At 64.3% G+C, this 53,055-nt stretch carries 64 protein-coding genes and 1 riboswitch (1 of these 65 only partly in view); of the genes, 21 read left to right on the plus strand and 43 right to left on the minus strand.

The annotated features are described in order from the left end of the window. Both EOA49_RS04935 and EOA49_RS04940 read right to left on the minus strand, forming a co-directional pair. On the minus strand, positions 1-735 hold a 735-nt coding region (locus EOA49_RS04935; RefSeq protein WP_164749193.1), incomplete at its 3' end, for an AI-2E family transporter. Then, positions 677-1,264: a CDP-alcohol phosphatidyltransferase family protein gene (locus EOA49_RS04940; protein WP_067330741.1), complete on the minus strand. Its 588-nt coding sequence runs from the start codon at positions 1,262-1,264 to the stop codon at positions 677-679. The genes EOA49_RS04935 and EOA49_RS04940, both read right to left, overlap by 59 nt. 259 nt (positions 1,265-1,523) lie before the next feature. On the opposite strand from EOA49_RS04940, the gene purM reads away from it, so the two are divergent. Genes purM through EOA49_RS04955 form a run of 3 tightly spaced genes read left to right on the plus strand, consistent with a single transcriptional unit; the run spans position 1,524 to position 3,833 of the window. After that, the gene (gene purM / locus EOA49_RS04945) at positions 1,524-2,603 is read left to right on the plus strand and encodes a phosphoribosylformylglycinamidine cyclo-ligase (RefSeq protein ID WP_067330457.1); all 1,080 of its coding nucleotides are present in this window, start codon (positions 1,524-1,526) and stop codon (positions 2,601-2,603) included. Continuing rightward, positions 2,600-3,307 carry a phosphoribosylglycinamide formyltransferase gene (gene purN / locus EOA49_RS04950; protein WP_066995863.1) on the plus strand — a complete coding sequence of 236 codons (708 nt, stop codon included), beginning with the start codon at positions 2,600-2,602 and terminating at the stop codon, positions 3,305-3,307. Before purM ends, purN begins: the two co-directional genes overlap by 4 nt. A gap of 7 nt (positions 3,308-3,314) precedes the next feature. Beyond that, positions 3,315-3,833 carry a histidine phosphatase family protein gene (locus EOA49_RS04955; protein ID WP_127239850.1) on the plus strand — a complete coding sequence of 173 codons (519 nt, stop codon included), beginning with the start codon at positions 3,315-3,317 and terminating at the stop codon, positions 3,831-3,833. 121 nt (positions 3,834-3,954) lie between these two features. On the opposite strand, the gene EOA49_RS04960 is transcribed toward EOA49_RS04955, so the two are convergent. From EOA49_RS04960 to EOA49_RS04970, 3 genes are read right to left on the minus strand one after another with little or no spacing between them, the layout of a single operon-like run. Next, positions 3,955-4,161 carry a DUF680 domain-containing protein gene (locus EOA49_RS04960; RefSeq protein ID WP_067330449.1) on the minus strand — a complete coding sequence of 69 codons (207 nt, stop codon included), beginning with the start codon at positions 4,159-4,161 and terminating at the stop codon, positions 3,955-3,957. Between the two features lie 54 nt (positions 4,162-4,215). After that, complete coding sequence (locus tag EOA49_RS04965; RefSeq protein ID WP_066995857.1) at positions 4,216-4,422, minus strand: DUF680 domain-containing protein; 207 nt, start codon at positions 4,420-4,422, stop codon at positions 4,216-4,218. Between the two features lie 53 nt (positions 4,423-4,475). Next, positions 4,476-4,721: a DUF680 domain-containing protein gene (locus EOA49_RS04970; RefSeq protein WP_095800032.1), complete on the minus strand. Its 246-nt coding sequence runs from the start codon at positions 4,719-4,721 to the stop codon at positions 4,476-4,478. 484 nt (positions 4,722-5,205) lie between these two features. Between EOA49_RS04970 and EOA49_RS04975 the strand changes: the two genes are divergently transcribed. Continuing rightward, on the plus strand, positions 5,206-5,874 hold the full coding sequence (locus tag EOA49_RS04975) for a response regulator (RefSeq protein WP_066995918.1): 669 nt from the start codon (positions 5,206-5,208) through the stop codon (positions 5,872-5,874). Positions 5,875-5,879: 5 nt separating this feature from the next. Next, positions 5,880-7,277, plus strand: a complete 1,398-nt coding sequence (locus tag EOA49_RS04980; protein WP_127243080.1) for a sensor histidine kinase — start codon at positions 5,880-5,882, stop codon at positions 7,275-7,277. On the opposite strand, the gene EOA49_RS04985 is transcribed toward EOA49_RS04980, so the two are convergent. The 6 genes from EOA49_RS04985 to EOA49_RS05010 all read right to left on the minus strand — a co-directional run bounded on the left by EOA49_RS04985 (position 7,258) and on the right by EOA49_RS05010 (position 15,478). Beyond that, complete coding sequence (locus EOA49_RS04985; protein WP_067330441.1) at positions 7,258-8,133, minus strand: ABC transporter permease; 876 nt, start codon at positions 8,131-8,133, stop codon at positions 7,258-7,260. The two genes, EOA49_RS04980 and EOA49_RS04985, sit on opposite strands and share 20 nt — an antisense overlap. Positions 8,134-8,146: 13 nt before the next feature. After that, entirely contained in the window at positions 8,147-9,001 is an 855-nt protein-coding gene (locus EOA49_RS04990) for an ABC transporter ATP-binding protein (protein ID WP_067330438.1), read from the minus strand. A gap of 163 nt (positions 9,002-9,164) precedes the next feature. After that, positions 9,165-10,151, minus strand: coding sequence for an ABC transporter substrate-binding protein (locus EOA49_RS04995; RefSeq protein ID WP_245460539.1), 987 nt, complete (start codon positions 10,149-10,151; stop codon positions 9,165-9,167). Between the two features lie 204 nt (positions 10,152-10,355). Beyond that, entirely contained in the window at positions 10,356-11,135 is a 780-nt protein-coding gene (dapB, locus tag EOA49_RS05000; RefSeq protein ID WP_281010243.1) for a 4-hydroxy-tetrahydrodipicolinate reductase, read from the minus strand. A gap of 112 nt (positions 11,136-11,247) precedes the next feature. Then, positions 11,248-13,353 (minus strand): molybdopterin oxidoreductase family protein, encoded by a 2,106-nt coding sequence (locus tag EOA49_RS05005; RefSeq protein WP_127243081.1) that lies wholly within the window; start codon positions 13,351-13,353, stop codon positions 11,248-11,250. Between the two features lie 247 nt (positions 13,354-13,600). Continuing rightward, complete coding sequence (locus EOA49_RS05010; protein ID WP_127239796.1) at positions 13,601-15,478, minus strand: ABC-F family ATP-binding cassette domain-containing protein; 1,878 nt, start codon at positions 15,476-15,478, stop codon at positions 13,601-13,603. Between the two features lie 128 nt (positions 15,479-15,606). Here EOA49_RS05010 and EOA49_RS05015 point away from each other — a divergent pair, with 128 nt between their 5' ends. Together EOA49_RS05015 and EOA49_RS05020 are read left to right on the plus strand one after the other, a co-directional pair. Continuing rightward, the gene (locus tag EOA49_RS05015; protein WP_127239797.1) at positions 15,607-15,861 is read left to right on the plus strand and encodes a hypothetical protein; all 255 of its coding nucleotides are present in this window, start codon (positions 15,607-15,609) and stop codon (positions 15,859-15,861) included. A gap of 197 nt (positions 15,862-16,058) precedes the next feature. Continuing rightward, the gene (locus EOA49_RS05020; RefSeq protein ID WP_127239798.1) at positions 16,059-16,250 is read left to right on the plus strand and encodes a hypothetical protein; all 192 of its coding nucleotides are present in this window, start codon (positions 16,059-16,061) and stop codon (positions 16,248-16,250) included. A gap of 113 nt (positions 16,251-16,363) precedes the next feature. On the opposite strand, the gene EOA49_RS05025 is transcribed toward EOA49_RS05020, so the two are convergent. From EOA49_RS05025 to EOA49_RS32535, 5 genes are all read right to left on the minus strand, one after another. After that, positions 16,364-16,645 (minus strand): hypothetical protein, encoded by a 282-nt coding sequence (locus EOA49_RS05025; protein WP_127239799.1) that lies wholly within the window; start codon positions 16,643-16,645, stop codon positions 16,364-16,366. Positions 16,646-16,655: 10 nt separating this feature from the next. Further along, positions 16,656-17,096 carry a MucR family transcriptional regulator gene (locus EOA49_RS05030; protein WP_066995912.1) on the minus strand — a complete coding sequence of 147 codons (441 nt, stop codon included), beginning with the start codon at positions 17,094-17,096 and terminating at the stop codon, positions 16,656-16,658. A 350-nt stretch (positions 17,097-17,446) separates the two neighbouring features. Further along, on the minus strand, positions 17,447-17,689 hold the full coding sequence (locus tag EOA49_RS05035) for a hypothetical protein (protein WP_245307741.1): 243 nt from the start codon (positions 17,687-17,689) through the stop codon (positions 17,447-17,449). Between the two features lie 5 nt (positions 17,690-17,694). After that, entirely contained in the window at positions 17,695-18,702 is a 1,008-nt protein-coding gene (locus EOA49_RS33345; protein WP_245460541.1) for a DMT family transporter, read from the minus strand. A gap of 101 nt (positions 18,703-18,803) precedes the next feature. Next, on the minus strand, positions 18,804-19,637 hold the full coding sequence (locus EOA49_RS32535; protein ID WP_164746672.1) for a hypothetical protein: 834 nt from the start codon (positions 19,635-19,637) through the stop codon (positions 18,804-18,806). A gap of 110 nt (positions 19,638-19,747) precedes the next feature. On the opposite strand from EOA49_RS32535, the gene EOA49_RS05060 reads away from it, so the two are divergent. Beyond that, positions 19,748-20,716, plus strand: a complete 969-nt coding sequence (locus EOA49_RS05060; RefSeq protein WP_067330413.1) for a LysR substrate-binding domain-containing protein — start codon at positions 19,748-19,750, stop codon at positions 20,714-20,716. Between the two features lie 250 nt (positions 20,717-20,966). Here the strand turns inward: EOA49_RS05060 and EOA49_RS05065 are convergent, their stop codons facing one another. Next, positions 20,967-21,149 (minus strand): hypothetical protein, encoded by a 183-nt coding sequence (locus tag EOA49_RS05065; protein ID WP_067330410.1) that lies wholly within the window; start codon positions 21,147-21,149, stop codon positions 20,967-20,969. Between the two features lie 124 nt (positions 21,150-21,273). Between EOA49_RS05065 and EOA49_RS32540 the strand changes: the two genes are divergently transcribed. Both EOA49_RS32540 and EOA49_RS05070 read left to right on the plus strand, forming a co-directional pair. Then, on the plus strand, positions 21,274-21,429 hold the full coding sequence (locus tag EOA49_RS32540) for a hypothetical protein (RefSeq protein ID WP_082954124.1): 156 nt from the start codon (positions 21,274-21,276) through the stop codon (positions 21,427-21,429). 161 nt (positions 21,430-21,590) lie between these two features. Further along, positions 21,591-23,672 (plus strand): ATP-dependent helicase, encoded by a 2,082-nt coding sequence (locus tag EOA49_RS05070; protein ID WP_127239800.1) that lies wholly within the window; start codon positions 21,591-21,593, stop codon positions 23,670-23,672. A gap of 82 nt (positions 23,673-23,754) precedes the next feature. Here EOA49_RS05070 and EOA49_RS05075 read toward each other — a convergent pair whose 3' ends face one another. The 3 genes from EOA49_RS05075 to EOA49_RS05085 all read right to left on the minus strand — a co-directional run bounded on the left by EOA49_RS05075 (position 23,755) and on the right by EOA49_RS05085 (position 26,041). Next, positions 23,755-24,540 carry a GGDEF domain-containing protein gene (locus EOA49_RS05075; RefSeq protein WP_127239801.1) on the minus strand — a complete coding sequence of 262 codons (786 nt, stop codon included), beginning with the start codon at positions 24,538-24,540 and terminating at the stop codon, positions 23,755-23,757. 186 nt (positions 24,541-24,726) lie between these two features. Next, the gene (locus EOA49_RS05080) at positions 24,727-25,302 is read right to left on the minus strand and encodes a hypothetical protein (RefSeq protein WP_127239802.1); all 576 of its coding nucleotides are present in this window, start codon (positions 25,300-25,302) and stop codon (positions 24,727-24,729) included. 229 nt (positions 25,303-25,531) lie between these two features. After that, positions 25,532-26,041, minus strand: a complete 510-nt coding sequence (locus EOA49_RS05085; protein WP_095830262.1) for a DinB family protein — start codon at positions 26,039-26,041, stop codon at positions 25,532-25,534. A 54-nt stretch (positions 26,042-26,095) separates the two neighbouring features. Between EOA49_RS05085 and EOA49_RS05090 the strand changes: the two genes are divergently transcribed. Further along, positions 26,096-26,788 (plus strand): glutathione S-transferase family protein, encoded by a 693-nt coding sequence (locus EOA49_RS05090; protein WP_127239803.1) that lies wholly within the window; start codon positions 26,096-26,098, stop codon positions 26,786-26,788. Positions 26,789-26,926: 138 nt separating this feature from the next. Here the strand turns inward: EOA49_RS05090 and EOA49_RS05095 are convergent, their stop codons facing one another. Continuing rightward, positions 26,927-27,142 carry a hypothetical protein gene (locus EOA49_RS05095; RefSeq protein WP_127239804.1) on the minus strand — a complete coding sequence of 72 codons (216 nt, stop codon included), beginning with the start codon at positions 27,140-27,142 and terminating at the stop codon, positions 26,927-26,929. A 176-nt stretch (positions 27,143-27,318) separates the two neighbouring features. On the opposite strand from EOA49_RS05095, the gene ndk reads away from it, so the two are divergent. Beyond that, positions 27,319-27,741, plus strand: coding sequence for a nucleoside-diphosphate kinase (gene ndk, locus EOA49_RS05100; RefSeq protein WP_095823617.1), 423 nt, complete (start codon positions 27,319-27,321; stop codon positions 27,739-27,741). A gap of 145 nt (positions 27,742-27,886) precedes the next feature. Here ndk and crcB (EOA49_RS05105) read toward each other — a convergent pair whose 3' ends face one another. The 8 genes from crcB (EOA49_RS05105) to EOA49_RS05140 all read right to left on the minus strand — a co-directional run bounded on the left by crcB (EOA49_RS05105) (position 27,887) and on the right by EOA49_RS05140 (position 34,015). Next, positions 27,887-28,315: a fluoride efflux transporter CrcB gene (crcB, locus tag EOA49_RS05105; protein ID WP_095800046.1), complete on the minus strand. Its 429-nt coding sequence runs from the start codon at positions 28,313-28,315 to the stop codon at positions 27,887-27,889. A 5-nt stretch (positions 28,316-28,320) separates the two neighbouring features. Further along, on the minus strand, positions 28,321-28,713 hold the full coding sequence (gene crcB / locus EOA49_RS05110; RefSeq protein WP_127239805.1) for a fluoride efflux transporter CrcB: 393 nt from the start codon (positions 28,711-28,713) through the stop codon (positions 28,321-28,323). A 97-nt stretch (positions 28,714-28,810) separates the two neighbouring features. Further along, positions 28,811-28,884: riboswitch (Fluoride riboswitch) on the minus strand. A 208-nt stretch (positions 28,885-29,092) separates the two neighbouring features. Beyond that, positions 29,093-29,509 carry a YbaY family lipoprotein gene (locus EOA49_RS05115; RefSeq protein WP_127243082.1) on the minus strand — a complete coding sequence of 139 codons (417 nt, stop codon included), beginning with the start codon at positions 29,507-29,509 and terminating at the stop codon, positions 29,093-29,095. 219 nt (positions 29,510-29,728) lie between these two features. Then, a complete protein-coding gene (locus EOA49_RS05120) occupies positions 29,729-30,208 on the minus strand; it encodes a molybdenum cofactor biosynthesis protein MoaE (protein WP_095823619.1) in 480 nt (159 codons plus the stop codon). A 1-nt stretch (position 30,209) separates the two neighbouring features. Next, complete coding sequence (gene moaD / locus EOA49_RS05125; RefSeq protein ID WP_127239806.1) at positions 30,210-30,467, minus strand: molybdopterin converting factor subunit 1; 258 nt, start codon at positions 30,465-30,467, stop codon at positions 30,210-30,212. 1 nt (position 30,468) lies between these two features. Next, positions 30,469-31,065 carry a CDP-diacylglycerol--glycerol-3-phosphate 3-phosphatidyltransferase gene (gene pgsA / locus EOA49_RS05130; protein ID WP_067330383.1) on the minus strand — a complete coding sequence of 199 codons (597 nt, stop codon included), beginning with the start codon at positions 31,063-31,065 and terminating at the stop codon, positions 30,469-30,471. A 104-nt stretch (positions 31,066-31,169) separates the two neighbouring features. Further along, on the minus strand, positions 31,170-33,254 hold the full coding sequence (gene uvrC, locus EOA49_RS05135) for an excinuclease ABC subunit UvrC (RefSeq protein ID WP_067330379.1): 2,085 nt from the start codon (positions 33,252-33,254) through the stop codon (positions 31,170-31,172). Beyond that, positions 33,251-34,015 carry an SDR family oxidoreductase gene (locus EOA49_RS05140; RefSeq protein ID WP_095800049.1) on the minus strand — a complete coding sequence of 255 codons (765 nt, stop codon included), beginning with the start codon at positions 34,013-34,015 and terminating at the stop codon, positions 33,251-33,253. The genes uvrC and EOA49_RS05140 overlap by 4 nt, the downstream gene beginning before the upstream one ends. 412 nt (positions 34,016-34,427) lie before the next feature. Between EOA49_RS05140 and EOA49_RS05145 the strand changes: the two genes are divergently transcribed. Next, positions 34,428-35,084 (plus strand): outer membrane protein, encoded by a 657-nt coding sequence (locus EOA49_RS05145; RefSeq protein WP_067330375.1) that lies wholly within the window; start codon positions 34,428-34,430, stop codon positions 35,082-35,084. A 93-nt stretch (positions 35,085-35,177) separates the two neighbouring features. Here EOA49_RS05145 and EOA49_RS05150 read toward each other — a convergent pair whose 3' ends face one another. The 5 genes from EOA49_RS05150 to EOA49_RS05170 all read right to left on the minus strand — a co-directional run bounded on the left by EOA49_RS05150 (position 35,178) and on the right by EOA49_RS05170 (position 37,930). Continuing rightward, positions 35,178-35,594 carry a GFA family protein gene (locus EOA49_RS05150; protein ID WP_127239807.1) on the minus strand — a complete coding sequence of 139 codons (417 nt, stop codon included), beginning with the start codon at positions 35,592-35,594 and terminating at the stop codon, positions 35,178-35,180. 76 nt (positions 35,595-35,670) lie between these two features. After that, positions 35,671-36,054, minus strand: coding sequence for a TfoX/Sxy family protein (locus tag EOA49_RS05155; RefSeq protein WP_245460531.1), 384 nt, complete (start codon positions 36,052-36,054; stop codon positions 35,671-35,673). Positions 36,055-36,170: 116 nt separating this feature from the next. Further along, positions 36,171-36,767 carry a glutathione S-transferase gene (locus tag EOA49_RS05160; protein WP_095800053.1) on the minus strand — a complete coding sequence of 199 codons (597 nt, stop codon included), beginning with the start codon at positions 36,765-36,767 and terminating at the stop codon, positions 36,171-36,173. A gap of 126 nt (positions 36,768-36,893) precedes the next feature. Next, complete coding sequence (locus EOA49_RS05165; RefSeq protein ID WP_245460532.1) at positions 36,894-37,337, minus strand: GNAT family N-acetyltransferase; 444 nt, start codon at positions 37,335-37,337, stop codon at positions 36,894-36,896. A 254-nt stretch (positions 37,338-37,591) separates the two neighbouring features. Then, positions 37,592-37,930, minus strand: a complete 339-nt coding sequence (locus tag EOA49_RS05170) for a histone (protein ID WP_127239808.1) — start codon at positions 37,928-37,930, stop codon at positions 37,592-37,594. 797 nt (positions 37,931-38,727) lie between these two features. Between EOA49_RS05170 and EOA49_RS05175 the strand changes: the two genes are divergently transcribed. Next, positions 38,728-39,321, plus strand: a complete 594-nt coding sequence (locus EOA49_RS05175) for a TetR/AcrR family transcriptional regulator (RefSeq protein WP_127239810.1) — start codon at positions 38,728-38,730, stop codon at positions 39,319-39,321. Between the two features lie 20 nt (positions 39,322-39,341). Here EOA49_RS05175 and EOA49_RS05180 read toward each other — a convergent pair whose 3' ends face one another. The 5 genes from EOA49_RS05180 to EOA49_RS05200 all read right to left on the minus strand — a co-directional run bounded on the left by EOA49_RS05180 (position 39,342) and on the right by EOA49_RS05200 (position 42,328). Continuing rightward, positions 39,342-40,178 (minus strand): DMT family transporter, encoded by an 837-nt coding sequence (locus tag EOA49_RS05180; protein WP_095823625.1) that lies wholly within the window; start codon positions 40,176-40,178, stop codon positions 39,342-39,344. Further along, positions 40,175-40,753, minus strand: a complete 579-nt coding sequence (locus EOA49_RS05185; protein WP_127242320.1) for a TetR/AcrR family transcriptional regulator — start codon at positions 40,751-40,753, stop codon at positions 40,175-40,177. The genes EOA49_RS05180 and EOA49_RS05185 overlap by 4 nt, the downstream gene beginning before the upstream one ends. A 202-nt stretch (positions 40,754-40,955) precedes the next feature. Further along, positions 40,956-41,408 (minus strand): hypothetical protein, encoded by a 453-nt coding sequence (locus tag EOA49_RS05190; protein WP_095800057.1) that lies wholly within the window; start codon positions 41,406-41,408, stop codon positions 40,956-40,958. Between the two features lie 110 nt (positions 41,409-41,518). Further along, positions 41,519-41,881, minus strand: a complete 363-nt coding sequence (locus EOA49_RS05195) for a DoxX family protein (protein WP_095800058.1) — start codon at positions 41,879-41,881, stop codon at positions 41,519-41,521. A gap of 24 nt (positions 41,882-41,905) precedes the next feature. After that, a complete protein-coding gene (locus EOA49_RS05200) occupies positions 41,906-42,328 on the minus strand; it encodes a VOC family protein (protein ID WP_095800059.1) in 423 nt (140 codons plus the stop codon). A gap of 278 nt (positions 42,329-42,606) precedes the next feature. Here EOA49_RS05200 and EOA49_RS05205 point away from each other — a divergent pair, with 278 nt between their 5' ends. After that, entirely contained in the window at positions 42,607-43,266 is a 660-nt protein-coding gene (locus EOA49_RS05205; RefSeq protein WP_245460533.1) for a helix-turn-helix domain-containing protein, read from the plus strand. A gap of 24 nt (positions 43,267-43,290) precedes the next feature. On the opposite strand, the gene EOA49_RS05210 is transcribed toward EOA49_RS05205, so the two are convergent. Genes EOA49_RS05210 through EOA49_RS05220 form a run of 3 tightly spaced genes read right to left on the minus strand, consistent with a single transcriptional unit; the run spans position 43,291 to position 45,427 of the window. Continuing rightward, positions 43,291-44,139 carry a 23S rRNA (adenine(2030)-N(6))-methyltransferase RlmJ gene (locus tag EOA49_RS05210; RefSeq protein ID WP_127240974.1) on the minus strand — a complete coding sequence of 283 codons (849 nt, stop codon included), beginning with the start codon at positions 44,137-44,139 and terminating at the stop codon, positions 43,291-43,293. A 7-nt stretch (positions 44,140-44,146) separates the two neighbouring features. Then, the gene (locus EOA49_RS05215; RefSeq protein WP_127240975.1) at positions 44,147-44,770 is read right to left on the minus strand and encodes a hypothetical protein; all 624 of its coding nucleotides are present in this window, start codon (positions 44,768-44,770) and stop codon (positions 44,147-44,149) included. A 12-nt stretch (positions 44,771-44,782) separates the two neighbouring features. Then, positions 44,783-45,427 carry a TetR/AcrR family transcriptional regulator gene (locus EOA49_RS05220; protein ID WP_245460534.1) on the minus strand — a complete coding sequence of 215 codons (645 nt, stop codon included), beginning with the start codon at positions 45,425-45,427 and terminating at the stop codon, positions 44,783-44,785. A 135-nt stretch (positions 45,428-45,562) separates the two neighbouring features. Between EOA49_RS05220 and EOA49_RS05225 the strand changes: the two genes are divergently transcribed. The 3 genes from EOA49_RS05225 (at position 45,563) to galE (ending at position 49,015) form a co-directional block, all read left to right on the plus strand. Beyond that, positions 45,563-46,030 (plus strand): carboxymuconolactone decarboxylase family protein, encoded by a 468-nt coding sequence (locus EOA49_RS05225; protein WP_127246197.1) that lies wholly within the window; start codon positions 45,563-45,565, stop codon positions 46,028-46,030. A 790-nt stretch (positions 46,031-46,820) separates the two neighbouring features. Beyond that, positions 46,821-47,882 (plus strand): UDP-glucuronic acid decarboxylase family protein, encoded by a 1,062-nt coding sequence (locus EOA49_RS05230; protein ID WP_127240977.1) that lies wholly within the window; start codon positions 46,821-46,823, stop codon positions 47,880-47,882. Further along, a complete protein-coding gene (gene galE / locus EOA49_RS05235) occupies positions 47,882-49,015 on the plus strand; it encodes a UDP-glucose 4-epimerase GalE (RefSeq protein ID WP_127240981.1) in 1,134 nt (377 codons plus the stop codon). Before EOA49_RS05230 ends, galE begins: the two co-directional genes overlap by 1 nt. A gap of 192 nt (positions 49,016-49,207) precedes the next feature. Here galE and EOA49_RS05240 read toward each other — a convergent pair whose 3' ends face one another. Continuing rightward, positions 49,208-49,795: a DUF995 domain-containing protein gene (locus tag EOA49_RS05240; protein WP_245460536.1), complete on the minus strand. Its 588-nt coding sequence runs from the start codon at positions 49,793-49,795 to the stop codon at positions 49,208-49,210. 393 nt (positions 49,796-50,188) lie between these two features. On the opposite strand from EOA49_RS05240, the gene EOA49_RS05245 reads away from it, so the two are divergent. The 3 genes in view from EOA49_RS05245 to EOA49_RS05255 are tightly spaced (at most 31 nt apart) and all read left to right on the plus strand, a layout consistent with a single transcriptional unit that may run on beyond the window. Next, positions 50,189-51,106 carry a lysylphosphatidylglycerol synthase domain-containing protein gene (locus tag EOA49_RS05245; protein WP_127240978.1) on the plus strand — a complete coding sequence of 306 codons (918 nt, stop codon included), beginning with the start codon at positions 50,189-50,191 and terminating at the stop codon, positions 51,104-51,106. A gap of 5 nt (positions 51,107-51,111) precedes the next feature. Then, entirely contained in the window at positions 51,112-52,188 is a 1,077-nt protein-coding gene (locus EOA49_RS05250; protein WP_095800065.1) for a glycosyltransferase family 2 protein, read from the plus strand. Positions 52,189-52,219: 31 nt separating this feature from the next. Beyond that, positions 52,220-53,055, plus strand: partial view of an NAD-dependent epimerase/dehydratase family protein gene (locus tag EOA49_RS05255; RefSeq protein ID WP_095800066.1) — the 5' portion only. Its footprint extends 148 nt past the window's final position; only the first 836 of its 984 coding nucleotides appear in the window; it begins with the start codon at positions 52,220-52,222; the stop codon falls past the right edge of the window.

Below are 53,055 nucleotides of genomic sequence, written 5' to 3' on the forward strand. Positions count from 1 at the left end.
CAGCACAAGACAGAGCGTGCCCTGCCCGCGCACGAAGCCGGCGGTGGCGGTGTTGATGTCGCGGGCAAGCGCCCTGACCGTCTCGACATAATCTCGCGGCACCCAGCTGTCGACCACGGCCACCATCCGGTCCCAGTCGAGCAGCATGTAGAAGGCAACGACCGGGGTGACGACGAAGAGGCTGACCACCGAAACCAGCGCCACGCCCGAGCTCCAGATCGAGGTGAAGACGGTGGTGAGCAGCCCGAAGCCGGTGGTGAGCAGCGAGTTCAGTCCTTCGCGCAGGCTGGCCGCGTTGACACCAAAACGCTGCTCCAGCCACTTCGGGTCGAAGCTGGTGATGAGCGACTGCAGGCGGGTGAGGTATTCCGGCAGCTTGCGCGCGAAATCGGCCATCTGCGTGGCCAGCACAGGCACCAGGATAACGAAGGCGAGCACTACGACGACGACGAAGGCAATGAGGATCACCACCGTCGCCATCAGCCGGGAGAGGCCGAGCCGCTGCAGCCGATCGGCCACCGGATCGAGAAAATAAGCGAGCACCATGCCGGCGACGAAGGGCAAGAGGATGCCGGAGAAGACATAGAGGAACAGCGCCAGAAGCACGGCAACGATCAGCCAGAATGCGATCTGCCGGCGCAACGCGGTCGAGGCCGCGGCCGTCCAGGCTTCGCCGTCAGGTGTCCGTGCTGGAATTGCCCGACTTGGTGTTGCTCGTCCGGGAGCCTTCGCCATAGCCACTCATATGCCTTAGCCAGGCCACGAGATAGGCCGCGGCCGAAGCCACGGTCAAGACCCCGGAGAGCAATATGAGCGCCGGCCGGAGCGGATAGAGATGCATGGAAAAGGCAAGCTCGCCCAGCACAAGCGCCGCCAGCGCGATCTGCACGGCGGTGTTCACCTTGGAGACCAAGAGCGGCTTCATCTCGACCGGCTGCGCCATCACGCTGGACAAAAGCACCGCGCAGACGATCAGCGCGTCGCGCGAGACCATGGTCACGACAAGCCAGAGCGGCAGTTCCCCGGCATAACCCATGACGACGAAGACCGAGACCAGGAGGAGCTTGTCGGCGACCGGATCGAGATAAGCGCCGAGCCGCGAGAACAACCGGTAGCGGCGAGCGATGAAACCGTCGACGCCGTCGGAGATGCCGGCGACGAGGAAGCCGGCAAAGGCCCAGTCCCAGCGCGCCTGCAGCATGGCCAGCACCACGGCCGGCACCAGCAACAGCCGCATGATCGTGATCATGTTAGGTATGGTCACGTGATGTCCCATCATGGGTTTTGTTGGAAGATAGTTGATGGAGATGAGAGGCGCACGCAAGGGAGGAGTTGCGGATCTCCCCGCTCGAGGGGGAAGATGGTCTCTGGCGCACAAGGCGCTGGAGCTCCACGCGAGGCGACCCCCCTCTGTCGCCTCCGGCGACATCTCCCCCTCAAGGGGGGAGATTGGCTCTCACGCGCCTTGCCCCTCGAAACCATTCATGCGATGAGCCCGCAATGGAAACAGGGATGAGCCGAAGATGAGCAACGGCGACAAGGCCAAGCGCAAGAACGGGCTCACCTATGCCGAGGCGGGCGTCGATATCGATGCCGGCAATCTCATGGTCGAGAAGATCAAGCCGCTCGTGCGCGCGACGCGCCGGCCGGGCGCCGACGGCGAGATCGGCGGCTTCGGCGGCCTGTTCGATTTGAAAGCCGCCGGCTTCACCGATCCGGTGCTGGTCGCGGCCAATGACGGGGTCGGCACCAAGCTCAAGATCGCCATCGATTCCGGCAAGCACGATACGATCGGCATCGACCTCGTCGCCATGTGCGTCAACGATATCGTCGTGCAAGGCGCCGAGCCGCTGTTCTTCCTCGACTATTTCGCCACCGGCAAGCTCGATCCGGACCAGGGCGCGTCCATCGTCGGCGGCATCGCGCAAGGCTGCCGTCAGGCCGGCTGCGCGCTGATCGGCGGCGAGACCGCCGAGATGCCCGGCATGTATCACGACAAGGATTACGACCTTGCCGGTTTTGCCGTGGGCGCGGCCGAGCGCGGCCAGTTGCTGCCCACCGACGACATCGTCGAGGGCGACGTGCTGCTTGGCCTCGCCTCCTCCGGCCTCCACTCCAACGGCTTTTCGCTGGTGCGCCGCATCGTCGACGCCAGCGGGCTTGGCTGGAGCGATCCGGCGCCGTTCAACGATGAGCTCAGCCTCGCCGAAGCGCTGCTCGAGCCGACGCGCATCTATGTGAAGTCGATCCTGAAGGCGATCCGCAACACGCATGGCATCAAGGCGCTGGCTCACATCACCGGCGGCGGTTTTCCGGAAAACATTCCGCGCGTGCTGCCCAAGGATTTCTCCGCCGAGCTCGACCTCGAAGCGATCGACGTACCGCCTGTATTCTCGTGGCTCGCCAGGACCGGCGGCGTGGCGCCGCAAGAAATGATGCGCACCTTCAACTGCGGCATCGGCATGATCCTCGCCGTTGCTTCCGGCCAGGCGGCGCAGGTGGCGGCGGTGCTGCAGGAAGCCGGCGAGACGGTGACGCCGATCGGTCGCATCGTGCCGCGCCGCGACGCCGGCGTCATCTACCGGGGCTCGATCGAACTATGAGCAGGAAACGCACGGTCGTCCTGATCTCGGGCCGCGGCTCCAACATGACGGCGCTGATCGCGGCAGCCAGCGACCCGACCTATCCGACCGAGATCGTCGGCGTCATCTCGGATCGTGCGAACGCCGCGGGCCTCGGCCTCGCGCAGTCGCGCGGCATCGCCACCAAGGTGATTCAGCGCGCCGACCATCCGAGCAAGGACGCACATGACGCTGCGATCGATGCCGCGCTTACCGGCTTCGGCGCCGAGATCGTGGCTCTGGCCGGCTATATGCGCATCCTCGGCCGCGGCCTGGTCGAAAAATGGCAGGGGCGCATGGTCAACATCCACCCTGCCCTTCTGCCTGCCTTCAAGGGGCTGGACACGCATGCGCGCGCCATCCGCGCGGGCGTGCGCATCCATGGCTGCTCCGTGCATTTCGTCACGCCCGAGATGGATGACGGGCCTATCATCGCCCAGGCCGCCGTGCCGGTGATGGTCGGCGACAACGAGGACACTTTAGCCGCGCGGGTGCTGAAGGTGGAGCACCGGCTCTATCCGCTGGCGCTCGGGCTGGTCGCCGAAGGCAAGGCGCGCATGGAAAAGGGCCACACCGTGCTTGCCCATTTCGCCGACGACGCCGACAACGCCACTTCAGTGGTAATGGCGCCCGACCCGCTGCGCGAGGAAACCGACCTCGAACAGCTGGCGCGCATCACGCCGTAGGACTGCCATGGCGACGCCCAGACAACTCCTTGTGCTGCGCCATGCCAAGTCGAGCCGGGACGATCCCAAGCTCGCCGATTTCGACCGTCCGCTCGCCCCGCGCGGGCTGAAGACGGCACCGCTGATCGGGCGCGAGCTTTCGCGGCGCGGCTGGCTGCCGGATCTGGCACTGGTCTCGCCGGCGCTGCGCACCCGCGATACCTGGCGGCTGGTCGCCGCCGAATTACCGAAGCATGGGCCGGCGGAATTCGCCGAGGAGCTCTACGAGGCGGCGCCGGCCGCCATCCTGGCGTGCGTGCGGCAGGCGAAAGCCACCAGCCTGATCGTGATTGGTCACAATCCCGGCCTGCAGAATTTCGTGCTGCGGCTCGCCGGCACCGGATCGGATGAGAGCGTGTTCAAAAAAGTCGAAGCGAAGTTTCCGACGGCGGCACTGGCCCGGTTCACGGTGAAGGAGGATTGGGCGAACCTCGACTTCGGCGGAGCGCGACTGACGCATTTCGTCAGGCCGAAGGATTTGGAATAGAGCGCCTCTGTGCGCAGCCGGGCCTATAGTCGCGACACAAGCCGGCCTGCGGATAGCCGACTCCATAAAGCAGAGCGGCGGGACAAGCCCGCCGCTTTGAGATCCATCGAGGATCGACCGTCTAGTGGTTGCCGAACAGATCGCGGTCGGCGCCCTGGGTAACCGGCTTCTGGACGTTCGCATCAGACTTCTTGACCGAAGCGGTGTACGAGGTGTCGACCGAAGCAGCCGGCTGGTGGGCGTTGGCCGAACCGTAGTTGTCGGAACCGGCGAAAGCGGCACCGGTGGCAACGAGAAGGGCAGCGGCGGTAAGAGCGATCTTGGTCATTTCAGTTACTCCAGATTTGAGGGGTGAGTTTGAAGAGGTCGGGCTGGCGGCCGGTTAGTGGTTGCCGAACAGGTCGCGGTCGCTGCCCTGGGTGACGGGCTTCTGGACATTCGCATCAGACTTCTTGACCGAAGCGGTGTACGAGGTGTCGACCGAAGCAGCCGGCTGGTTGGCGTTGGCCGAACCGTAGTTGTCGGAGCCGGCGAAAGCAGCACCAGTGGCAACGAGAAGGGCAGCGGCGGTAAGAGCGATCTTGGTCATTTCAGTTACTCCAGATTTGAGAGTTGTGGTTCTGATCGGTTCGGGACGGAGGCCTAGCGGCCCCAAATGCCCTGGCCGGATTCCGGCTGGTTCTGATCGGGCGTGATCCTGAGATCGCGCTGCTCGAACTTGCGGATCGAACCGGTGATGCTGCGGTCGATGTTGTCGCCCGACCGCGGCGCAACCGACTGGGCGACGGCCGGCTGGTTGACGTTGTCGGAACCGTAATGGTCGCTGCCGGCGAAGGCGCTGCCCGTGGCAACGAGAAGGACCGCGGCGGTAAGAGCAATCTTGTTCATTTTAGATACTCCAGATTTTCAAAATTCTGTCCGTCAAGTGGCGTGCCGTAATGGAAATTCGCGTCGCTCGGACCACCCCGAGATGGGTCGGTCCTGTTGCCATTTCCAATCACGAAGATGTGCAAATCGAACCGTTTGGTTCGACCTTGAAATCGCGTGAACAGCGCGGCTGCCACATTCTTTTGTTTGAATATCAACTACTTGCAATAGTAGCGGACGAGGTTTCACGGTCTGGACAACGAGCCAGCGTTCACCTGAGTTACACGAACCGTCAACATAAATTGAACCGAACCGTTCGGTTTTATCCATCGCGCGAGCGAATTGGGCCTCCAGGCTGACCGACGGAACCGATTTCAGCCGGCGTTTGCCTCGCCCGCGGATCGAGACTATCGATTGCTTTCAAATTGTCCGTTCGGACCGCCGAGCCGCGCTTGCGAAAGCCCGGCGCCACCCGGATGGAGGCATTGCCGAACAGCGATGGACGATGCGGCTCCTGCTTGTCGAAGACAATCGCGAACTGGCCGATTGGCTGAGCAAGACGCTGCGCCAGGCGAGCTACGTCGTCGACGTCGTACATGACGGCGAGGACGTCGAGCATGCGCTGGCGGCCGGCGACCATGCGCTGATCATCCTCGACCTCGCCCTGCCGCGCATGGGCGGGATGGAGGTGCTGAAGCGGCTGAGGGCCCGCGGCAACCCGGTGCCGGTCATCGTGCTCACCGCCAATGCCAGTCTCGACGGCCGGGTGAAGGGCCTCAACGAGGGCGCCGACGACTATCTGGCAAAACCCTTCCAGATCGAGGAACTGGAAGCGCGTATCCGCGTGCAGCTGCGCCGCGCCAACGACCGGACAGCGCCCGTCATCTCCTGCGGCGACCTCGTCTTCGACACCAACACCAGGCTATTCTCGCTCGGCGGCGCGGCGCTTTCGCTGACGCCGCGCGAACATGCGGTGCTGGAACAGCTGGTGGTCAAGGCGGGGCGCACGGTGAGCAAGGCGGCACTCTCGGCGGCGATCTACGACTTCGACACCGACGCCGATCCCAGCGCCATCGAGATCTACGTGCATCGGCTGCGAAAGAAGCTGGAAGGCTCGCGCGTGCAGATCGCCACCTTGCGCGGCCTTGGCTATCTGCTCCGTCATGAAGATTAGGTGCCATGAAGATTAACAGCCTCCGCCTGCAATTGCTGGCATGGGTGGTGCTGCCGCTTGCCGCGCTGGTGACGGTCAATCTGTGGACCAGCCAGCGCAACGCGCTGGCGACGGCGGATCTGGTCACCGACCGGATGCTGGTCGGCTCGGCGCGCGCGATCGCCGAGCGGGTGGCGATGGCCGAAGGCGTGCTCGACGCCACCATTCCGCCGGCGGCGATCGAGATGTTCGACACCGGCGACCGCGACAGCGTCTACTACCGGGTCGAGACCGCCAACGGCCGGCTGCTGACCGGATATCCCGACCTTCCCCAGGCGCCGCAGAGCGGCAGCATCGAGGCTTCCTATCGCGATCACCGGCTGCGTCTGACAACGCTCAGCCATGCGGTGATCGGCGCAGGCACGGATTCGCCGATCAGGGTCACGGTGGGCGTCACGCTCGCCGGCCATGACGCGATGGTGCAGCGGCTGTGGTTCAGCGCCTTTGCCCAGCAGCTGGCGCTGGTGGCGATCGCCGGCCTCTTCGTGCTGCTTGGCCTGCGCCGCGGGCTGGCGCCGCTGATGCGCCTGCGCGATACGGTGCGCTCGCCGGATCGCAGCGATCTCGACCCGGTCGAGGTGCCGGGCGCGCAAAGCGAGATCCGGCCGCTGATCGACGCGCTCAACGCCTATATGGAGCGCGTGCGGGCGCAGATGGCGGCGCAGCGCCGCTTCATCGCCAATGCCGCGCACCAGCTGCGCACGCCGCTGGCGCTCATGTCGACACAGGCGAGCTATGCGCTGCGCGAGAGCGCCACCGACCGGCGCGAGGAGGCGCTGGTGGCCCTACAGGCAGGCTCCGGCCGGCTGGCGCGGCTGGCCGAACAGCTGCTTACGCTGTCGCGCGCCGAGCCGGGCAGCCGCCGGCCGCGCGCCGACCGCATCGACCTCACCGAAGCCGCCCGCGAGGTGCTGGAAACACATGCGCCGAAGGCCGTCGAGCGCAACATCGATCTTGGGCTCGAGCAAGCCGGACCTGTCCCCGTTATCGGCGACGGCACCATGCTGCGAGAGATGATCGTCAACCTGGTCGACAACGCGCTGCGCTACACGCCAGCCGGCGGCACGGTGACCGTCAAGCTGGCCGCGATCGGTCGCGAGGGCGTGCTGACGGTCACCGACACCGGTCCCGGCATTCCGGCCGAAGAGCGCGAGCAGGTCTTCGAGCGCTTCTACCGCATTGCCGGTGCTGCCGAGGAAGGCAGCGGGCTCGGACTCGCGATCGTACGCGAGGTGGTCGAGAATGCCGGCGGCAGCGTTGCGCTTGGCGAGGCCGCCGGCAGCGGGCTCAGGGTCGAGGTCCGGCTGCCGCTCGCCGCACCCCAGGACAGGCCGACTGGAGCGGTCAGGCCCCTTGCTCGTTGAACGGCGCCGGACGCCATTTGACGACGTAGTTCTCGAAGCGGGTGATGATGAACTCCACCACCAGCGCCATCACCGCCAGGATAATCATGGCGGCGAAGACGCCATTGGCGTTGAACGCGCCCTGGGCGGTCGAGATCAGCAAGCCCATGCCCTGCTTGGCGCCGAGGAACTCGCCGACCACGGCGCCGACCAGCGCGAAGCCAAAGCTGACATGCAGGCTCGCCAGGATCCAGCTCATGGCCGATGGGATGATGACTGTGGTGGTGATCTGATAGGGTGAGGCGCCGAGGATCTGGGCGTTGGCGATCATCGCCCTGTCGGCCTCGCGCACGCCCTGGAAGGCGTTGGCGAAGACCACGAAGAACACCATGACGACGGCCAGCGCCACCTTGGAGGCCATGCCGAGGCCGAGCGCTATGATGAAGACCGAGCCCAGAACGACGCGCGGCACCGAGTTGGCGATCTTGATGTAGATCGAGAAGACATCCGCCAGGAGCTTGTTGCGGCCAAGGATGATGCCGGCGGCGATGCCGCCGACGGCGCCGATGGCGAAGCCGAGGAAAGTTTCCTCGAGCGTCACATAGATCTGCAGCCAGAGCGGCCCCTGCGAGGTGCCCTCGGTGACCCAGGACCAGATCTGCTCCCAGATGCCGGAGGGGCTTGAGAAGAAGAACGGATCGATGACGCCGAGATCGGCGCCAAGTTCCCAAAGAGCGAGGAAGACGATCAGGATGGCGAGCCGCAGGCCGATGACCAAGGCATGGCGGCGGCGCAGCCGCGCCCTCGCCCGGGCTTCCGCGGCGACGATCGAGGTCGCGCGGGCGGCTTGGTGAGAGGCTGGAGAGATGGCGGTCATGGCAAGTCTCCTTTCAATGGCCGGTCTGCAGGCCGCGGCTCTGGCCGAGCTGCACTTCCTCGCGCAGGTCGTTCCAGATCACCTTGGCGATCTCGATGAATTTCTGATCGTAGCGGATGTCGGCCATGACACGCGGGCGCGGCAGGTCGATGCGGTAGACGCTCTTCACCGTGCCCGGCCCGGCGGTGAGCACATAGACCTTGTCGGCCAGCGCCACCGCCTCCTCGAGATCGTGAGTGACGAAGACGACGGAGGATTTGAGTTCCGACCAGAGGCCGAGCAGCTCGTCCTGCATGGCGGTGCGGGTCTGCATGTCGAGCGCGCTGAACGGCTCGTCCATCAGCAGAATCTTTGGCTGGTTGATGAAGGTTTGCGCTAGCGCGACCCGTTTGCGCATGCCGCCAGAGAGCTGGTGCGGATAGTGTTTCTCGAAACGCGCAAGGCCGACGCGGGCGATCCAGTCGCGCGCCCGGTCATAGGCTTGAGCCTTCGGCGTGCCGCGATAGAGCGGGCCGGCGGCGACGTTGTCGATGACGCTGCGCCACGGAAACAGCGCGTCTGCCTGGAAGACGAAACCGATGTCGCGGCTGATCTCGGTTACGGGATTGCTCATGACGCGGACATTGCCGGTCGTCGGCCTGAGCAGCCCGGTGACGAGGTTAAGCGTCGTCGACTTGCCGCAGCCGGTCGGCCCGACGACGCAGGCGAACTCGCCGCGCGCCACCGTCATGGTGAAATCGCGGATGGCCGTCATCATGTGGCCGTCGGGGGTGACGAAGCGCAGCGTCACATCGTCGATGGCGATCGCGGCATCAGCCGGCGGCGCGGCCGGAGACAATTTCTCGGCCGCCATGGTTTGCAACTGCATGGCACACTCCTGTAGCGATGGTGCGAGGATGACTGGGGCTCGAGCCCATGGGCCCGCCGCGCCTCGGTATCCGGAAAGGCGCCGCTGCCGAATTGATTCAGGCAAGCGGCGCAACTTGTTGTTCTTCAACGACCGAGCCGGCAGGCCCGGCTCCCTGTCGGCGCTACTTGGCGCCGTCGACGAATGCCGTGGTATAGGTCTTCGACAGGTCGATCTGCTTGCCCTGCAGGCTCTTCGAGAAGGTCGACAGCACCTTCAGCACCGTCTCCGGGCCATCGGCGGGCATGCGGCCGTCAGGCGTGAACATCGCCTTGCCGCCGGCCAACCCTTGCACATAGAGGTCCTTGTTGCCGGCGTAATAATCCTTCGGCATCTGGTCCGCGATCTCTTCGGCCGAATGGCTGGCGATATACTCCATCGTCTTGACGAAAGCGTTGGCGAGCTTCTGCGCCTCGTCCTTATGGCTCTCGATCCAGGCGGACTGGACATAGAAGGATGCCGCCGGATAGTCGCCGTCCAGCGCTTCCCTGGTCTTTTCGGGCGTGCGCATATCGACCAGCACCTTGGCCTCGCCGGTCTGAAGCAGCTTGGCGATGGTCGGCTCGGTGGTCATGCCGGCCTGGATCTGGTCCTGCTTGACGGCGGCGATGAAAGTGTTGCCGGCGCCCACCGGCAGCAGCGTGTAGTCGCCCGGCTTCAGGCCGTTGCGCACGGCGAGATACTGCGTCAGGAAATCGGTCGAGGAGCCAAGACCGGTGACGCCGAGCGTGGCGCCCTTGAAGTCGGCCGGCGACTTGATTTCCGGATGCTTGGCCGAAACCAGCTCGACCTCGCCCGGCGCCTGGCTGAACTGGACGATCGACTGGATGTATTTGCCCTTCGACTGCAAGTCGACGGTGTGATCATAGAAGCCGACGACGCCCTGCACGGCACCGGCCAGCAACTCATTCTCGGCCTCGACGCCGGCGCGGGAGTTGACCAGCTCGACATCGAGCCCCTCATCCTTGAAGTAGCCGAGCTGCTGGGTGAGCACGGCCGGCAGGTAGATCTGCTTTTCCATGCCGCCGACGATGATAGTGATCTTGTCGGCAGCCGATGCCGCCGTGGCGCCCGCGGCGACGATGGCAAACGAAAGCGCCGCCGAACGCAAGACGCACTTCGAGATGAAACCGGTCACGTAACTTCCTCCACCTGGGCGGCGTGCCACCAGGCCACGCCGCATTTCCTCCTTGCCGGCCCGCTCCCGGACCGATCCCGCGGCGAACGCCGCAAAAATGTCATGGCATGCCCAAGCTTTCAGCTGGCTTTCAGTCATTTTAGCGGCCGAAAGAGCGAATTCCGCAGCTATCGCTGGTCACGAAGCGGCGAAGCCAAGCACATCGTGCATGCCGTATTCGCCTGGACACTGTCCGGCCACCCAGAGTGCCGCCGCGATGGCGCCGCGAGCAAACATCGAGCGGTCGCCAGCCGAGTGCGAGAGCGTCAGCGCCTCGCCCTCGGCGAGGAAGCTGACGGAATGCTCGCCGATGATGCTGCCGCCGCGCAGCACGGCGAAGCCGATCTCGCCGGCAGGGCGTGTGCCGACAATCCCATTTCGAGCGCGCCGCGCCACTTCGTCCAGCCCGGCGCCGCGTCCGCGCGCCGCCGCCTCGCCCAACATCAGCGCCGTTCCGGACGGCGCATCGACCTTGAAACGGTGGTGCGCTTCCAGGATATCGATGTCGCAATCGTCAGCCCCAAGCGCCCGCGCCGCCTGCTCCACCAGCCCGGTCAGCATGTTGAGACCCAGCGAGTAACTGCCGGAGCGCACGATCGCGATCGTCTTCGCCGCGTCGGCGATCGTCTCCAGCTCGGAACCATCTAAGCCGGTGGAGCCGATCACCAGCGCCGGACCGCCGCGCGCCGCGCATGCCTTTGCTAGTTCGACCGACGCCGCCGGCGTGGTAAAGTCGATGACGACGTCGGCAAGCGCCAGCGCCGCGTCGCGCGCGACCAGCCCCTCGCCCGTGCTGCCCGGTCGATGGAAGCGGGCGACAAGCTCCAGCCGCGGATCGACCTGCACCGCCTCCGTCATCTCCCGGCCCATGCGGCCGAGCGCGCCGGCGATGGCTATTTTCAATGGCTGTTGCGGCAAGGGACACCTCGCCCGTCGCTTCGCTCCTTGCTCCGTCCTTGGATGACGAAGCAACGGGCGTTTTCGGCTAATCTCCCGGGCATGTGACCTGCCGAGCTCGCGCCACAGACCATCACAGCGCCCTGAGCCAGACCTTGTTGTCGTGGAGGGCAGCACCGCCATAGGGCGCCGGGGCGTCGGCACCGGTCAGCACGTTGATGCCTTCGCCGCGCTCATGCGCACTGTTCGGCCAGATGCCTTCCGCAATCACCACGCCGCGCTTCACGCCGTCGAAGAACCTGGCATGCAGCACCACGTCGCCGCGCCGGTTGCCGATCTCAACGCGGCCGCCGTCCTCGATGCCAAGCGCCGCGGCATCTTCCGGGTGCAGCAAAAGCTCCGGCCTGCCTTCCTTGGCTTTCGACACCGGCGTCTCGGCAAAACTGGAATTGAGGAAGTTGCGCGCCGGCGAAGTTGCCAGCCGGAACGGATGCTCTTCGTCCGCGACCTCGATCAGCTCGACATGGTCGGGGAATTGGGGCAGACGCTCGACCGGTCCGAACAAGCCCATGCTCTTCGGCGGCCGGTTGGGCGCCGACTGCCCGGTCCAATTGGGCCGGAAGTGGAATTTCTTGTCGGCATGGCCGAAGCCGTTGATGAAATGCGCGTCGTCGAAATCGGGTTGCAGGTCGACCCACTTTTGTTCCTTCAGGCTGTCGAAGCTGCCTAGCCCGCGCTTGCCGAGGATGATGTCGATATGCTCCTTCTCGGTCAGGCCAAAGCCCGGCCGGTCGCCGACGCCCAGCCGTTTGCCGAGTTCTTCATTGACGTAGTGGTTGGTGCGCGGCCCTTCCGGCGGATCGATCAGCTTGGGGCCGAGCGTGATGTGCTGGTTGCCGCCGCCCTTGTAGATGTCGTCATGCTCCAAGAACATCGTCGCCGGCAGCACGACGTCGGCGAGCTTGGCCGTATCGGTCATGAACTGCTCGTGCACGCAGGTGAACAGGTCCTCCCGCAGGAAACCTTTTCTCACCAGCCGCTGCTCGGGGGCGACATTGGCGGGATTGGTGTTCTGGATCAGCATCGCCGTCACCGGCGGGCCGCCATAAAGCGCATCCTCGGCACCGGTCAGCACCGGGCCGATGCGCGAATGATCGAGATAGCGCACCTTCGGGTCGCGCATCGCGGTGCCTTCGAGCACATCCTGGTTCAGCTTGAAGATGCCGGAATTGGAGTGAAAGGCGCCGCCGCCCTCATATTGCCAGGCGCCGGTAACCGCCGCGATGCATGAGGCGGCATGCATGTTGACCGAGCCGTTGCGCTGGCGCGCAAAACCGTAGCCGAGGCGGAAGTAGGTCTTCTTCGTTGTGCCGACCAGATGCGCGAAGGTCTCGATCTCGGTGACTGTCAGACCCGTGATTGCCGCCGCCCATTCGGGCGTGCGCGTCCTCAGATGTTCTTCCAGCCCGCGCGGATCGTCGGTGTATTTTTCCAGATAGGCGCGGTCGGCCATGCCGTCGCGAAACAAGACATGCATGACCGCGCAAGCCAGCGCGCCGTCGGTGCCGGGTTTGAGCACCAGGCCGAGATCGGCCTGCTTCATGGTGGCGTTGTCGTAGATGTCGATGGCGACGATCTTGGCGCCGCGCTCTTTTCGCGCCCTCGTCGCATGGGTCATGACATTGACCTGTGTAACCACGGCATTGGTGCCCCAGATCACCACGCAGTCGGACTTCGCCATCTCACGCGGATCGGGGCCGCGCAGAGCGCCCGCTCCCATCATCCAGCCGGTCCAGGCGAGATTGGTGCAGATCGAGCCGAAGAAGCCCGAATATCTCTTCGCGTGCCGCAGCCGCTCGATACCGTCGCGCTGCACCAATCCCATCGTACCGGCGTAAAAATAGGGCCAGACCGTCTCCGAGCCGTATTTCTCTTCGGCCGCGATGAACTTCTCGGCGACGAGGTCGAGCGCCGCTTCCCAACTGGCTTCCTTCCAGGCGCCCTCCCCCTTGCCGCCCGCGCGCACCAGCGGCTTCAGCAGCCGGTCGGGGTGATGGACGCGGTCCGCATATCGCGCGACCTTGGCGCAAACGACTCCTGCCGTGTAGCTGTTCGCTTTCGCGCCGTGGACGCGGCCGATGCGGTTATTGTCGAGCAGCTCCACCTCGAGCGCGCAGGTGGAAGGACAGTCATGCGGACAGGCCGAATGGCCGATCCCGAGCTTGGCGTGCTGGTTCATGCCAGGGTGTGTAGCGGGTTTTGCGGGAGAGGTGTAGGGCCAGATGGGGCTCCTCCTTCTCCCCTTGTGGGAGAAGGTGGCCGAGCGAAGCTCGGTCGGATGAGGGGTGTTGGAAGGATCGCACGACAAAGAAATGGGCGATCGAAGCCGCCTGTTGTTCGGCGCGTCACTCCATCCAACACCCCTCATCCGTCTCGGCGCTTCGCGCCGATCCACCTTCTCCCACAAGGGGAGAAGGGGAACCGCCCTACTCCGCGATCCCCTCCTCATATTCCGCCGACATCGTCAGCCACTTGTCCTCGTTGAGGGCAAGTGTGTGGGCAAGCTGCGAGCGCTCCTTGGCCAGCCGCGTCGCGGTCGAGGGGTCCTTCTCGTAGATCGCCGGGTTGGCGAGCTCGTCCTCGATCAGGTCGATGCGCTTGCGGATGCGGTCCATCAGCGCCTCGGTGGCGCGGATCTCCTTGGCTAGAGGCTCGAGCGCCGAGCGCCGGGCGGCGGCCTCGCGGCGACGGTCGGCCTTGGATGCCTTGTCCGCCTCCTTCTGTTCCCGACGATTTGAGGAAACGCCGGTGACCAGCGTTTTGTAGTCCTCCAGGTCGCCGTCATAAGGATTGACCGCGCCGTCCTTGACCAGCCACAGCCGGTCCGCCGTCGCCTCCAGAAGATGCCGGTCGTGCGAGATGAGGATCACCGCGCCAGGGAAATCGTTGAGCGCATGGATCAGCGATTCACGGCTGTCGATGTCGAGGTGGTTGGTGGGCTCGTCGAGGATGAACAGGTTCGGCCCCTCGAAGGCCGAGAGCCCCATCAGGAGACGCGCCTTCTCGCCACCGGACAGATCTCTCGCCGCGGTATTCATCTTCTCGGTCGAGAGCCCGAACTGCGCAACGCGGGCGCGCACCTTGGCTTCCGGCGCATCGGGCATCAGCCGGCGCACATGCTCATAGGCGCTTTCCTCGGGACGCAGATCGTCGAGCTGGTGCTGCGCGAAGATCGCCACCTTCAGGCCCGGCGCCACCGTCATCGTGCCGGTCTCGGCTTTGAGGCGGCCGGCGAGCATCTTGGCGAACGTCGATTTGCCGTTGCCGTTGGCGCCGAGCAGCGCGATGCGATCGTCGGCATCGATGCGCAGCGTCATCTTCTTCAGCACCGGATTGCCCTCGGTGTAGCCGACATTGACGCCGTTGAGCGCCACGATCGGCGAGGCCACCGTCTTCACCGGCTCGGGGAAGGAGAACGGCCGCACCGTGTCGTTCACCACCGCGGCGATCGGCTTCATCTTCTCCAGCGCCTTCAGCCGCGATTGCGCCTGCCTGGCCTTCGAGGCCTTGGCGCGGAAACGCTCGACGAAGGATTCCATATGCCTGCGCTGCGCTTCCTGCTTGACGCGGCTCTTTTCCTGCAGCTCGCGCTGCTCGGTGAGCTGGCGCTCGAACTGGTCGTAGCCGCCGCGCCAGAAGGTCAGCTTCTTCTGGTCGAGATGGACGATCGAATTGACCGCGCGGTTGAGCAGGTCGCGATCGTGCGAGATGAGCAAAACCGTGTGCGGATACTTTGCGACATAGTTCTCGAGCCAGAGCGTGCCTTCGAGGTCGAGATAGTTGGTCGGCTCGTCGAGCAACAGAAGATCGGGTTCGGAGAACAGCACGGCGGCCAAGGCCACGCGCATGCGCCAGCCGCCGGAGAAGGACGAAGCCGGGCGCTTCTGCGCCGCATCGTCGAAGCCGAGGCCGGCAAGGATGGTGGCGGCGCGGGATTCGGCCGAATGCGCATCGATGTCGGCGAGCCGTGTGTGGATTTCCGCGATGCGGTGCGGATCGGTCGCGGTCTTCTCCTCTTCCAGCAAGGCCTGCCGCTCGACATCGGCTTTCAGCACGATGTCGATCAGCGGCTCCTCGGTGCCCGGCGCTTCCTGTGCGACCTGGCCGATGCGGGTGTTTTTCGGCAGGCTGATCGAGCCGGTCTCGGAGGGGAAATCGCCGGTGATTGCCTTGAACAGTGTCGTCTTGCCGGTGCCATTGCGGCCGACGAGACCGGCCTTGGTGCCGGCCGGCAGGGTCAGCGAGGCATGATCGAGAAGCAGGCGCCCCGCCATGCGCAGCGAGAGGTCGTTGATGATAAGCATGGGCTGGCTTTTGCACCGGACGTCGGCGCTTCGCAAGAGCCAGGCCTGGAGGACGGCTCGCCGTGTTCCGGGCGCCGGTCCCGAGCCCAATCAGGGAACCAGTTGCCGGCCGAAGCGTTCTGAGCCCCGTGATCCGCTATTTCGCCCTCGCCTTCATCTTCTTCCAGGTCGCCACGACCGCCGCGCTGGCGACACAAGTGGTGCTGTTTGAGGGCGAGACGGCTGCAGTGCTCTCCTTAACCGGCCCGGCAAGCGCGGCGCCGACGCTGCCAGTCTCCGCCCAAGTGGAGGAGATGACCGGCAGGCCAGAGGCGGACGCGACGAAACACCTGCTGATCCAAATTTATCCTGGAAAACAATCCCAGACGTCGCCTACGCAATGACCGATAGGCCGGCGGCGCAGCGCCGCTCTGGGCTGCCGCGCGTCGAAGCTTTTGGCCCAGGCCTGATGCTTTCTGAAAATTGACTTCAGTTTTTGTCGTGACCCTGCGAATTTGGAATTGCGCTGTGAGTCGCGCGTAAGCGCCAAGAATGATCAAGAAGAACAACAACAATAACTTGGCTTGTTTAGGAACTCACGATGGACGGGGCGGCAAACGATCTGCGCATGCTAAGATATGTGGCGGAGATCACGCGCAGGCTGGCGAAGATGCTTTCAAGCACGCGCTATCAAATGCTTGTCTATTTGCTGGAAATGAACGCCGTCGAGGCGGACAGCCTCGCGGCCGACCAGGATCGAGGCACCGGGGCGCGCAAGCTGCCGCGCAATTGAAGGCGGCCCGAGCGGGTCCGGCTTTGATAGGGACTAACGCTGAATACCGCTCCTCCCGGATTCCGGAAAACCGCTGCGCGGTTGTCTCGGAACCGCCTTGACCATGCGCCTTTTCAGCCGCCGACGATGCCGTCCAGGACCGCGAGGCATCTCAGCCGTCGCGCAGCGACGACCGGCCGGTCGTCATGCTCGACGATGGCGCGCTCGAAATTGTCGAGCGCGTCGAGCGCGGTACGCAGATCGATGGCCGGCAGGTCCAATGAAAACAGGACGCGCCGCGCCTTGACCCCCTCGCCGGCATCGGCGCAAGACTGGATGGCCACCCTGCGACGCAACGCGTCGAGCGCGGCAAAGCGGTCGGCCGACGGCGTGGCGCCGTCCGTAACGGGCAGCATGACCTTCGGCTCAGGCCTTGGCTTTACGCTTGCCCCTGCCGGAATCCGCGGCCGGCTTCCGGCCCAGGCCGGAAGACTTGGCAAGCGCCGAGCGAGTGGCCGAATAACTGGGCGCCACCATGGGATAGTCCGCCGGCAGGCCCCATTTCGCGCGATATTCGTCCGGCGTCAGCCCATGGTCGGTCGACAGGTGCCGCTTCAGCGACTTGAACTTCTTGCCGTCCTCGAGGCAGACGATGTAGTCGGGGAATACCGAACGCTTCGGATTGACGGCCGGCGTCTGCGGCGCGCTTTCCTTCACCGGGGCGCCCCCCGCGAGCTTGCGCACGGAAGCGCTGACGCTGGCGATCAGATCAGGCAGGCCGGATGCCGGAAGCGGGTTGTTGCCCACATAGGCCGAAACAATGTCGGCGGTCAGCTCGATTGCAGTCTTGTCGTCGATATTGGACAATTTTTTCACCTTCTGCTGGCTCTCAAATGACCAGCTGTTTTTAAGACTTTAGTCTAGGTATCTTATTGGACTGTCCCCCAACGGACGTCCAGAGTCAGTAAACGTGCGAGACTCAATACCGAAGGTATGTTTTCACCGCGGGCCGCGACCGCGCAAGTTAGGAATTCTAATACCTACAACAAACACTTTACAGCACCGAGCTCTGCACGGGCGAGGAAATGACGCAACAGCACTTCAATTTCTACGAGTAATTCCTGCAAAAATTGGAATTCTGGACGGAAAGCCAATAATTGCGAGCAGCGCTGGCTCTCTGATCAATCGATCATGCCCGATTCGTTAGGGCAAGTCGCTTATTTCGCGGCAACGCCGCGCCGGAGATCGGTCGGGCCGTCGGCCAGAATCTCCAGCACGCGTTTCCAGCGGGCGCAGCGGCCGAAATCCTTCTGCTCGATGGCCTTCTCAGCCTTCATGGCGGCATAGAGCTGCGCCTCGGCGCCGAATTCCTTGACCAGCCAATGCGCCTCCTGTCTGGCCCGGCGTTCGTCGTCGTCAAGCCCGCTCCCTGGCATGTTTCCTGGTACGATCCCTGGCATGGTCTTCAGCCCTCCGGACGTTCGATGCCGACAGCAATGCAACTGCCGATGACAAGGACGGCGCCAGCCATGGCCGTCATCGACAGGCTTTCGCCCGACAGCGCCAGCAAAAGCGTGGAAGCGATCGGCGTGAGATACGCCACGACCGCGAGCCGCCCACCCTGATCGAGGCTGAGCGCGCGCGACCAGAAATAATAGCCGAGCCCCATCGGCCCGGCGCCGAGATAGAGTCCGAGCAGCAGGTCCAAGCCGCCCAGGGCGGCGACGCCGTCATGCAGGCACCATGCGAAGGTCAGCGCCACGCCGATCAGGGCCGAAGGCAGCAGAAGCCGATCCGGCGACACGGCAAGGCGGCCGACGGCAAGCGAGTAGAAGGCCATGCAAAGTGCCGAGCCGAAGGCGGCGCAATAACCGACGGGGCTACCTCCGAACCAGGCATGCGCGCCTCCGCCGGAGATCACCAGCGCGACGCCGGTGAAGCCCAGCGCGGCGGTCAGTCCAAGCAGCAGCGGCCGTCGCGGGCGGCCGAGCACGATGACGGCGGCGGCGACCATCAGCGGCCAGGTGTAGGCAACGAGATTGGCCTCGATGACCGGCATCGAGGCGAAGGCGATGTATTGCAACGCCATGGTGCCGACCAGGCCGATGAAGCCGACGGCGCAGGCGCGCATGGTTCTCCCCTTATCCCCTTGGGGAACAAGGTGGATCGGCACGGAGCGCCGAGACGGATGAGAGATGTTGGAAAGAACTCCTGCGTCGGCGATCCGTCCGGCCCCCTTGATACGACCTCGCTTGGCGAGGCCGCTGCCCGGGGGCGAGCCACGGGTCTCGCCCCGTCCTTCGGACTTCACAAGGGGAGAAGGGAAGAGCCTGATCAGCGCAAAGACCAGCGCAGCGCCTGAGAACTGCAGGAACTGCACCTCGGATACCGGGTGATTGGCAAGCAGCGTCTTGCCGACCAAAGCGTTGGTCGCCCAGAGCGCCACGGCGCCGAGGGCAAAGGCCAGCGCCACCGGGGGAGCAGCGCTGGAACGGTCCTTCCGCCTGTCGGCGGCGACCGGGCCACGGCTCAGCGATGCTGAAGGCGGCTGGCGACCGGCCGGATCGTCAGCCACTACCACGATTCCCTGGCTCCGCCGGAGACCGGATCGACAGCCGGCTTCGGCACGGGATGTTCTTCTGCATGACGGCGATAGGCCGGCAGTTGGTTCGTCCAGACGTCCTCGGCGAGTTCGTTCACCCAGCCGCGGTCCTGATCGTTGTCGGCGGCGAGGTAGAACATGCGGTTGTCATCGACATAGGGCTTCGCCACCGAACGCTGGTTGAGCACCAGGGTGACGCGCGAGCCGAGCTGGATCGGCGCGGTGCGATGGAGCACGCCGAGGAACTGGCCGAGCGTGGCGTAATTCATCTTGTGGTCGATGCGCATGACCCTGTTGCGCGGCAGGTCGCTGCCGGATTCGAGGATGGCACGCCCCGTCTCGGAATCGTCGCAATAGATTTCAAGATGGCCGCCGATCAGAGGATCGCTGATCGAGAGCGGAATGAGTTCCGTCACCGGAACGCCATCGCAGTGCCAGTCGACGGCGCCGTCCTTGGGGTTCATGAAGGTGACGGTCGAGCCGACGATAGACAGCGGATAGGGTTCGAGCTTGGTGCCCATCATGTCGGACAGCCGTTCCAGCCGCAGCTTGGCGTTGAGCAGTTCCTTGATCTCGGGAACGTAGCGGTCCGCGCCGGTGATGAAGGTGAGGTCGAGATGCTTGTGCACGGCGTGGCTGGCCTTGAGCTTGAGCGCCGCCTCCTCGATCGCGGCGAGCAGTTGCGGGTCGTAGCCGTGAAGATACTGGGCGACGCCGAAGCTCGACACTTTCCACGCCGTATCATGACCGATGATGGCTTCACGGCTCATCGCATAGCGCAGTTCGGGGATTGTATGGGCGTTCATTCTACTTCTCCAAGGTCGGTGCAACACTTGGTAAACAGTCGATTGAGCACCCTCCCCTGTAAATTTAGGAATGCTGGTGCTACTTTAAGCATAGCTAAAGGTCGAACCCCGTGCGTCTGCTCAGCCAGGTCAACTTAAACTCGCTGAAAATCGTGGAGAGCGCCGCCAGGCACCGCAACTTCACGCGCGCGGGCGAAGAGCAGTTCATTACCGCCTCCGCCGTCAGCCAGCGGGTGAAGAGCCTGGAGGACCAGCTGCGCTTCAAGATCTTCCAGCGCGGCGGCAATGCGGTGTCGCTGACGCCGGAAGGCGAGACCTACGTGGCGCGTGTGCGCGAGGCGCTGGAGCGGATCGTGGCTGCCAGCATGGAGGCGACCGGCCAATCCCAGGCGCATGTGCTGAAGATCTGCGTTTTGCCGACCTTCGCGGCGCGCTGGCTGTTTCCGCGGCTTGCCACCTTCCAGCGGCAGTATCCGGATATCGAAATGCGGGTCTCGACTTCCTATGCCACGCATGAATTCGCGACCTCCGAATACGATCTCGAGATCCGCTACGGCGACGGCAATTTCCCCGGCCTCAACTCCGCGCTGCTCTTCAAGGAGGACCTGACGCCGGTGTGCAGCCGCAAGCTGTTCCGCGAGGTGCTGGGCGACAAGCCGCTGTCCAAGGTGACGCCGGAGGACCTCAGGCACTTCACCCTGCTCCACTCCGACACCTGCACCCAGAACTGGCAGTCGTGGCTGGCTTTTGCCGGCGCGAGTTTCGTGCTTGGCGAGACCAAGAGCATCTATTTCGATTCCTGCATGATGTCCTACGAGGCGGCCAATGCCGGCATGGGCTTTGCCGTTGCCAACCGCGCCTATATGGCAAGCGACATCCGAGCCGAGCGGCTGGTCGCCCCCTTCGCGGTCCACCATCCCAACACCGCCGGCTGGTATTTCGTCAGCCCCATCAAGGCGCTCGGCGCCCGCAAGGTGGAGCTGTTCAAGCAGTGGATCATGGCCGAAGCGGCGCTGACGCAGCGCCAGTTGGACCTGGAGATCGCCAACGTGCCGCTGGCGCGCGCCGCGATGGCGTGACGCGGCGGCGCAAGCGACGCAAACACACCCCTGAGATTCTCCGATCTTTGAAGGCCGACAAAGCGTTTGGACGGATACCTGTAGCCGGCTAGCGCGATCGCCCCATGACGCGGCGGAGAGACTCAGCTATCTTTGATCCTGCGGCGGGCCTGATTTTCCCGCTTGGCCGGCGCTTTCCAGCTTCCTCCCAAGCAGCGCCGGCCTTCTTCTGCGGCGCCGCCGCTTCGTCTCCCGACAACATCGTCCGCTCTCATTGCTTCGGCGGCGTGCCGGGCTGGTCGCCGCCGGTGGTCGATTGCGGCACCGGGTTCTTGTCGACCTGCGGGTTTTTGTCGACGGTGTCGCTTGGCGCCTTGGTGGGCTGCACGCTGTTGTCGCAGGCGGCGAGCCCGAGCCCTGCCGCGAGAGCCAGCAGCACAGGAAGTTTCTTCATGACGACCTCCTCTCGTTCGCCCTTTCTTCGAAGCAAACGAGGCGGCGGCGGTTTGGTTGCGCCGTCCGGCGGGAACCAACGCGCCTGTCTCCGGTTGAACCTCGTTAACTCACGAGGAGATGTCATGATCCGTCTGCTGCTCGTCGGCCTGTTCGGCTACACGGCCTATCGCGTCACGATGAGGATCATCGAGGAGGCGTCCGGCGATCTCGCGCCGCCGGACGATCGGCGGTCGCTGCGGCGCCAGTCGGCGGCGATGGGCGTCGAGCCGAAAAGGTAGATCGGCCGTTCTCGCGCTTGTTGGGAAGATGGCCGGCCTATCCAGCACATGCCGGCGCGTACAGCGTCCCCTCTGCCCTGCCGGGCATCGCCCCCCACTTGGCCGCCTTTGGGCGAGATTAGCTGTATTGCGAACAAAGCGGAAACGATGCTTGATGGGCGATGAACATCGCCGCCCGTGATTCGTCCTTCGAAACTCCTGCCTATCTTGCCCGGCTGAACGACGAGCAGCGGCTGGCGGTGGTGCATGGCGACGGCAAGGTGGCCGCGCCGCTGCTGGTGATCGCCGGGGCCGGCTCCGGCAAGACCAGCACGCTGGCGCATCGCGTGGCGCACCTCATCGTCAAGGGCGCCGATCCGCGCCGCATCCTTTTGATGACCTTTTCGCGCCGCGCCGCGGCTGAAATGGCGAAGCGCGTCGAGCGCATCGCCGGCGAGGTGCTGGGCCGCGATGCCGCGATCATCGCCGATGCGCTATCCTGGGCCGGTACTTTCCACGGTATCGGCGCCAGACTCTTGCGCGACTATGCCGAGCAGATCGGCCTCGATCCGGCTTTCACCATCCACGATCGCGAGGATTCGGCCGACCTGATGAACCTTGCCCGGCACGAGCTCGGTTTTTCCAAGACCGAAAGCCGTTTTCCGACCAAAGCCACCTGCCTGCAGATCTATTCGCGGGCGGTGAACGCCCAGGCGCCGCTCGGCGAGGTGCTGGGCTCGGCCTTTCCCTGGTGCTCAGGATGGGCGGAACAGCTGAAGGAGCTGTTCGCGGCTTATGTCGAGGCCAAGCAGGCGCAGAACGTGCTCGATTACGACGACCTTTTGCTCTACTGGGCGCAGATGGCGGCCGAGTCGGAGATCGCCGCTCACCTTGGCTCCCGCTTCGACCACGTGCTGGTCGACGAATACCAGGACACCAACCGGCTGCAGGCCTCTATTCTGTTGGCGCTGAAGCCGGACGGCGCGGGCTTGACCGTGGTGGGCGATGACGCACAGTCGATATATTCCTTCCGGGCCGCGGAAGTGCGCAACATTCTCGATTTCCCAAAACAGTTCGCGCAAGGCGCCGAGATCGTCATGCTGGAGCGCAATTACCGCTCGACCGAGCCGATCCTGGCCGCCGCCAACAAAGTGATCGGCGAGGCAAGCGAGCGTTTCACCAAGAATCTCTGGACCGAACGCCGGTCGTCGCACAAGCCGCAACTGGTAAGCGTGCGCGACGAGGCTGAGCAGGCCAATTATGTCTGCCAGGCGATCCTTGCCGAGCGCGAGGCCGGCACGGCGCTCAAGGCGCAAGCCGTGCTGTTCCGCGCCTCGCATCACAGCGGGCCGCTGGAGGTGGAGCTCACGCGGCGCAACATCCCCTTCGTCAAATTCGGCGGGCTGAAATTCCTCGATGCCGCGCATGTGAAAGACATGCTGGCGATGCTGCGCTTTGCCGAGAACCCGCGCGACAGGGTCGCCGGCTTCCGGGTGCTGCAGTTGATGCCCGGCATCGGGCCTTCGGCCGCCTCACAGATCGTCGAGGCGATGGCGACGTCGCTCGACGAGACGCTCGGCCTTGCCCGCTTCCGGCCGCCGCAGCGCGCGGCCGAAGACTGGCCGGTCTTCTTCGACATCTACAGCGGGCTGCGCGCCGGCGCCAAATGGCCGGCCGACCTCGAGCGGATCAGGCTCTGGTACGAGCCGCATCTGGAGCGTATCCACGAGGACGCGATCACGCGCCGGGCCGACCTGTTGCAGCTCGAGCAGATCGCGTCGGGCTATCCCTCGCGCGAGCGTTTCCTGACCGAGCTGACGCTCGACCCGCCCGACGCCACCAGCGACCAGGCCGGCCCGCCGCATCGCGACGAGGATTACCTGATCCTGTCCACGATCCATTCGGCCAAGGGCCAGGAGTGGAAGAACGTCTTCGTGCTCAACACGGTCGACGGCTGCATCCCGGCCGATCTCGGCGTCGGTACCAAGGAGGATATCGAGGAGGAGCGGCGGCTGCTCTATGTGGCGATGACGCGCGCCAAGGACAGCCTGCACCTGGTGGTGCCGCAGCGCTTTTATCCGCACAATCAGCCGGCGCGCGGCGACCGTCACGTCTATGCCTCGCGCACCCGCTTTATCCCGGCCTCGATGCTTTCGGCTTTCGAACAGTCATCCTGGGCGAGCGCGGCGATCACGGACGACCCGCGCCAAAAGCCGGGCGTCAAGGTCGATCTGGGCGCGCGCATGCGCGGCATGTGGAAATAAACGCCTACCCAAAGGCGGGACGACACTCCTACTCAGCCCCACCGCTGGTGAGGGCGCTCCGTTCCCTGCTGCGCGGGTTCGTTCAGTGGAAGGTGCCGGCGGCCTCGCCGGATAGCCTGCTGCGCGGGCTTTCGAAGCTCACCTGGTCGCGTCCGTTCGACTTCGCCTTGTAAAGATGCCTGTCCGCGACCCGAAACATGTGGTGATAGGTGGTGGGCCCGCTGAACGCGACGCCGCCGATGCTGACCGAAAGCGGGCACGGCTGCCCGCCCGGCGCGAACTCGGCCTCGCGGATACGCAGTCTGATCGACTCGGCGACCAGGAAGGAGCGTGTCGCGTCGGCGCCCGGAAGGAAGACCGCGAATTCCTCGCCGCCGATGCGTCCGACGATGTCGGCGCCGTGGAGCTGGCTCCGGATCGTGCTCGCGATCAGCTTCAGCGCCTGATCGCCGCAATCGTGGCCGAGCCGGTCGTTGATCGATTTGAAATGGTCGGCATCGACGATCAGCAGCGCGCCGGCTTCGGCCACCGCGTGGCTGCGGGCCTTGTCGAGATAGGCCTCGACCAGCATCGAGAAAGCGCCGCGGTTGAAGACCGCCGTCAGGCTGTCGGTCGCGGCAATGATGCTGAGCTCCTTCTGGGCGATGGCCAGCTGGCGCATCTTCCACATCAGGAAGAAAAGGAAGGAGCCGCCAAGGATGAGCGGCAGGAACAAGTCGGTGAGCTTGGCCCAGAGCAGCGCTTCGGGTGACAGCGCGGGAAAGTTGAAGGAATCGACGAAGAAGGCCGCGGCAATGAAGAATGCCGTGCCGGCAACGGTGACCAGCGCGACCCTGCCCCAACTGGTGGGGGACAAATCGATGCGCATGGCATTGCTCCCACTACAACTGGGCTATTGTGGAGCGCGAGCGCAAACGAAGTCCTAATATATTGGCTTCAATGGGAATGTGGTTAACCAGGCGTCGAGCGCGCCGCACCGCGATACCAGCTGAAGAAGGCCCGCCGACGCAGCGGCGGGCTTTGCGATTGGCCAGAGGCGCTCGTCAGCGCGCCGTCAACGACGCGAAATCATCAGGCAGAGCGCCCTCAGATCACGATCATAGGTGCCCTCGCTGCTGAGCACATCGACGCAGCGCTTCTTCATCCGCGACAACTGGCTGCTCGACATTTGCGCGACGGCGGAGGACAGGTTCGTCGTTCCCGGCGTCGCGCCGACGGTTCCAGGAACGGCGGCGCCAGCGCCGAGGGCGACGCCAGCGCCGTTCGCGCCGCCCGTCGTCACGTTGAGCGCGCTATTGGTGCCGTTGCCCAAAGTCGCATCGGCTCCAGCCCCGTTTGTCCCGCCGATCGATGCCGTGGCCGTGGAACTGCTGCCGCCGATGGTGACGGTTCCGCTGCCGCCGCTTGCGCCGCCGATCGAAACCCTGGCGCTGTTGTTGCTGCCGCCGAAGGATGCATTTCCGTCAGCCCCATTTGGGCCGCCCGCATTGGCGTCGGCTCTGTTGCCGCCTACGGATACGCCGCCGAGGCCGCCGACCCCGACGCTCTGGGCGTTCGCCGGCATGGCAAGAGCAACGACGATTGCACCACTCGCCAATGTGCTGGCGAATCTTTTTACGATACTGGCCATGACACTCTCCCTGTGGTTTTGTATTTCCGCCTTGCACCGTTTGTTGCGCTTTTCTAGAGCGCGTAGCTTTTGAGACAGAAATACGCCGAGAGTGCCCTTTCGGTTTCTTTAGCTATTTCGCATGTGACGAATCGTATTTTTCAAAAACGATACTTCTGCTTTAAAAATATAGACGAAATTGAAGTGTTTCTTAATTTTTTTGAATTGGCCAACCGGAATCCCGTAAGCTTCAGGCGTAGGCGCGGCCTTCTTCGGAGCGCTGGAACTGCATCAGGTCAAGCGGCACCGAGGGCCTGCCGAGGACGGTAAGGCACATATGCGCCTGGCCGCGATGGTGGGTCTGGTGATTGAAGAGATGGCTGAGCGCCGGCGCCAGCCGCTGCGAAACGGTGCGCATGTCGGTGGTCATATAGGAAAATCGCCCGGTGAGCGCCTTATCGGTCATGCCGCCCATCCAGTCGACAATCCTCCTGTCCTCGGCCTCGCGTGCCAGGCGCAAGCCCGGGAAGGCGCGATAGAGGATCGTCGCAAGGTTTGAGGGCGCGTCCCCCTCGCCCGTAAAGCGCTTCATCCAGACGCGGTCGGTGACGAGCAGGTGATTGAGCGTGCCCAGCATCGAGCCGAAGAAGGCGCCGACATCGCGGCCGAGTTCCTCTTCGCTGAGATCGGCGGCGGCATCATAGATGCGCGTGTTGGCCCATTGATTGTAGGCCGCAAACATCATGAAATGCTGTTTCATTCTTCCATCCGGCTCGCAACGAATCCCGGCTCTTCGTAACCCGCAGGAACCGTAATGACCATTCTGTTCTATGATCTCGTCGGCCACGACGCAAAACGCCCATTCAGTCCGCATTGCTGGAAGACGAAGATGGCGCTGGCCCACAAAGGGCTCGACGCCACCAAGGTGCCGACGCGCTTCCTGGAAGTCCCCAAGGTGGAAGGCGGCGTCTCGAAGACGGTGCCGGTGATCCGCAATGGCGAGCGCGTGGTGGCCGATTCCTTCGCCATCGCACTTTATCTCGACGAAGCCTACCCCGAGCGGCCGACGTTGTTCGGCGGCGAAGGCGGCAAGGCGACGGCGCGCTTCATCGAACGCTGGTCGCAGTTCACCATCCATCCTTACCTCATGACGGTGCTGCTCACCGATCTGCATAGGATGCAGGACGAGGCGAACCGCGCCTATTTCCGCGAGAGCCGCGAGCAGCGGCTCGGCAAGCGGCTCGAAGAGGTGGTGGCCGGCCGCGACGAGGGGCTTGCCGGCTTTCGTGCCTCGCTCGAGCCGCTGCGCTCGATGCTCAGCTATCAGCCTTTCATCGGCGGGACATCGCCGCTGTTTGCCGACTACATCGTGTTCGGGGCGCTGCAATGGGCGCGCGTCGCCTCGCCCTACCAGCTGCTCGAGACGGGCGATGGCGTTGCCGAATGGTTTGAACGCTGCCTAGACCTGCATGGCGGAATCGGCCGGCAGGTCGCCGCGGCGGCGTAAGCGCTAATCTTCCTCTTGTGGGAAGATGTCGCCGAAGGTGACAGAGTGGGCGCCTCAACAGCTGCGGCGCCTACTTGCGAGAGAAGAAGTCGGCGTTTCACGCGCGGCGCCTCGCTCTGGCCTGCCGGCCACTCCCCCTCAAGGCGGGAATTTTCCGGCTTCATCCTTTTCGACCAGCCTGACGCAGATCGGATCGCCCTCTCCCATGCGGGCGCATTGCCATTCCGGGCCGAAGCCGAAATTCTGCTGTCCGGTTTGTGGAAAGAACAGCAGGACGAAGACGATCACGGCAAGGACCACGGCCATCAAGAAAATGCCGGCGATATCGTCGCGTCTGAGGTGGGCCCGGTTCATCACCTCCTGCTCCGCTGCCGCGGCGCTCCGGGCTGCACGCGAAGCGCGCTCTCAGCCGTCTAATTATCCCGCAAACGGCCGGCCTTGACCAGAAGCCGCCTCCCCTTGGCAAGCCGCAAAGCGGCTTGTATAGAGCCCGCCACTCCAATTTCCATTCCCAGAACAAGGACGAACCAATGGCGATCGAACGCACCTTCTCCATGATCAAGCCGGATGCCACCAAGCGCAATCTGACCGGCGCCATCACCAAGATGCTGGAAGACGCAGGCCTCAGCGTCGTCGCGTCGCGTCGCGTATGGATGAGCCGCCGCGAGGCCGAAGGCTTCTACGCCGTCCACAAGGATCGTCCTTTCTTCGGCGAGCTGGTCGAATTCATGTCGTCGGGCCCGACCGTCGTGCAGGTGCTGGAGGGCGAGAACGCCATCGCCAAGAACCGCGAAGTGATGGGCGCCACCAACCCGGCCAATGCCGCCGAGGGCACCATCCGCAAGGTGCATGCGCTGTCGATCGGCGAAAATTCGGTGCACGGCTCGGACGCGCCGGAGACCGCCGCGCAGGAGATCAGGTACTGGTTCTCCGACACCGAGATCGTCGGCTGAGACGCTTCGGTCCCAGCAATGAAGGCGGCTCTCGGGCCGCCTTTTTGTTTGAGCGGGCCGGCCGTGCAGGCTTTAGGAACGGGCGATGCCCGCGGCTGCGCCGAGGCCTCCGAGCCGGCGAGAAGTGCCATGGTCTCCTCCCTGATCACCTGGTGATCGGCAAGCGGTTGAACCTGGCCGCCATGAGATAGCCGAGCCAGGCCGACGCAAGCGACAGCACCACCACACTGACAAGATAGGTCGCCGCAAGGCCGAGGTCGCCCTCGAGAAGCAGGATGAAGGTGTCGAGGCTCATCGACGAAAAGGTGGTGAGACCGCCGCAGAAGCCGCCGGTCACGAACTGGCGGCCGGCCGGGCCGACCATCAAGCGTCCATCCGGCCGGGTCAGCGTGGAAAAGAACATGATGACCCAGGAGCCGACGACGTTGACGAACGCCGTTGCAAGCAGCGCGCTCCAGCCCAGCAGCGAGACGACGACGTAGCCGCATAAAAAGCGCGCCAGCGAACCGATAGCCGCGCCGCAGCCGACCGCCAGATAAAGCGGCAGGGCTGTCTGTCTATCGTTTCCAAACATGCGCCCTACCCCGCCATCCGCACGACGGTCCAAAAGCCGAAGGCGACGGCAAGCACGCAAAGCGCCGCCGAAGCCACGATGTTGAAGGCGGCGAGCCGCCGCTCGCCGTCGAGCGCGAGGTTCAGCGTCTGTAGGCAAAAGGACGAAACCGTGGTGTAGCCGCCGAACAGACCAACCACGATCAGGTCGCGCACGAGCTCGCCGGAAAAGATGCCCCCGACGGCCCGCGCCGCGCCGGCGAAGGCGCCGATGGCAAGCGCGCCGGAGACGTTGACCACCAGCGTGCCCCAGGGAAAGGTCTCGCCGACGCTGCGGCCGACAAGGCCCGACAGGAAGAAGCGGGAAACACCGCCGAGGAAGCCGCCGATCAGGACCAGGGCGCAGGCCGCAAGGCTCATCGCTTCTTTGCCTTTCCACAAAGCGATTCCTCGCGGGAATCGCGCCATCAAGACAGGCGTGTGCGAGCGGAAAAAGAAATCCTGCCGCGCGAAAGCACGCCTGGCAGGAGTCATCAGCCCAGATGCGAAAAGCTCGGGCGGTTTCGGGGGAACCCCATCCCCATTTGACGAGGGAAACTAGGTGGTCGCGGGGTCGCGGTCAATCGGGGCCACTATGGTTGCGACGCGTTTCTTCGCGCCCCGTTAACATTTGCCGAATCCGTTATGGTGGCGGACGCGGTGGCGGACGAGAGACCGGAACTCCCGGGGCTGACGCAGAAGCGGCCGCGATCCCTCGTCTCTATGCGTTTCCGGCGTGTCGGAAATTTTGCGAACCAGGCTACGACGTGACCTTCTTCAGCACGATGGTCTGCGGCTTGCCGTCCAGCGGATCGACCTGGTGGCGAGTGTCGGCGAGGAAGATCAGCCGATCATCGACAGTTATGCGGGCCTGCAGCGCGTAGGCCCTGCCGGGCTGGATTGCCTTGGGATCGAAGCCGATCTCGAATTTGATCGGCACTTGGCCGGCCAGGACGATCTTGCGCTGGCCGAGGAGCGTCGCCGGCGCGCCGGCCAGCGAGATGTCGGCGAGTTCGACCGAAAGCACGGCATTGGGCGGCAGCGCGATGCGCTCGCGATAGGTCACCTCGCCGGCAATCGTCTTTTCGGCGGCACTGGTGAACTCCGGCACGGCAAGCACGCCGACCACCAGCGGCACAAGGCCGAAGATGAAAAATTCCGCGATCCTGTCCAGCATAAGATTGCTCCCGCCCAGCAAATCAAACCGATTTGCAAGGTCGGGAAGGATTGCGGTCGTTCGATGGCCTTGGGGAGGAAATTTCGCCGGCTTGTCCCTCAGGCGGATTGCCAACCGAAATTGCGAAGAGCAGTTCGGGGCGACCCTCTTCTCCCCAAGGGGAGAAGGTGCTGCGAAGCGCGCCAGATGGGGCGATCGCCAAGGCAATGCCGTCCTGGCTTACTTGTCCGGGGTCTTCCAACGATCCGCGGCTTCGTCGTCGGCTTCCTTGGCCTCGACCCAGCCGCCTTCGGAGCCGTCGGCACGGTGCTCCTTCTTCCAGAAAGGCGCACGCGACTTCAGGTAATCCATCAGGAAATTCGCCGCCTCGAAGGCCGCCTGGCGATGTGCGGAGGCCGCGACCACCAGCACGATGTTTTCGCCCGGCGCGATTTTTCCATGGCGGTGTACGACGGTGAGCCCCTGCAGCGGCCAACGCCCGATGGCCTCAGTGGCGATGCGGCCGATCTCGGCCTCGGCCATGCCGGGATAGTGCTCGAGCTCGAGGGCGGCGAGCGCGCCTTGCTCGTCACGGCAGAGGCCGGAGAAGGTGACCACGGCGCCGATGTCGGCACGGCCTTCGGTCAGCGCGGCAATCTCGGCGGCGACGTCGAAATCCTCCCGCTGGACGCGGATGGCCGGCACGACCGTGCTCGCCATCTCAGCCCCCGGTCATCGGCGGAAACAGCGCGATCTCGCGCGCGCCCGCGATTTTCTCGCGGTGGCCGACATGTTCCTGGTTGATGGCGACGCGGATGACGTCCGGATATTTCAGCGCGTTTTCGTATTCCTCGCCGCGCGACTTCAGCCAGCGCAACAGGTCGGCGACGGTCTCGACGCCGGCGGGCAGCTCGACATGCTCTTCCGGCTTGCCGATCCGCTCGCGCACCCAGGCGAAATAGATGAGCTTGGTCGACATCTCACTCGTCCATGATGTGTTTCAGGCCGGCCCGGAAATAGTCGTAGCCGGTGTAGAGGGTGACAAGTGCCGCGATCCACAAGAGCACCAGGCCGATTTGGGTGGTCAGCGGGAAGATCTTGTCGCCGGCCGGGCCGACGAGCAGGAAGGCGATGGCGACCATCTGGATGGTCGTCTTCCATTTGGCGAGTTGGGTCACCGGAACCGAGACCTTCAGCGCGGCCAAATATTCGCGCAGGCCCGAGACAAGAATCTCGCGGCACAGGATGATGATCGCCGCCCATAGCGACCAACCGGCAATGCCGGCATGGCGGTCGGTGTCGGCGGCGAGCAAGAGCAGGCAGGTGGCGACCAGGAGCTTGTCGGCGATCGGGTCCAGCATCTTGCCGATGTTGGAGGTCTGCTGCCAGGCGCGCGCGAAATAGCCGTCGAAATAGTCGGTGATGGAGGCGAGCAGGAAGATGGCGAGCGCCGACCAGCGGGCGAAGTCGGAGGACTTCAGATGGCCCTCGAGAAAAAAGCACAGCACCACCAGCGGCACCGCGATGATGCGGGCGTAGGTGAGGATGTTCGGCAGGTTGAACGCGCGCTGGGCCATATCTGATCGGGATCTCTCTCCGCCTGCCTACTCAAATCAGAAGCCAATGTGGGGGGTCAACAGGCGAGATTCGATTGGTCAACCCAAAATAGGCGCAAGAATGGTCAGCTGTCATGAAAATGGTTGTAGACCAGCTTCGCCACGTGCTCGGAAATGCCATCGACCTTGACCAGGTCCTCGACCGCGGCGCGGCTGACCGCCTTGGCGGTGCCGAAATGGTGAAGCAGCGCCCGCTTGCGGCCTGGGCCGATGCCGACGATCTCGTCAAGCGGGCTCTTGACCATCTCCTTCTTGCGGCGGGCGCGGTGCGAGCCGATGGCGAAGCGATGCACCTCGTCGCGCAGGCGCTGGACGAAATAGAGCACCGGGTCGCGCACCGGCAGCGTGAAAGAGTCCCTGCCCTTGACGAAGAAGCGCTCGCGCCCGGCGTCGCGGTCCTGGCCCTTGGCGATGCCGATGGCGACGACCCGGTCCTCGATGCCGAGATCGGAGAGGATCTTGCGCACCGCCGTCATCTGGCCCTGGCCGCCGTCAATCAGGATGACGTCCGGCCATGCCGGGAAGCTGCCGTTTCCCTCGACAAGATCCTCTGCCGCATCGTCCTCGGCCTCCGCGCCCGCTCCGATTGAAGGCTGGACGTCGCCATGCTCCCTGAGGAGCCGCGAGAAGCGGCGCTCCATCACCTCGCGCATCATGCCGAAATCGTCTCCGGGCGTGATCTCGGTCGAGCGGATGTTGAACTTTCGGTACTGGTTCTTCACAAAACCTTCCGGCCCGGCGACGATCATGGCGCCGACCGCATTGGTGCCCATGATGTGCGAATTGTCGTAGACCTCGATGCGCACTGGCGGCCTTGCGAGGCCGAAGGTCTCGGCAAAGCCTTGCAATAGCCGCGCCTGCGTCGACGTTTCCGCCAGCCTGCGGCCGAGCGCCTCACGCGCGTTCTGCAGCGCGTGATCGGTGAGATCCTTCTTCTCGCCGCGCTGCGGCACCGAGATCGCTATCCTGCGCCCGGCGCGGGTTGACAGCGCCTCGGCGAGCAGCTCCTGCTCCTGCACCGGCTGGGAGAGAAGCAGCGTACGCGCCGGCAGCTTGTCGTCATAGAACTGCGCCAGGAACGAGCCCAGCACCTCGGCCGGCTCCAGCGCCGGATCGGCCTTGGGAAAATAGGCGCGGTTGCCCCAGTTCTGGCCGGTGCGGAAGAAGAACACCTGGATGCAGGTCTGGCCGCCTTCCTGGTGGATGGCAAAGACATCCGCCTCTTCCACAGTCTGCGGGTTGATGCCCTGATGCGCCTGCACATGCGACAGCGCCGCCAGGCGATCCCGGTAGATAGCGGCCCGCTCGAAGTCGAGCTCTTCGGAGGCTTGTTGCATGGCGGCCGAGATCTCGGTCTTCACCTTCTGGCTGCGGCCGGAGAGAAAATCCTTCGCCTCGGCAACCAGCTCGGCATAGCCCCGATGCGATATCTCGCCGGTGCAGGGACCGGCGCAACGCTTGATCTGGTAGAGCAGGCAGGGCCGCGTGCGGTTCTCGTAGAAGGAATCCGTGCAGCTTCGCAGCAGGAAGGCGCGCTGCAGCGAATTGATGGTGCGCCCGACCGCGCCGGCGGAAGCGAAGGGCCCAAAATAGTCGCCCCTGCGCGAGCGCGCGCCGCGATGCTTATAGATACCGGGCGAGACATGGTCGCCGGTAAGCAGGATGTAAGGGAACGACTTGTCGTCCCGCATCAGCACGTTGAAGCGGGGCCTCAGCCGCTTGATGAGGTTGGCCTCGAGCAGCAGCGCCTCGATCTCGGTGCGGGTGACGACGAATTCCATCGTCGCCGTCTCGCGCACCATGCGGCCGATGCGGGCGGTGTGGAAGCGCCCCTGCGCATAGTTGGTGACGCGCTTCTTCAGGCTGCGCGCCTTGCCGACATAGAGCACGTCGCCGGCGGCGTTCATCATTCGGTAGACGCCCGGCTGGTTGGGCAGCCGCTTGACCAAAGTCTGGATCACCTCGGCGCCGACCATGCCGTCGGCGTCGCCGGCATGCGGCGTCCAGTCGATCGCGGTGAAAGCGACGTCGGGACCGGCGGCAACCGCCTCCGGCTCGACGATTTCCTCCGACGCCTCGTCCTCGATGTCGAGATCGGGCGGCAAATCATCGGCGGCGCCGAGGGGGCTGTGTTTATGGGCAGGACTCATTCCACCATGCCTGTCACATCGGGCGTCTGCCATGCAAGATGCTGGCCGCCGTCGAGCGCGATCATCTGGCCGGTGACGGAGCGCGCCTCCCAGAGATAGCGGATGGTGGCGCCGAATTCCGGTAATTGTGGGCCGCGCTTCAGAATCAGCCCTTCGACCTGCCTGCCGAAATCTTCGTCGTCCTGGCGCTTGTTCTTCAGTGTCGGGCCGGGGCCGATGGCATTGACGCGAATGCGCGGCCCCAGCGCCTGCGCCAGCATCTGGGTCTGCGTCCACAGGGCCGATTTCGACAGCGCGTAAGAGAAATAGCGCGGCGTCGGCCGCCAGACACGCTGGTCGATGACGTTGACGATCAGTCCCTCCGCGCCTTCCGGCAAGGCCCGAGCAAAGTTCTGCGCCAGCAGCGCCGGCGTCTTCAGATGAATGGCGAAGTGGCGGTCCCAGGCCTGCCAGTCGAAATCCTCGACACGGTCGTCGACGAACAAGGAGGCGTTGTTGACGAGGAGCGTGACCGGGCCAAGGGCAGCTTCGGAGCGGCCGACCAGATCGCCGACGGCTTTCATATCGGTGAGGTCGGCGGCGAGCACGGCGGCACGGCCGCCCTGGTTCCTGATGCGGCTGGCCAGCGCCTCGGCCTCGGCTCCGGAACGATTGGCATGGATGGCCACGTCAAAGCCATGCGCGGCAAGGTCCTCGACGATCGCCTTGCCGATCCTTTTCGCTCCACCCGTCACCAGCACCACGCCAAAGGCTTCTTTCATGTCGTCAATCCTCTATCGGCTTCACGATTCCGGGAAGCCGGCACAATATGACGGGCCAAGCGTTAAATGCCATTTCTACCTGGGGCAGGAATGTGGCGAAGCGGCCCGTACGCACGCTGCCGACCCGGATTGCGGAAGTTTCATAATGCAATATAGGTCCCCGAACCCCTTGAACCAAGCGGTGTGCAGCGCAACATGACTAGCGTGCTGACATTCGCTGTTGCGAAGATGCAACGTCACCTTTTGGCCTCATTCGCGCCAGGGAATTACCCAAGTTCAGGTTCGCTTCAGCCGTATTTCAGCACGACATTTGGAACCGTTGAACGCCAGGCCCGTTTATCCCCCCGGACGGGCCGGGGGCATTCATGAACATAAAAAGCCTCGTGTCTTGTGGCTTAAGGAGTAAACAACAATGCAAGCTAATCTCAAGTTTGCGCGGCCGCTGGCGGTTGCGCTCGGGCTCTTCGCCCTCGGTGGTACCGCTTATGCCGCAGACGCCGTCACCGAAGAGCCGCCGGCACCGGCCCCGGTCGCCGAACTCCCCGTCGCTTCCTGGGCCGGCCCCTATGCCGGTATCAGCCTCGGCTACGGCTTCAGCGGCCATGCCGACGCCCGCGACGCCGGCGTCAATGTGAAGACCAAGGGCTTCATCGGCGGCGTCTTCGGCGGCTACCAGTGGCAGCAGGACAACTTCGTCTACGGCGCTGAAGCCGATCTCGGTTACAATGGCGTCAAGGGCGACAGCGCGGGCATCAATGCGAAGGGCGGCCTCGAAGGCTCGCTGCGCGCTCGCCTCGGCTATTCCGTGACCCCGGAAATCCTGCTCTATGGCACCGGCGGTCTTGCCGCCAAGAACCAGAAGATCACTGATAGCGTCACCGCCACCGACGAGAGCAAGGCGATGCTGGGCTGGACGGCCGGTGTCGGCACCGACATCAAGATCACCGACAACGTGTTCGGTCGCGTTGAATACCGCTACACCGACTACGGCGACAAGGACTTCGGCGCCCTCGGCAACGTCAAGTCGAAGGACAACCGAGTCACTTTTGGCGTCGGTATGAAGTTCTAAGTCGTCCAAGCCACGACACGGAAAAAGCCGGGCCGCGCGCCCGGCTTTTTTTGTGGCTCGCGTTGCCGCAGGCCGACACGTTTGGCCGCGCCTTCAGCGCAATCCGGTGGATGGCGCCTGCTGGAAATCCTCATGGGCTGAAATCGACTGCAGCCGGTCGAGCCAATTCGCGCGCGAGCGCGTGAAGACCTGGGCGTCCGGACGGTAGTCGGCCGGGTCGGTCATGGACGCGGCGTGAACGTGGATCTCGTCGGGCCATCTGTCGGAGCGGAAGTAGAGCCTGGTACCGCAGGACGGGCAGAACCCGCGAAAGGTGTTCGGGCTGCTTTCATAGTGCCTGATGACGCCGGCCCAGTTCAGCTGCTCCGGCCTCATGCCGAGGAAAGCTGTGAAGGGAGCGGACGTGGCGCGCTGGCAATCGGCGCAGTGACAGACAAGATTTCGCGTGAGCTCCCCGGAATAGATCCAGGTGACCGCGCCGCACATGCAACGTCCCGCCAGAGATGCCATCGCTTCCTCCGCCGACTGCGTGCCCGGGCCGACCCCGCCGACACGGCCGATGTTAAGGATAGGCGGCGCGATCTGTTCAGGCTGGCCGCTTTGCGACCTTGGCGGGTTTGACCTTCGGCGGCAGTGTCTCGACGAAAGCCAGCGCACGATCGATCCACTCGGCGAGATCTGCCTCGGTTGCAGTGCCTTCCGGCGCGACATGGACATAGCCTTCCATGGAACGCCCGCCCATTTCCATCGGCCGCGCATGGGGCCGTGCGGCTGCGGCCGCGTGCCGTTCCTTGCCGACACGCACAAGCAAGCCGCGCTTCGATGTGCCAATCAGCATATTGCCGTTGATCATGAAGCAGGTGCCGCCGAACATTTTCTGTTCCGTGAAAGCGCGCCGGCCAAGGGCCGCGCGCAAGCGCTCGACCATCGGGTCGGGGGCGACGATTGTTTGGGTGACCGACTTCGCCATGCGAACCACTTCGTAATTGCACGGCCTATGCAATCACGAATCCGGGCGACAATTCAATATGGGGAGGCGCGGCGGCGAGGCTGCCGATCTCCCCCACAAGGGTGGAGATGAGCTGTTTACCCCGGCACGCAGCCCTTCAGTTCCGGAAACTTTTCGTCAAAGCGCGCGGCCCAACGTGTAAGCCGGCCGCGGCCCTTTTCCCACTGGCCGCCGAAACGCAGCGCGAGATAGCCGAGGGTGGCACGCAGCGCCAGCTGGCCGGCGGTGATCTTCTTGGGCAGTTTCGGCGGGTTGGCGTTGAGCAGGTCGAGCGCGGCGGTGATCTTCGCCCACTGACGGTCGAGCCAGGGCTGATAGACCATGGCGTCGGGGCGCGTGCGCCGCTCATAGACCATCGACAGCGCGCAGTCGCAGATGCCGTCGGCCAGCGCCTCCAGCACCTCGGCCTCGAGCCGCTTGTCGGGGTTGCGCGGGAACAGCACGTTCTTCGACAGCCGGTTGAGATGCTGGGTGATCGCCCGGCTGTCGTGGATCGTGCGGCCGTCCTCCAGCACCAGCACCGGGATCTTGCCCAGCGGATTGGCCGAGATCAGCTCCGCCGGCTTGTCCTCCGTCTTGACCGGCACGAGGTCGATGGCGATGCCGGCATAGGCGGCGGCCATGCGGACCTTCGAACTATAGGGAGAGGTGGAGGCGTAGAGCAGCTTCGGCATGGATCGGGTTCCTGATTGTCCGCGCGCACTGTTGACCGAACGCTCTTGCCAGAGCAACGGCCAGCGTCGCCAAAACCTACCGCCAGTTGGCCGCACCTTGTTCGAGCGGCGCGTGCCGCCGCTACTTCAGGGACCGCTCCATGATGATGGTTCGTTCGTCGTCGTGGAAGCAGTCCCGGAGCGGAAGCCAAGTCTGAAATAAAATCGCTCCGCGGTTACCGAGGACGGCACCGTCAGCACCGTCGCGCCGTTTGCCCGCGCTGCTTCCTCGATCTCCAGCATCAGCCGGCTGCCGACGCCGCGTCCCTGAAATTCAGGATCGACGAACACAGATCGAACCGTTGTTCCGTCCAGCCCCGCGGTACCGACAATTTTGTCGCCGCAAACGGCGACAAAGACTTGGCGCTTCTTGAAAAGTTGCAGCACGGCAGAGGGGCTGAAGCTCTGCTCAACGCGGGCGATGATTTCCGGCCCGTAATCCCTGGCGTTGTTTTTCCGCAGAGCGGCAACAATGACCCGGCTTACCGCTTCGGCATCGCCCTCGCCTGCCCGTCGAATTCCAAGCCACAAAGCGCTGATCAGCCCTTTCTACCTGATCGACGTGCGGCAGCAGCCGACATCGCCCGGACCAGAACGGATCGTGACGATGCGAGCCGGTCGCGCAATAAAAAAGCTCCCGGAAGTTTGCCGGGCGGCAAATTTCAAGGAGCTTTCAGGACAGGCCTTTGCCATCCACTTCGCCCGTTGTCACGCCGAACTGGCGAGAGGGGCGCCTCGACGGCACCCACCCTCGCCTGTTCAGGCTCGCGAGCGAAGTTACGCGATTACTTCTTGGCCGGCGCCTTCTTGGCAGGCGCTGCCTTCTTCACGGCTGCCGTCGACTTGGCGGCTGCTGCTTTCATCGGCGCCTTGGCGGCGGGCTTGGCCGCTGCCTTCGCTGCCGGCTTCTTGGCGGCGGGCTTCGCTGCCGCCTTCGCGGCCGGCTTAGCCGCAGCCTTCGCCGCAGGCTTTGCCGCTGCCTTGGCCGGAGCCTTGGCCGGAGCCTTGGCTGCTGCCTTCGGTGCCGCTGCCTTCTTCGCTGCTGCAGGTTTCGCGGCAGCCTTCGGTGCCGCTTTCTTTGCCGGCGCTTTCGCCGCCGGCGCCTTGGTTGTCGTCTTTGCCATGCGATGCCCCTTGCGTTTTGCCCAAGGTCGTGAGTGACCCGGCGTGCTCATGCATATCTGACTCGCGGCTATCTAGCCAGCGAAGCAACACAATGAATTTCAGTTATTGAATTTTGGTTACGCAAGACGCGTTGACAAGGGCATCGGCGAAAAAAACGACAGAGAATCTTTGCCCGTCGAAGTGAAATTGCGCCGTCGAGAATTCCCGATGCTCTCTATCGCCGGATCATCCAGACATCTTGATGCCGCGCAGAGCGTAGAATGTGAGCGTATTGCTCATAATGGACAACGCACACCAAACAAAGCACCTCATCTTGTCCAGCGGAAAGATTTACAAGTCAAGGCGGAGCAGAACCGAACCGGCGAAGGGGCAAAGCTTGCGCGGCAAAAAGCGAGCTTACAGCTCACATTCAAAAAACTGCCGCTGGAGAGCTTGATCCGCTCAGGCTCCACTGCAGACGGCGTGAGGACTCCGCCGTTCCATGCTCCTCGCAAGTTCCGAGGGGAGAAAACCGTTGCGCACAGTCCTGGAATTGCTGTTCTTCCTGGTCGCAATTCCGGACGGAAAACCGCTTCGCACTTTTCCTGGAATTGCTGTTCTTCCTGGTCGCAATTCCGGACGGAAAACCGCTTCGCACTTTTCCTGGAATTGCTGTTCTTCCTTGGTCGCAATTCCGGACGGAAAACCGCTTCGCACTTTTCCTGGAATTGCTCTCAGGCCAAATGTGAGTATTCTGGTTATATTCTCGGGAGGCAGGTTGGGGATGTCTACTCGCATTGCAAAGCCAGCCCCGCGCATGCGCAAGGAGCCGCGCCAGGCGCGCTCGGTCGCCACCGTCGAGGCGATAATCGAAGCAGGTGCCCGCGTTCTAAGCGAGATCGGCTGGGCGGGCTTCAGCACCAACAAGGTGGCCGAGACCGCGGGCGTGAGCATCGGGTCGCTCTATCAATATTTCCCCGACAAGCTTGCGCTGGTCGACGCCATCCGACGCCGCCACTTCGACCATGTGCTGTCCGTCATTCGCGAAGCCGCGGCCGAGGAGAAGCCGCTCAGGCAATTCGCGCGCGAGCTGGTGCGCGGCATGATCGCCGCGCACAGCATTCACCCGACGCTGCATCAGGTGCTACTCGACGAGACGCCGGGCGACCGCGGCTCGCACGCCGCGCATGCCTCGTTCCAAGCCCGCTATCTCGAGCACTATGCGGCGGCCGTCGCGCAATACCGCCGGCGCCTGAAGAATACCGAGACCGTGGCGCGCGTGCTCTCCTCCGCCGTCGAGGGCGTGATCCACAATGCGGCGCGCCGCAACATGCTCGATGCGCCGGAGCTGCAGAAGCAGCTCGGCGAGCTGATCTGCGCCTATCTGTCCGGCCAGGGCGCGCGAGCGTGACCAGCGCGATACCGACGCCGTCAGGGTCGATAACCGAGGCAGATCGCGCCCAGCGCGACGACGGCACAGGCTCCGATACGGAGCGGCGTCAACTGCTCGCCGAGGAAGAAGCGGCCGATGAAGGCCGCGAAGACGACGCTGGTCTCGCGGATGGCGGTGATCGGCCCGGCTGGCCCCTGCGCGAAGGCGGCGACCACCGCGCCATAGGCCAGCAGCGCGAATAGGCCGCCGCTCAAGGCCTTGCGTGTTTCCGGCGCACGCAGGTCGACAATGAGCCTGCCGCGCAGGCCGACGAAAGCCGCCGGCAGCAGGGCACCGTAGATCAGCAGCACCCAGGCGGTGTAGGCGGCGCTGTCGCCGGCGACGCGCACGCCGATCGCGTCGACCGTCGCATAGGCCGCGATGATGACGCCGGTGGCCAACGCGTAGAGGATCGATGTCACTGAGGCCCTGCCCCGCCCGACTGACAGACCCATAATGCCGCAGGCGACCAGCGCGACGCCGATGAGTTCCGGCGCGGCGAGCCGCTGGCCGGCCAGCAGGAAGCCGCCGAGCGCCACCAGCAGCGGCACGCTGCCGCGCACGATCGGATAAACCTGCCCGAGCTCGCCATAGCGGTAGGCGGCAACCAGGAACACGCTGTAGCCGACCTGAAGGACGGCCGATAGCACGACATAGGGCCAGGCAGCCGCAGCCGGCAGCGGATGGAAGAGCGCCAGGACAATAGCAGCGGCAGTGCTCGAGAAGCTCATGACCGTGACCGTCCACAGCCTGTCGGCCCCGGTCCGTAGGAAGGCGTTCCAGCTGGCATGCAAAATGGCCGCGGACAGCGCGAGCCCAACGACCGTCGCGTTCATTGGGGGACCTGCGCGCCGGCGAGGATGGCGGAAGCCGCCTTGCGCGCATTGGCGATGGCGGCATCAGCCTCCCCCATCTGGGCCAGCAGCGTCGCGCCCTCGATCAGCATCAGCAGCGCCGTGGCGACGCCCTCGGCCCGCTCCGGCGGCATCTCTTCTTCCAGGATGGCGCGCAGGCGCGCCCGCAAACCGTTCTTCTGGCGGCTGGCTGCCTTGAACACCGGATGATCGGGATCGCCGAACTCGGCGAGCGCGTGCGCGAACAGGCAGCCGTGGAAGTCCGGATCGCGAAACCAGCGTTCGTGCCAGTCCAGTATCGTTAAGATCTTCGCTTCCGCCGTTTCCGCCGTCGCGGCCAGCCGGTCGAGCTGGCGTTCGAAACGCGCCGCGCGGTGCTCGAGCACCGCGACGATTAGCTCGTCCTTCGCCGGGAAGTGGCGGTACATCGTCATCTTGGCGATGTTGGCCTCGGCAATAATTCGGTCGATGCCGGTGGCGTGGAAGCCGTCGCGCTTGAACAGCGAATACGCGGTGTCGACGACATGCTGGCGTTTGGCGGAGGGCGATGAGGGCATTTATGCTGCCGCGTGATGAGACAGGTCTGTCTCTTTTTAGGCAACGGTTCGACAGTTGTCAATTGGCGGCCGATTAGCCGATTTGCTTCCGGCGATAGCCGGCAAGCTCACAATATTCGCGATCGGACTGATGCGGTCGGCGGGCCGCACTGAGTGTCCTGCGGCCTGAAGGCCGCAGGCCGGGGAATGGATCGGCGGCTTCTTACCGAAGCACGCGGCAGCGGCCGTTATAAACCATCCAGCGGTCGAAGCCGGAGACGCAGAACTCGACATTGTCGCCGATCGAGGCGAAGCCCTGGCCTTCCTCGATCAGGTAGAAGATCGAGCGGTCGCGGCCGTCCGACAGGCTGACGGTGGCGCGGCAATAGTGCCGGCCGATCGGCCATCTCTCGCTCGACGGCAGGTAACGATGCAGGCGGATGTTATGGAAATCGGTGATCGCGACATCCGGCAGGTGCGGCACATGATGAACCTGATAGCTGAAGCGATCGGTGATCTTGCTCAGCACCCAGGCCTCGGCGCAGACGCTGCCGTCATCCTCGGTTAAAACGGCAACGTCGGCGGCCTGCGCTGCCTGGGTGAAACCAAGCGACGTGCCAAGCGGCGTCAGAAGCGAAATCAGCGCGGCAAGGGCGGAACGGGCGAAGCGAGTCATGACAGCCTCTCAAGGTCGGTTGCGCGCACTGTGCGGATTCGCTTGGCGGCGGTCAAGCGGTTGTGAAGACAATGGTTTCCCAAATCATCGTTCCAGATGCGGTCCGGCTGTCAGACGGTTCCCGCCACCAGCAGTCCGCCGACGACGGCCAGGTTGATCAGCAAGGCGTTGCGCAGCACCTGCCGCTCCGGCTCTTCGGACTCCCAGAAGCGCAGCAGCGCGACGTTCGTCGACAGCGTGAACAGGACAAGCGCGCCGGCGGCGAAAGGCACGGCACGGCCGAGCGCAAGCATCAGGCCGGCGACGACTTCGAGGGCTGAGCCGGCTGCCAGCATGACAGCGGGAGCCGGAAACTTCCGGCTCGCCAGATAGTCGCACATAGCCTTGAATTTCAGGAAGTGCTCGATGCCGGCGAAGACGAACACGCCGCCGATGAGAAGCGCGCCTATCGCCTGAATGGTATCGATCGACATGTCGACCTCCTGCAGGCTTCCGGGTCAATCCTTCGGGATGAAAGCGGGGTTGTAGACGACTTCCCAGAGATGATCGTCGGGATCCTGGAAATAGCCGGCATAGCCGCCCCAGAAGGTCTTTTGCGCCGGCTTGGCGACGCGCGCGCCGGCCTTGACGGCCTCGGCCATGGTCGCGTCGACCTCGGCCTCGCTCGCCACGTTGTGGCCGATGGTGAACTCGGTCGGGCTGCGGCCGCTCTGCGGCACGGTGGCGTCGAGGGCGATGTTCGCGCGCTCGAAGATCGCGAATTTCAAGCCGCCGGCAAGCTCGAAGAAGGCGACGGCGCCATGCTCGAACTCGCGGCCGATGATGCCTTCGGTCGGCAGGCCCAGGCCGTCGCGGTAGAATTTGAGCGACGCCTCCAGATCGTCGACGCCAAGGGTGAAGACGGTGATGCGAGCTTTCATTTCTCTCACTCCCTTCTATATTCGTCACCACATCCGCGACTGGATGCGGCGCAGTGAAGGCGCTGGACGCGCCAAGAGGCTGCATCTGTTTTGCCACGGCGGACGCGACCCGCATTGAAGATTTCGGCCAAAATGGCCGAAGCGGATCCGCCAGAGGACGCCGAAGCAGATCGGAGAAGATATGGAAGCGGTCCTGGCGCAGACCACCGGCTTTCTTTCGGGAACGGCCCGTCCCGCGAGGCCTGGCCGGCGCCTTCTCCGTCGTCTGGGTGCATCGCATGGCGAAGCAGGACGTCCCGCCAATCGTCGTCACGCCGGACGCGACCATCGATCTGCAATGGATCGAAGGTCGCTTCCGCGTGGCCGGACCGGACAAGGAGCCGCAGATCGAGCGCCTTCCCCCCGGGTCGGTGATCATCGGCTTCCGTTTCCGGCCGGGCGCGGCCGCCGGGTGGCTCGGCCTGCCGGCCGGCGAAATCGTCGGCGGGCGGCTGAGCCTCCAGGACTTATGGGGTACGCGCGCCCGCGAACTGTCGGATCGCGTCAAGGCCGCGCCCGACCTCGCCGGCATGGTGCGGCAGTTGGAAAATGAAGTCGGCGCGCATACAGAGGGGCGCGATGCGCTCGATGCGCTGATGGGCAGGGCCTTCGACCTCATTGATGAAGGCCTGTCGCCGGAGATGCCGCTGGTTCCCTGTCTGCTCAACCGCCTCAACATGAGCGAGCGGACGCTGCGCCGGCGTTTCGAGGACGCTTTCGGCTATGGTCCGAAGACGCTCGACCGCATCCTGCGCTTCCACCGCTTCCGGCGCCTGCAGCGACGGCATAGCGATGCCTCGACCGCGCTGCTCGCCATCGAGGCCGGCTACGCCGACCAGGCGCATCTGATCCGCGAAACCCGGCGGCTGACCGGCGTGACACCCTCGGCGCTGGCGTAGGTCAGTCTTCGGCTGGTCCCGGTCTCACTCACCGGCCAGCCATTCGATCGTCCAGCGCGACGGCTGTTCGACGGCAAGCACTCCATGCAAGGCCGGCAGCATCAGCCGCAATTCGGCCTCCAGCGTGAAGGGCGGGTTCACCACCACAAGGCCGCTGCCGTCGAGGCTCGGTTCGCTCGAGGCAGGCCGGATCTCGAAGCCGATGTCGAGCAGTTTTGGAATGCCAGTCTCCTTCAGCGCGGCGCGGAAGGCGGCGACCGCCTTGCGATCCTTGATCGGATACCAGAGCGCGTAGATGCCGCCCGGCCAGCGCCGGTGCGCTCGGCGCAGGTTCTCGACGAGACGCTGGAACTCGCCCTCCTCCTCGAAGGGCGGATCGACAAGCACGAGCCCGCGCTTTTCCTTCGGCGGCAGATGCGCGCCGAGCGCCAACCAGCCGTCGAGCTCGATCACCCTGGTCTGGATGTCGCCGGCGAAGACGGCTTTGAGCCGCGCAGCGTCCTCGGAATGCAACTCGATCGCCGTAAGCCGATCCTGCTGGCGCAGGAGATGGCGCACGATCAGCGGTGAGCCGGGATAGCGGCGGAGACCGCCGTCGGGATTTTCCAAGCGCACCGCTTCCAGATAGGGCTGAAGCAACGCCGCCGTCCGAGGCTCGAGCGCGGCCTCGGATAGCCGGCCGATGCCGCCCTGCCATTCACCCGTCTTGCCGGCCTCCACCGACGCGAGATCGTAGCGGCCGATGCCGGCGTGAGTGTCGATAACGCGAAAGGCCTTGTCCTTCTGCTTCAGATACTCGACCAGCCGGCTGAGCACCGCGTGCTTGACGACATCGGCGAAATTGCCGGAGTGGTAGGCGTGGCGATAATTCATGCCGCCTTCACCTTTGCGAACCGCCGCGGCCCCAGCGCGGCGGCGGGGGCTGCGAGTTGGGATTCTGCGGCGGCTTGTTGCCGCGCCCAAAGACCAGCGAAAGCACCAGTCCAGCCAAGCCGACTCCCATCAGCGTGTAACCGGCCGGCTGCGCGCGTTCGTCGACCGAGCCGGTGCCCGCACGCAAGATCAGGTCGACGGCGCGCATGTCGATCCCGTCCGCATCGCCCGGACCGACAGTGAAGACGTAAGCGCCCGGCGTGACCGTCTCTATCACACCGGCCTCGTCGCGAAAGATCTTGTCGGGCAGCTGCGGGCTCACCTGGCGTGGATTGTCGGTGTGGTTGAAGGAGAGCGTCGAGGCGAGCGCCGTGCGGCCGCCGCCTGCCGCGGTCAGCGTCAGCACCGTGTGCTGCTGCGAGGCGACGCGCTCGGCACGCGCGGTGAGGTCGACCAGCACGCGAACAGGCGCGTCGCGCGCAGCGAGCCGTACGGTCGCCGGCCGGAAGCGGCCGCCCTCGTAGACGCGCCAGGTGCCGATCGCATGGCCGGAGAAATTGCTCACCGCCCAGGGATAAAAGACCCCGATGGCAGCGCCGGCGATGAGGACAAGAACCGAGAGGAAGCGCATTGAAAGCCCTGGTTAGAGTTTCTTGCGGGCGCGATCGCCACTTTTGGCGGCCTCGTCCCGGGCAGCGTCGCGAATCCGCTCCATCTCGTCCAGAAACATCTCCAGGCCAAGCTCGAAAGTCTTGTCGAAACCGCTTGTGCCAAAATAAGCCGCGGCCGCCACGACACTGGGATAGTCGCGCTGCAATTCTTCGTCGCTGACCGTGGTGACCGCCGACGGCCCCTTGGCGTAGCCGGCGGTCTCGTCGAGGATCGCGCCCATCAGATAATAACCGGCGGCGCGGAACAGACGGGCGCTGAGCTCAGGTCCGAAGCCGCCATCCTCGAACAGGCCGATGATGGCGTTCAACTTGGCGAGGCAGGGCGGCGAGTTCATGCGATAGACGACGATGAACGGCGCGAAGGCCGGATGCTCGGTCGCCACACGCCGGAATTCCTGCATACCGATGCGCGCCCGCTCACGCCAAGGAAGGCTGTGATCGGGGATCACGAGCCCGCTCATCTGGCGATCGACCAGCGCCTCGTAGAGATGCGCCTGCGAGGGAAAGTGATGGTAGATGCTCATCGCCTCGCAGCCGAGCCTGGCGGCGAGCTTGCGCATCGAGAAGCCGGAGAGCCCTTCCCGCTCGATTACCTCAAAGGCCGCGTCCTCGATCATCTCGCGGGACAATTTTCCGCGGGTTCGGATTTTCTTGCTCGGTGAGTCCATGGCGCCGCTTGACAACTTACACTGTAAGGTTCATGTTCAAATCACCTTACACCGTAAGGCTAACAAAAACCAGAGGAGAACACCATGCCTGTCATTCGCATCATCTCAAGCGCGCATTCCTACCTTCGTTCCGCCTCGCTGCTCGCCGCTATCGCGTTCACCGCGGCCTTGACCGTGCCTGCCGGCGCCGACGACTATGACGCCGCCATCAAGGACATCCAGTCGACCATCGGGGGCGTACCCGGCTTCATGAAGCAGTTCCCGAAAGCCGGTCTGCCCGGCGCGTGGGCAGAGGTCAAGGCAATCGAGATCAGTGACAAGACGGCGCTGCCGCCGAAGGTGAAGTCGCTGATCTCGCTGGCGGTCGCGGCGCAAATCCCCTGCAATTATTGTGTTTGGTCGGACACCGAGAACGCCAAACGCGCCGGCGCCACCGACGAGGAGATCCAGGAGGCAGTCGCCTTGGCCGCCTTGACCCGCCACTGGAGCACCATCTTCAACGGCATGCAGGTCGACTTCGCCCAGTTCAAGAAGGAGATGGGCGGAGAATAAGGAGGGCAATGAGGAGTAGAAACGGGAATGCACGGCGTCCAGTTGTCCAACCTGCGCTACTCCTTGTGCTCCCTTTTTTAAGCACCTCAGAGTGGTGGCGATGCCGGGAGGCCATCTCGGCGTGCCGGACAGCACGGCTGCGGAGCCGTCGTCACCACGGCCGCCTAGCCCCGATCAATTCGGAAAGCGCGTTTCGCGGACAGGGCCTATAGGCTCGCCAGATCTACCTGTTGGCGAACTAAGATATACTTGCGCAATTTTCTAGCCCGAAAGACCGGCCGCAAGAAATGCCAGAGGCCGAGAGACGGCGCCAGACGCGTTCCTTGTCTTCACCTTGAAGCCTTCCGCCCTAACGCTCGACGAGTTTTGCGAAGACCGCGGCACGCGGTGTTTACCGCGGGAAAACCGGACGGAACCGCCCTTTTTATGACGCAAAAGGCGCGCCTGCCTACGCCTACAGTTAACCAACAGCAAAAGAGTAACGTTAATGAATCCCTAAATTAGTTGACTATGCGGCGCACAGGTATATCTTTCTATACGTTGGGTGTGCAATTTGGGCGAGCAGTCCGCGGTGGTGGCAACCATGTTCGTGGATCGCGACTTAGGGGCAAAGGGACGCTGAGCGGCAGCACATAAGCCGTACGGCAACGACCCCGCTTACTCAGACAAAACACACGTTTCTGGCGACTCCGCGTATGCGGAGGGATCGCCATGATTTCACCTGGTCGGGCAACGCTGTTGCCCCGGCCCGGAACGATGATGCGTGGGTGTGTGCGAGTATGAGGTCGCCATGGGTAGGGTCATCAAGGTTCTGAAGCTGGACACCAAGCCGGGACGGAGGCGTGCCGATAAAGGACGCGCGCTGGTCGCCGGCGGAGCAGGATTTCTGGGTTCTCATCTGTGCCAAAGGCTGCTTGCCGATGGATATGAAGTCATCGCGCTGGACAATTTCCACACGGGCAAGCGCTACAACCTGTCAGCGATAGCGCGTGACGCGACTTTCACCTGCATCAGGCACGACATCGTCGAGGAACTGCCGACGGACCTGGCTGTCGACGAGATCTACAATCTCGCCTGCCCGGCTTCTCCGCCGCATTACCAGGCCGATCCGATCCACACCTTCAAGACCAGCGTGCTCGGCTCGATCAACCTTCTGGAGCTCGCGCGGCGACACAACGCCAAGATCTTCCAAGCCTCGACTTCGGAGGTCTATGGCGATCCGCTGGTGCATCCGCAACCCGAAGGTTACTTCGGCAATGTCAACACGCACGGTCCGCGCTCCTGCTACGACGAGGGCAAGCGCTCGGCCGAGACGCTGTTCTTCGATTACTCACGGACATACGGCATCGATGTCCGCGTCGCGCGCATCTTCAACACCTATGGCCCTCGCATGCGGCCCGACGACGGCCGCGTGGTGTCGAACTTCATCGTCCAGGCGCTGCGCGGCGACGACATCACCGTCTACGGCAGCGGCGCGCAGACGCGCTCCTTCTGCTTCGTCGACGACCTGATCGAAGGCTTCGTGCGCCTGATGAACGCCGGCGTGGCCCCTCAGCACCCGGTCAATCTCGGCAACCCCGTCGAGTTCACCGTCATGGAATTGGCCGAGCTGGTCATCGACTATACGAATTCGCGCTCGCGCATCGTGCACCGGCCGCTGCCGGTCGACGACCCCAGGCAGCGCAAGCCCGATATCTCGTTTGCCAGGCAGCATCTCGGCTGGGAGCCGAAGGTTGCGCTGAGCGAAGGCCTCGCCCACACCACTGCCTATTTCGACGCCGTCCTGGGCGGACGTCGGTTCATCGCCCCGCGCAGGGTCCAGGCATCAACCGCCAGGGAGGCAACGGCATGATGACCCGCCGCCCCGTTCTGGTGACGGGTGGCGCCGGCTTCATCGGCAGCCATGCCTGCAAGCTGCTGTCGGCGGCGGGCTACTTGCCGGTGGTCTACGACAATTTGAGCCGCGGCAACGAGAAAGCCGTCGCCTGGGGGCCGCTGGTCGTCGGCGACATCCGGGACCGCGAAGCGTTGCGGCGGGCGATCGAGACTCACAGACCACAGGCGATCATCCATTTCGCCGCCCTTGCCTATGTCGGCGAGTCGGTCAGCGCGCCGGCGGATTACTATGCGACCAATGTCGGCGGCACCATCGCCGTACTGGACGCCGCGCGGGCAAGCGGCATCGACAAGGTGATCTTTTCCTCGAGCTGCGCGACCTATGGCGTGCCGGAAGCATTGCCGGTGAGCGAGGCCTCGCCGCAGAAGCCGATCAGCCCCTATGGCCGCAGCAAGCTGGTGGGCGAAGAAATCATCAGGGACTATGCCGCTGCCTATGGAACGAGATACGCGATCCTTCGCTACTTCAACGCCTGCGGCGCCGATCCCGAAGGCGAGCTTGGCGAGTGGCATACACCCGAAACCCACCTCATTCCGAGGGTGCTGATGGCGGCGTCCGGCATGATCGAGGCGATCGAGGTCTTCGGCGCCGATTACGAGACGGCGGACGGCACATGCGTGCGCGACTACATCCACGTCAGCGACCTCGCCCGCGCGCATCTCATGGCATTGATGCATCTCGAGGCCGGCGGCGACAGCCTGTCCGTCAATCTCGGCACCGGCCGAGGCATCTCGATAAAGGAGATCCTCGAGGCCGTCGGCCGCGTCACCGGCCGGACGGTCCCGGTCGCCTATAAACCGCGCCGGCCCGGCGACCCGGCCGGGCTGTTCGCCGATCCCAGCCTTGCACAAGAGCAGTTGGGCTTTGTGGCGGAATTTTCCGATCTCGACACCATCGTCAGGACGGCAGCGCCCTTCTTCGGGCTCCGACCGGCCCTGAAGCCGAAGGTTTTCAAAGCGTCCGCCGACGTCTCGCGCGCGAAGCGCGCGCCGCGCGGCATGAACGCCGCGGAAAAACGCCAGCCTGCACGGCTGGCAGTCGTCCCTGTGAGTACTGTGTCGGGGCGTGGGCTCGCTGAGCTGGGTTGAGGGCTTGTCTCAGCGAGCCTCTTAGATTTGATCCGCCGGGACAATTCCGAGCGGAAACTGCTAGAGCAATTCCAGGACGTGTGCAGCGGTTTTCCGTCCGGAAATTGCGTGAGCAAAGAGATAGAGCGGGTCGGCGTTTCCGTGAAACGGCCAGCCGCTCTAGGCATTTTTCTGGACGTGCGCCAGCAGCGACTAACTCTTGGGATCGACCAACTTGCGGGCCTTTTCAAAATCGACGCTCCTGGTATCGCCCGCCTGAATTTTCTTGAACTCGTCGGCCGAATTGTCCGAAGCGTGCCTGAAGCTGTACCACCGGCCATCCGGATCCCTCCGTTGCTGGACGGTCCCGTTCAGGACGCGATGGCTGAAACAGGTGCGGATGGGCTGTGCCGCATAGGCCGTGGACCGCCAGACGAGCTCCATGCACATCTTGCCATCATTGCTGAGATGCCATGTGCCTTCGGCGAAGGACGTTGAACCAGGCTTTGACGTCCAGGCACGCATGCGCCTGTCCTGGGCGAAATAGGCGGCTCCGTCCTCCCAGTTCCAGGTGCGGTCGGCATAGAACAACTGCAACTCAAATGCCGTCGGCGTGGTGCCTGCTTGTGCCGCTGCCGGAGACCCAGCGCCGGCTGCGTGAGCAACGCCGGACAGCGCCACTACACCGCAGAAGAGCAGAAGCATCAGGTCCGTGCGCCGCGCAGAACGACGGCACCTCACGCTCCGCGCTGGTCTGGACGGCAATATTTTTCGAACTGCAGGAATGATGAGCGATAACATTTCGACGACGCCTTTCGATCTGGCGTCACTACCCAGATTGGGTATTCGATCCCAATGCGCAGCTACCGCCCCCACGTGATATTAACTGCCGCTCGAGGAATGGTGTCAACCTTCCCGTCGCAGCGAGCCAGGATCGCCCGCGAACAGTGATTGCGGCCGCGCCAAAGCTTGTGGATGGGCAAGCCGCTGGTTTATAGGATCGGCCGCTTATGATGGAGCAGAAACGTTGAACGGGCCGGCGACCACGGAAGGGCTCGGAATCTTGGCGCCTCGCCAGGCCATTGGAAGCCGGCAAGGGAGCCGGCGGCCTGGAGCCGTCCCCGGCCGTGCGCCCGATTTCGAAATCGAAGCAATTACCCGGAGTGCGGCGGTCGGCGCCATTCGGAGAACTGGTTGAAAAAAGCATTCTCGATAATCGTCACCCTGGCGCTGCTGGCCTGGCTTGCGGCAGACTCGCGCTGGAAGATGGTGGGCGACGCCTTCGCCAGCATCACGCCCGGCGCCTTCGCTGCGGTGACGCTGGCGCTGTTCGTCACTTATGTGGTGCGCGCGCTGCGGGTCTGCGACGAGTTCCGCGACGACGTGAACGGCCGCTTCGGCGCCTGCCTGCGCGTCATCCTGATTCACAACGCCATGATCAACGTGGTGCCGTTCCGCGGCGGCGAGACCGCCTTCCCGCTGCTGTTGCGGCAGGTGTTCGGCATCTCGATCGTGCGCGCCGGCGCTTCGCTCCTGTGGTTCAGGCTGCAGGACGCCTTCGTCGTCGGTGTGCTCGCCTGCCTGGTGTGGCCCGGTCTTCACCCGGCCCTCAGGGCTGCGGCCATCGCGGCGCTGATTGCCGCCGCCTGGTATCTGCCGCGCTGGGCGCGCGCGCCGCATGACTGGGCCGGGCGCGGCAGCATCGTGTCGAAGCTCGGCAAGCTGCGCGATATCTTCACCGAGGCCACGGGGCGCTCTCGCTACGGCTGGTGGTGGACGGTCGCCAACTGGACGCTGAAGCTTGCCGTGCAGGGATGGCTGCTCGCCATGCTGCTCGGCACCTCCTTCCAGACTGCCTTTCCCGGCGCCGTCGGCGCCGAGGCCGCCGCCATCCTGCCGGTGCAGGGCGTCGCCGGTTTCGGTACCTATGAGGCGGGCGCGGCAGCGGCGCTGCTTTATTCCGGCATCGCCATGAAGGACGGGCTGCAGGCGGCGCTGGCGCTGCATCTGTTCATCCTCTGCTCGGCCGTTGCCACCGGTGCGATCGCCTGGCTGTTTCCCTCGAAATCGACGCTGCCGGAGACGCCGGCTACGGGACCCGCAAGGAAATGACCGCCATGGACATGCTTCCCATTCCTCAGTCGGGGCTGCCTGCCGGTGCCGTCATGCCCGAGCACCAGCTTTCCATCGTCATCCCGATGTATAACGAGGCCGACAACGTCGAGCCGCTGATCGTGCGTATCCACCAGGCGATGGAGAACTACAGCCAGCCCTGGGAAGTGGTGCTGGTGGACGACGGCAGCACCGACGCCACGCCGAATGAAATTCGCCGCCTGGCGGCCGAATACGGTGCGCATGTGCACGCTGTGGAGCTGGTGCGCAACTTCAAGCAGACGGCGGCCATGCAGGCCGGCCTCGACGCTGCCCGCGGCGATGTCATAGCGACGCTCGACGGCGACCTGCAGAACGATCCGTTCGACATACCGCGCATGGTCTATCGACTGCTGACCGAGGACCTCGACCTCGTCGCCGGCTGGCGCAAGAACCGTCAGGAGGGTTTCTGGATGCGCCGGCTGCCGTCACGCATCGCCAACTCGCTGATCGCGCGCGTCACCGGGGTTCGGCTGAAGGACTATGGCTGCAGCCTCAAAGTGTTCCGCGGCAGCGTCATCCGCAGCGTCAGGCTCTATGGCGAAATGCACCGCTTCATCCCGGCCTGGCTGGCGACGGTGACGACGCCGCGCCGCATCGCCCAGGAGGTGGTGACGCATCACGCCCGCATCCACGGCCAGTCGAAATACGGCATCTCGCGCACCTTCCGCGTGGTGCTCGACCTGGTCTTCATGTTCTTCTTCATGCGCTACCGCACCAGGCCCGGCCATTTCTTCGGCGGCATCGGCATCGTGTTCGGCGTGCTCGGCTCGCTGATCCTTGCCTACCTGTTCAGCTTGAAGGTGTTTTTCGGACAGGACATTGGAACGCGCCCGATGCTGTTCACCGGCTTCTTCCTGGTCATCGCCGGCCTGCAGATGGTAACGTCGGGCGTGCTCGCCGAGATGCTGTCGCGCGTCTATCTCGAGGCCAATGTTTCGCTCGCCTATGTGGCGCGCCCGCAGCCCGCGCCTGGCGAAGGCGATGGCTGGCGTTGGCCGAACCCGCCGGCGCAAGCCAAGAAAGCCCCGAGACGGAAATGATCCCGCCCCTACCCTCATCCGAGGTCCGCGCATGACCATCCTTGTGACCGGAGCCGCCGGCTTCATCGGCAGCCATGTCTGCGAGCGCCTGCTCGCCCGCGGCGACGCCGTTGTCGGCGTCGACAGCATGAACGCCTACTACGACCCGGCATTGAAGGCGGCACGGCTCGCCAGGCTTTCCGGCCGGCACGGATTTTCGTTCCAGCAACTCGACATAGCCGAGTCGGGCGCGCTGGCGGCGAACCTCAAGGGAACGCTGCTTAGCGGCATCGTGCATCTCGGCGCCCAGGCGGGCGTGCGCTATTCGCTCGAAAATCCGCGCGCCTATATCCACGCCAACATCGCCGGCCACCTGGAGGTGCTGGAGCTCTGCCGTGCATCGCCCGAGATCAAGCATCTGGTCTATGCCTCGTCGAGCTCGGTCTATGGCGGCAACACCAAGGTGCCGTTCGTGGAAAGCGACCGCGTCGACAATCCGGTGTCGATCTACGCGGCGACCAAGAAGGCGGACGAGCTGATCAGCTCGACCTATTCGCATCTCTTTGGGCTGCCGCAGACGGGCCTGCGCTTCTTCACCGTCTATGGCCCCTGGGGACGACCGGACATGGCGGCCTGGATCTTCACCGAGGCGATGCTCTCCGGCAAGCCGATCCGCGTCTTCAACCATGGCGAGATGTGGCGCGATTTCACCTATGTCGACGACGTTGTCGAGGGCGTGATTGCGGTTCTCGACAAGCCGCCGGCGGCCGGCCGCGAGCGCCACCGCATCTACAACATCGGCAACAGCCAGCCGGTGCATCTCGGCCGCTTCATCGAGACGCTGGAAGGGCTGCTCGGCGTGAAGGCCATCCGTGAGGATCTGCCCAT

Source organism: Mesorhizobium sp. M1A.F.Ca.IN.020.04.1.1, assembly GCF_003997315.1.
GTDB lineage: Bacteria > Pseudomonadota > Alphaproteobacteria > Rhizobiales > Rhizobiaceae > Mesorhizobium.

Excerpts from the sequence above, each read along its gene's own strand:
- EOA49_RS04990 (WP_067330438.1), bottom strand. The coding sequence starts at position 9,001 with ATGCAGTTGCAAACCATGGCGGCCGAGAAATTGTCTCCGGCCGCGCCG.
- EOA49_RS04985 (WP_067330441.1), bottom strand. The coding sequence starts at position 8,133 with ATGACCGCCATCTCTCCAGCCTCTCACCAAGCCGCCCGCGCGACCTCG.
- EOA49_RS05150 (WP_127239807.1), bottom strand. The coding sequence starts at position 35,594 with ATGGCATCTCTGGCGGGACGTTGCATGTGCGGCGCGGTCACCTGGATC.
- crcB (WP_127239805.1), bottom strand. The coding sequence starts at position 28,713 with ATGAGCCTTGCGGCCTGCGCCCTGGTCCTGATCGGCGGCTTCCTCGGC.
- EOA49_RS05090 (WP_127239803.1), top strand. The coding sequence starts at position 26,096 with ATGACCATTCTGTTCTATGATCTCGTCGGCCACGACGCAAAACGCCCA.
- EOA49_RS05020 (WP_127239798.1), top strand. The coding sequence starts at position 16,059 with ATGGACGGGGCGGCAAACGATCTGCGCATGCTAAGATATGTGGCGGAG.
- EOA49_RS05170 (WP_127239808.1), bottom strand. The coding sequence starts at position 37,930 with ATGGCAAAGACGACAACCAAGGCGCCGGCGGCGAAAGCGCCGGCAAAG.
- EOA49_RS05075 (WP_127239801.1), bottom strand. The coding sequence starts at position 24,540 with ATGCGCATCGATTTGTCCCCCACCAGTTGGGGCAGGGTCGCGCTGGTC.
- EOA49_RS05065 (WP_067330410.1), bottom strand. The coding sequence starts at position 21,149 with ATGAAGAAACTTCCTGTGCTGCTGGCTCTCGCGGCAGGGCTCGGGCTC.
- EOA49_RS05205 (WP_245460533.1), top strand. The coding sequence starts at position 42,607 with ATGGCGAAGCAGGACGTCCCGCCAATCGTCGTCACGCCGGACGCGACC.
- EOA49_RS05210 (WP_127240974.1), bottom strand. The coding sequence starts at position 44,139 with ATGAATTATCGCCACGCCTACCACTCCGGCAATTTCGCCGATGTCGTC.
- EOA49_RS05155 (WP_245460531.1), bottom strand. The coding sequence starts at position 36,054 with ATGGCGAAGTCGGTCACCCAAACAATCGTCGCCCCCGACCCGATGGTC.
- EOA49_RS05195 (WP_095800058.1), bottom strand. The coding sequence starts at position 41,881 with ATGTCGATCGATACCATTCAGGCGATAGGCGCGCTTCTCATCGGCGGC.
- EOA49_RS05225 (WP_127246197.1), top strand. The coding sequence starts at position 45,563 with ATGCCTGTCATTCGCATCATCTCAAGCGCGCATTCCTACCTTCGTTCC.
- galE (WP_127240981.1), top strand. The coding sequence starts at position 47,882 with ATGACCCGCCGCCCCGTTCTGGTGACGGGTGGCGCCGGCTTCATCGGC.
- EOA49_RS05070 (WP_127239800.1), top strand. The coding sequence starts at position 21,591 with ATGAACATCGCCGCCCGTGATTCGTCCTTCGAAACTCCTGCCTATCTT.
- EOA49_RS04955 (WP_127239850.1), top strand. The coding sequence starts at position 3,315 with ATGGCGACGCCCAGACAACTCCTTGTGCTGCGCCATGCCAAGTCGAGC.
- EOA49_RS04980 (WP_127243080.1), top strand. The coding sequence starts at position 5,880 with ATGAAGATTAACAGCCTCCGCCTGCAATTGCTGGCATGGGTGGTGCTG.
- EOA49_RS05215 (WP_127240975.1), bottom strand. The coding sequence starts at position 44,770 with ATGCGCTTCCTCTCGGTTCTTGTCCTCATCGCCGGCGCTGCCATCGGG.
- EOA49_RS05005 (WP_127243081.1), bottom strand. The coding sequence starts at position 13,353 with ATGAACCAGCACGCCAAGCTCGGGATCGGCCATTCGGCCTGTCCGCAT.
- purM (WP_067330457.1), top strand. The coding sequence starts at position 1,524 with ATGAGCAACGGCGACAAGGCCAAGCGCAAGAACGGGCTCACCTATGCC.
- uvrC (WP_067330379.1), bottom strand. The coding sequence starts at position 33,254 with ATGAGTCCTGCCCATAAACACAGCCCCCTCGGCGCCGCCGATGATTTG.
- EOA49_RS05180 (WP_095823625.1), bottom strand. The coding sequence starts at position 40,178 with ATGAACGCGACGGTCGTTGGGCTCGCGCTGTCCGCGGCCATTTTGCAT.
- crcB (WP_095800046.1), bottom strand. The coding sequence starts at position 28,315 with ATGTTTGGAAACGATAGACAGACAGCCCTGCCGCTTTATCTGGCGGTC.
- EOA49_RS05120 (WP_095823619.1), bottom strand. The coding sequence starts at position 30,208 with ATGGCGAGCACGGTCGTGCCGGCCATCCGCGTCCAGCGGGAGGATTTC.
- EOA49_RS05240 (WP_245460536.1), bottom strand. The coding sequence starts at position 49,795 with ATGTTATCGCTCATCATTCCTGCAGTTCGAAAAATATTGCCGTCCAGA.
- EOA49_RS05085 (WP_095830262.1), bottom strand. The coding sequence starts at position 26,041 with ATGAAACAGCATTTCATGATGTTTGCGGCCTACAATCAATGGGCCAAC.
- EOA49_RS05200 (WP_095800059.1), bottom strand. The coding sequence starts at position 42,328 with ATGAAAGCTCGCATCACCGTCTTCACCCTTGGCGTCGACGATCTGGAG.
- EOA49_RS05025 (WP_127239799.1), bottom strand. The coding sequence starts at position 16,645 with ATGCTGCCCGTTACGGACGGCGCCACGCCGTCGGCCGACCGCTTTGCC.
- EOA49_RS04960 (WP_067330449.1), bottom strand. The coding sequence starts at position 4,161 with ATGACCAAGATCGCTCTTACCGCCGCTGCCCTTCTCGTTGCCACCGGT.
- EOA49_RS05250 (WP_095800065.1), top strand. The coding sequence starts at position 51,112 with ATGGACATGCTTCCCATTCCTCAGTCGGGGCTGCCTGCCGGTGCCGTC.
- EOA49_RS05145 (WP_067330375.1), top strand. The coding sequence starts at position 34,428 with ATGCAAGCTAATCTCAAGTTTGCGCGGCCGCTGGCGGTTGCGCTCGGG.
- EOA49_RS05185 (WP_127242320.1), bottom strand. The coding sequence starts at position 40,753 with ATGCCCTCATCGCCCTCCGCCAAACGCCAGCATGTCGTCGACACCGCG.
- EOA49_RS05220 (WP_245460534.1), bottom strand. The coding sequence starts at position 45,427 with ATGATCGAGGACGCGGCCTTTGAGGTAATCGAGCGGGAAGGGCTCTCC.
- EOA49_RS32540 (WP_082954124.1), top strand. The coding sequence starts at position 21,274 with ATGATCCGTCTGCTGCTCGTCGGCCTGTTCGGCTACACGGCCTATCGC.
- pgsA (WP_067330383.1), bottom strand. The coding sequence starts at position 31,065 with ATGGCCCAGCGCGCGTTCAACCTGCCGAACATCCTCACCTACGCCCGC.
- EOA49_RS04975 (WP_066995918.1), top strand. The coding sequence starts at position 5,206 with ATGCGGCTCCTGCTTGTCGAAGACAATCGCGAACTGGCCGATTGGCTG.
- EOA49_RS05190 (WP_095800057.1), bottom strand. The coding sequence starts at position 41,408 with ATGACTCGCTTCGCCCGTTCCGCCCTTGCCGCGCTGATTTCGCTTCTG.
- EOA49_RS05035 (WP_245307741.1), bottom strand. The coding sequence starts at position 17,689 with ATGCCAGGGATCGTACCAGGAAACATGCCAGGGAGCGGGCTTGACGAC.
- moaD (WP_127239806.1), bottom strand. The coding sequence starts at position 30,467 with ATGTCGACCAAGCTCATCTATTTCGCCTGGGTGCGCGAGCGGATCGGC.
- ndk (WP_095823617.1), top strand. The coding sequence starts at position 27,319 with ATGGCGATCGAACGCACCTTCTCCATGATCAAGCCGGATGCCACCAAG.
- EOA49_RS05095 (WP_127239804.1), bottom strand. The coding sequence starts at position 27,142 with ATGAACCGGGCCCACCTCAGACGCGACGATATCGCCGGCATTTTCTTG.
- EOA49_RS04970 (WP_095800032.1), bottom strand. The coding sequence starts at position 4,721 with ATGAACAAGATTGCTCTTACCGCCGCGGTCCTTCTCGTTGCCACGGGC.
- EOA49_RS05115 (WP_127243082.1), bottom strand. The coding sequence starts at position 29,509 with ATGCTGGACAGGATCGCGGAATTTTTCATCTTCGGCCTTGTGCCGCTG.
- EOA49_RS05160 (WP_095800053.1), bottom strand. The coding sequence starts at position 36,767 with ATGCCGAAGCTGCTCTACGCCTCCACCTCTCCCTATAGTTCGAAGGTC.
- EOA49_RS05175 (WP_127239810.1), top strand. The coding sequence starts at position 38,728 with ATGCGCAAGGAGCCGCGCCAGGCGCGCTCGGTCGCCACCGTCGAGGCG.
- EOA49_RS05140 (WP_095800049.1), bottom strand. The coding sequence starts at position 34,015 with ATGAAAGAAGCCTTTGGCGTGGTGCTGGTGACGGGTGGAGCGAAAAGG.
- EOA49_RS04965 (WP_066995857.1), bottom strand. The coding sequence starts at position 4,422 with ATGACCAAGATCGCTCTTACCGCCGCTGCCCTTCTCGTTGCCACTGGT.
- EOA49_RS05080 (WP_127239802.1), bottom strand. The coding sequence starts at position 25,302 with ATGGCCAGTATCGTAAAAAGATTCGCCAGCACATTGGCGAGTGGTGCA.
- EOA49_RS05230 (WP_127240977.1), top strand. The coding sequence starts at position 46,821 with ATGGGTAGGGTCATCAAGGTTCTGAAGCTGGACACCAAGCCGGGACGG.
- purN (WP_066995863.1), top strand. The coding sequence starts at position 2,600 with ATGAGCAGGAAACGCACGGTCGTCCTGATCTCGGGCCGCGGCTCCAAC.
- EOA49_RS32535 (WP_164746672.1), bottom strand. The coding sequence starts at position 19,637 with ATGAACGCCCATACAATCCCCGAACTGCGCTATGCGATGAGCCGTGAA.
- EOA49_RS05010 (WP_127239796.1), bottom strand. The coding sequence starts at position 15,478 with ATGCTTATCATCAACGACCTCTCGCTGCGCATGGCGGGGCGCCTGCTT.